This is a genomic window from Pseudomonas sp. LBUM1643 (assembly GCF_059716215.1).
The window spans coordinates 1,379,213-1,435,416 of record NZ_CP166813.1; the positions used below are offsets into that span (position 1 = coordinate 1,379,213).

Genomic DNA, 56,204 nt, shown 5'->3' on the forward strand with positions numbered 1-56,204 from the left:
GACGGCCGAGGTCCAGGTGAATCGATCGTGGCGCGGGTCGCAAAGCCATTAGGGCTGGATTTCCACGTCGGTCTGGCCGACGAGGAATTCCACCGCGTGGCGCACATCGCTCGCGGCAAGGGCAACGTTGGCGATGCGGCGGCACAGCGCTTGCTGCAAGTGACGATGCGCGAACCGACGGCCATGACCACGCGAGCCTTCACCAATCCACCGTCCGTGCTGACCAGCACCAATAAACCCGAGTGGCGCAGAATGCAGCAGCCGGCCGCCAATGGTCACGGTAACGCTCGCAGCCTGGCCGGGTTCTACGCCGGTTTGCTCGACGGCAGCCTGCTGGAAAGCGAGATGCTCGATGAGCTGACCCGCGAGCACAGCCTCGGCGAAGACAAGACTTTGTTGACCCGTACTCGTTTCGGTCTGGGTTGCATGCTCGATCAACCGGATGTTCCCAACGCGACCTACGGCCTCGGCCCGCGCGCGTTCGGGCATCCAGGCGCCGGCGGTTCCATCGGTTTTGCTGACCCGGAACATGATGTGGCCTTCGGTTTTGTGACAAATACACTGGGGCCGTACGTCTTGATGGATCCACGCGCACAAAAGCTTGTGCGAGTACTGGCCACTTGTCTGTAAAACCCGCTCAAGGGGTCCGATATCGGAACCTGACAGCCTTTTCGGTTTCAAAGCGTCTGTTTATGCGGGCCAGCCTGGCCTGATTTTTTTATTACTTCATTTTGTGGATATCCAATGTCATCCAATAAAACCTTCGCCCTGGCCCTGTGCTTCGCTATCACCGGTTGCGCACAGACTCCACAAAATGATGCAGATGGCGGCAGTTGGTGGCAGTTCGGCTCGTCCGACAAAGTCGCGGCAAAAGAACCCGCTGCGGTACCAGCCCCTCTGAAGCCTGCTGCAACTGCTCCGGTCGCCAAGGCAGAAAGCGCTAACCCTTGGTACTGGCCATTCGGCTCCGAAGAAGTCCTCGACAAGAAGCCTGAAGTAAAACCTGAAGCCAAACCTGTTGAAGTGGCCAAGGCTGAAGCCGACGCAGGTGGCAAATGGTGGTGGCCGTTTGGAGGCAAGGAGCAAAACACTGCCAAGGTCGTACCGATGCCTGATCCTAAAGTCACTCAAGCCTGGCTCGACGACTATGAACCGCGCCTGCGCACGGCCATCAAGGACAGCAACCTGCAACTCGAGCGTCGGGAAAACGTTTTGGTAGTCACTGCGCCGGTAGAAGGTTCGTTCAATCCGGATCGTCCTGCCATGCTGCTGCCCGTCACGCTCGGTCCGTTCACCCGCGTGGCAAAGATCCTCGAAGTCGACCCCAAGACAGCCGTCCTCGTGCTCGGGCACAGTGATGCCTCCGGTGCCGCGCCAGCCAACGTGAAACTGAGCCAGGAACGTGCTCAGGCCGTCGCGGCGATCTTCCGCCTCAGTGGTCTGCAGCGTGATCGCCTGATGCTTCGCGGGATGGGCAGCGAAGCGCCGCGTGCTGCCAACGACAGCAATGAAGGTCGTGCCTTGAACCGTCGCGTCGAATTGTTGGTAACGCCGCAGAACACCATGGTGGCGTTGTTAAGCAAGTACAACATGCCTGCTCCGGCCCCCGTTCGCATGGTTGCCGCCCAAGATGTCAAGCCAGCGGTCGCGCCAGTGACTCCAGTACCTGCGGCGAAGAAAGCCGATGTACCGGCCGCGAAAAAAGCCCCGGCCAAGAAAGCCGCTGCCAAAGCGCCTGCGAAGAAAGCCCCGGCCAAAACCAAGACCCCGGCGAAAAAGACCGTGCCCGCCAAAGCCGCAGCCACTGACAAGAAAGTCGCCGCCGCTGATGCTACAAAGAAGTAATTCGTCAATTTAAAAGGAATGCACCATGACCCAGGGCCTGGCTGATATGCGTCGCGATTACACCCGGGACGGCCTGACCGAGGCACAAGCCCCGGCCGAGCCGTTCGGGCTGTTCCATCAGTGGTTTGCCGACGCGGTGAAAACCGAGCAGGCGCCAGTGGAGGCTAACGCCATGACCCTGGCGACCGTCGATGCTGACGGTCGACCGCATTGCCGAATCCTGTTGCTCAAGGGGTTGGACGACCAGGGCTTCACGTTCTTCACCAACTACGAGAGTGCCAAGGGTCAGCATCTGGCAGCGAACCCGTTCGCTGCCATGACCTTTTTCTGGCCAGCCCTGGAGCGTCAAGTGCGCATCGAAGGTCGAGTGGTGAAGGTCACGCCCGAAGAGTCTGACGCCTACTATCAGGTCCGGCCGCTGGGCAGTCGCCTGGGTGCCTGGGCTTCGCCGCAAAGCCGGGTGATCGCCGACCGTGACGAGCTGGAAGCACTTCTCAAGAACACCGAGCAGCGCTTCAGCGATACTCAGCCTCATTGCCCTGAACACTGGGGTGGTTATCGTCTATTACCGGAGCGCATCGAATTCTGGCAGGGCCGTCCGAGCCGTCTGCACGATCGCCTCAACTACCGCCAGCAGGGCGCCGACTGGATTCTTGAACGTCTGGCACCCTAAGCAGTCTACCGAGCGGGATACCCTGCCGCAGCGGCCTCCAGCCACTGCGGCAAGTCCCGGCGCTTGATCTTCCTGACTTGAGCGTTCGCCAGTTGCTGGAGCATGTAGGCTTTCTTGTCTTCATCGCCTCCGGCCAGGGCTAACGCCAGATCACGGTCCATCCAGCGTTTGATCCGCACGTACAACCACCAGTGGAAGTACAAACCGGCGACAGTGGTGACGACAATGACGAAGTAATCCATGAAAATCCTTGGGTCAGTGGCGCACATCTCGTAATTTGTCGCTACTGTGTGGTGAATTCGAGGGGTGCCTGTACATGCCCTGAATCAAACCACTTTTATCCGGGCGATGCCGTGACAGGCGTCATGCTGCGGAGTTTAATGAATACCTGTCCTTTGGAGTTGATGCTATGCGTAAGTCTGTTCTGTTGGTTGCTTCCTTTTCCACGATGGCGATGTTGCTCACCGGCTGCCAATCGAGCCTGACCGGTGACTCCTACTCCCGTGACGAAGCGCGTCGCGTGCAGACGATTCGCATGGGCACCATCGAAGCACTGCGCCCGGTAAAAATCGAAGGCACCAAAACCCCAATCGGTGGCGCTGCAGGTGCCGTGGTCGGTGGTGTAGGCGGCAGTGCAATCGGTGGCGGTAAAGGCAGCATCGTCGCAGCGGTCATCGGCGCAGTTGCCGGCGGCCTGCTGGGCTCGGCCACTGAAGAAGGCCTGACTCGCACCCAAGGCGTGGAAATCACCGTTCGCGAAGACGACGGCAGCATGCGCGCCTACGTGCAACAGGTTCAGGAAAACGAAGTGTTCCGTGTTGGCGAGCGTGTACGCATCGCCACCGTTGACGGCACGAGCCGCGTTTCGCACTAAGCGGAGCAGGGCAAAAGAAAACCCCGATCAGGTGACTGGTCGGGGTTTTGCTTTTTCAGGGATTGGCGACGGCTAACTTGCAGTAACGCATACCAATTGGACGATATGATTTACGTTCGTCAGTGTTGTACCGGTCCATTGCTCCAATACCTTCACCTGTTCCGGGGAAAGGTCGTACCCGTCGAACTCGTCCTCCGGTAGTTGCCAACTCATCAAGCTCTTAAGCTCGGAATACCGGTCAGACGGTACTTCCACGCTGAGAAGTAGATCCTCGGTCTGTCCGTCAAAGACTTCAACGACATGTTTCATTTTTCTACTCTCCTTGCCGGGTCGGCTGGTTTTGTCTGCTCTCCTGTGTTCGGGTCATACTCCCCCAGGTGTTTGCCTTGTTTGGTATAGAGCTCAACCTTGCCATGTTGTGAGTCCCACTCATAAATTCGTCCTGAAGGATCCTTCCAGCGCCGACGTTTACTACCTCCTCCGCGTACAGATGTTTTCAATGGAGCGGGCCTTACATCAGGGAAAGCAGGTAGAGTCGTTGGCGCAGGATGGTATCCAAAGTTACCCCCGGGTACGCTAACCACAATATAAACCGGCCTAACTCCCGACCCCACCGGAAACACAAGAATGAAATCCTTGTACTCAGGCGGATAGATGGGATTGACGATAATCTCGGCAGCCACGTCAGTCGGCGGATACACCCCGATATGCGGCGCTTGTGGTGCTGCCTGCAGAGCCGGGATTCCAAGAATGTCAGAGCCGTCCACCGTCGGCGTCCAGATCAGCTCAACACCGTCACCGAGCTCAGCAACTTGCTGGCTGCCCCGCGTACTGAACTGCACGACCTCGACCATTTCCCAATTTCGGTGCTTGCCGGTGTAGAAGCCATAACCCTTGAGGCTGCCGTCAGCTTGCTGTTCGACGTTTAGCCGAACGCGCGTACGGGCTTGTTTGAGAGCGCGCAGCTGTTCCTCGGAATAGAGCGCGCTATCGCCCAGGCTGGGCGTCCAAAACATCGCCACGACTCCTGTCAGAACAGCGCCCGTCGCAGCGCCAAGGGCTGCAACAGCACTCCCCGAACTGGCAAGAAACGGCGCGCGAAGCGCCAGTTGGCCAATGCCGAGCGAACCCACACTACCGCTGATTCGCTCCAGGTTCAGCAGTCCGTTACCGTCTACGTCGCGGGCTCCGAGCCACGCAATTTCTCCGTAATCCCGGAGGCTATCGACGGGCACCATTCCCGACGGGTATGAGTAGTCGATTACGGCGTCGGGCAAGTTGCAGGATTTGGCGAAGACGTATCCTGCGTGGACTACGGCGTCCTGTTTCACAGGCGTTGGAAGTCGGTCTTCAAAGGCTCGTTGACGAGCGAGCATCGCGTCGTAGGCGTGTTGTCTGGCGTCTCGCTCTGCCAGCTCCTTCGCCGTCATATCGCGATACGTGATGTGATGCCCGTCGCCTGACGGCGGGTTTTGAACCCGGGGAATGTCCTTGTGGCCAGCCACAGATTGTCCTTTCATTCGTCCATCGGCAGCCCCGAAGTGGGGCTGCGCGACGTTAACGAACGAGGGCGGTTGTGGCTGTAGGAAGAGTCTTGAATGACTCTAGGAGTTGTCGCTAGTTTTTCGACGCACAGCTCAAGGCTGCAATACCGCGCTTTTACGGCTTGCCGCCGCAGTCACCGCATAGCCAATCAATGCCGCCAGTATCGATCCGGTCAGAATCCCCATCCGGTCCATCCCCGCGTACTCGCTCACGCCCGGTTCGAATGCCAGGGAGCCAACGAACAAACTCATGGTGAAGCCGATGCCGCAGAGAATCGCCACACCTAGCACCTGGCCCCAGTTTGCCCCTTGGGGCAGGGCGGCAATGCCGGTTTTGACCGCCAGCCACGTCAGGCCATACACACCGAGGGTCTTGCCCAGCAGGAGGCCGATCGCGATGCCCATGGGTACATGGTGGGTGAAGCTTTCGGCGGTCACGCCACTCAGGGACAAGCCCGCGTTGGCGAAGGCGAACAATGGCAGGATGCCGTAGGCCACCCACGGGTGCAGGGCGTGTTCCAGGGTCAGCAGTGGTGACGGTTCGGCATTTTTGGTGCGCAACGGAATGCAAAACGCGAGGGTCACACCGGCCAGGGTGGCGTGAACGCCACTCTTGAGTACACACACCCAGAGGATCAGACCAATGATCATGTACGGCCCAAGCTTGACCACGCCAAGCCGGTTCATTGCGATGAGCGCCGCGATGCACGCGCCCGCCAGGGCCAGCGACAAGGTCGACAACGTTCCGGAGTAGAAGATCGCGATGACGATAATTGCCCCCAGGTCGTCGATAATCGCCAGGGTCATCAGGAACAGTTTCAGTGACACGGGCACGCGCTTGCCGAGCAAGGCGAGTACGCCGAGGGCGAAGGCGATGTCGGTGGCCATGGGGATGGCCCAACCATCGAGGGCTGCGGCGTTGTCACGGTTGAAGAACCAGTAGACCAACGCCGGGACGACCATGCCGCCAATCGCCGCGGCGCCTGGCAGGACAACCTGGGACGGCTTTGATAACTGGCCGTCGAGGACTTCGCGCTTCACTTCCAGGCCAATCAGCAGGAAGAACAGCGCCATGAGGCCGTCGTTGATCCACAGCAGAGCGGGTTTGGCGATTTGCAGCGCCCCAATCTGCGCGACAACAGGGGTCTCCAGAAAGCTGGTGTAAAGCCACGACAACGGGGAGTTGTTGATGATCAGCGCTAGCGCTGCGGCGGCGATCAACAACAGGCCGCTGGCAGCTTCCAACTGAAAGAAGCGTGTGAATGTGCTACGCAGAGGCAAAGTCACTCTCCAATGTAAGGTTCGAAAGGTGGCACACCGTAACCCGTGCCGTTAGTTGTTAAAACAAAAGTTATATTCTTTTTTGTTATATACCGTTACAGCTCGGATGCTTGGCGAAAAACCTGAGCCTAGCAGTTGCCGGGTGTATTGAACCTCAGCTGTACCTGTGCGCGATGTAGGTTTTTTCCTAAGCTTGTCGCTGAGCCTTGCAAAAGGACCGACTCTTGCCGATCCAACGAGAAAATCACCATGAGCGACAACCGACAGTGGGCTCGTGAAGCCATTCGGATCATTGAAGCGGACTTCCAGCGTAGCGCCGACACCCACCTGATCCCTCTGCCGTTGCCTGGATTTTCGGGCATCGAGTTGTATTTCAAGGATGAGTCCAGCCATCCCACGGGCAGCCTGAAACATCGGTTGGCGCGTTCGTTGTTCCTCTATGCGCTGTGTAACGGCTGGCTGAAACCAGGTGCTCCGGTGATCGAGGCGTCCAGCGGTTCGACGGCGATTTCCGAGGCGTACTTCGCCCGCATGTTGGGCCTGCCGTTTATTGCCGTGATGCCGGCGACCACGTCCAAAGAGAAGATTGCGCAAATTGCGTTCTACGGTGGCAAGAGCCACCTGGTAGACGATCCAACGCAGATTTATGCCGAATCCGAGCGGCTGGCACGTGAGCACGATGGACATTTCATTGACCAGTTCACCTATGCCGAACGCGCCACCGACTGGCGCGCGAACAACAATATCGCCGAGTCGATCTTCCATCAGATGCGTTTCGAATCTCACCCGGAACCGAGCTGGCTGATCTCCAGTCCTGGCACCGGTGGCACCACCGCGACCCTTGGCCGTTATGTGCGGTATCGCCAGCATTGTACCCGGGTGCTTTGCGCCGATGCCGAGCGCTCGGTGTTCTTTGACTACTACCTGACTGGGGACGCGAATCTGCGTCTGGATCATGGATCGCGGATTGAGGGGATTGGACGTCCCCGGGTGGAAGCGTCGTTTCTGCCCAAGGTGATCGATGCGATGGTCAAGGTGCCTGACGCCCTTTCACTGGCGGCGATGCATTACCTGGCGCAGCGTTTGGGGCGACATGTGGGTGGCTCAAGCGGGACCAACCTGATTGGCGCCTTGATGGCGGCGCAACAGATGGCGGCGGCGGGGGAGACGGGGTCGATCGTGGCGATTTTGTGTGATGGCGGCGAGCGCTACGCAGACACCTATTACGAACAGGATTGGCTCAAGGCGCAAGGGTACGCGTTGAGTGGCTTGATCGATGCCGTGGCCGCGAGTGCCGAGCGTGGTGAGCCGTTACCCGCGACCGTGTTGCGTGCCAACATCTGAGATTGTTCAGGCAATGAAACCAATGTGGGAGCGAGCCTGCTCGCGATGGCGATAGATCAGTCAACATCTCTGTTGAATGTCAGTCCGCCATCGCGAGCAGGCTCGCTCCCACAGGGAAACGTATCAGGCTTCGAGGCCGAGGATATCCCGCGCTACTGCTTCGGCAATCCGGATACCATCAACGCCGGCTGACAAAATCCCGCCCGCGTAACCTGCGCCTTCACCCGCTGGAAACAGACCTTTCACGTTCAGGCTCTGCATCGACTCATTCCGGGTAATCCGCAGCGGCGACGAGGTGCGGGTCTCGATCCCGGTCAACACCGCGTCGTGCAGCGAGTAACCGCGAATTTGCTTCTCGAACGCCGGCAGTGCTTCACGAATGGCTTCGATGGCGAACGCGGGTAAGGCCAATGCCAGATCACCCAGTGCAACGCCTGGTTTGTAAGACGGTTCAACACTGCCCAGTTCGGTGGACGGCTTGCCGGCAATGAAGTCGCCCACCAGTTGTGCGGGCGCTTCATAGTTGCTGCCACCGAGCACAAAGGCGTGAGACTCCAGACGCTCCTGCAACTCGATACCGGCCAGCGGGCCACCCGGGTAATCGACTTCCGGGGTGATGCCGACGACGATCCCGGAGTTGGCATTGCGCTCGTTACGCGAGTACTGGCTCATGCCGTTGGTGACCACACGCCCCGGCTCGGACGTTGCCGCCACCACGGTGCCGCCCGGGCACATGCAGAAGCTGTAGACCGAGCGGCCGTTCTTGGCGTGGTGCACCAGCTTGTAGTCGGCGGCGCCAAGTTTCGGGTGACCGGCGTACTTGCCCAGGCGCGCACGGTCGATCAGCGATTGCGGATGCTCGATGCGGAAACCCACCGAAAACGGCTTGGCTTCCATGAACACACCACGCCCGTGCAGCATGCGGAAGGTGTCCCGGGCACTGTGACCGAGGGCCAGGATCACGTGCTTGGAATGAATCTGTTCGCCGCCATTGAGCTCGACGCCGACCAGTTGGCCGTCCTCGATCAACACGTCGGTGACCCGCTGCTGGAAGCGCACTTCCCCGCCCAATGCGCGAATCTGCTCACGCATGTTTTCCACCACGCCGGTCAGACGGAACGTGCCGATGTGCGGTTTGCTGACATAGAGAATTTCATCGGGAGCGCCCGCTTTGACGAACTCGTGCAGGACTTTGCGACCGATGAATTTCGGGTCCTTGATCTGGCTATAGAGCTTGCCGTCAGAGAACGTCCCCGCGCCGCCTTCGCCGAATTGCACGTTGGACTCGGGGTTGAGCACGCTTTTACGCCACAGCCCCCACGTGTCCTTGGTGCGCTGGCGAACCTCGGTGCCACGCTCGAGGATGATCGGCTTGAAGCCCATCTGCGCGAGCAGCAGCCCGGCGAAGATTCCGCACGGGCCGAAACCGACGACAACCGGGCGTTGTTCGAGATCGGCCGGTGCCTGACCCACCACTTTGTAGCTGACATCCGGGGCCACGTTGACGTTGCGGTCGTCGGCGAACGTGTGCAGTACCGCAGCCTCATCGCGAACGTTGAGATCGATGGTGTAGATGAAGCACAGTTCGGAAGACTTTTTGCGCGCATCGTAGCTGCGCTTGAACAAGGTGAAATCGAGCAGGTCATCACTGGCGATGCCCAGGCGCTGCACGATGGCAGGGCGCAGGTCTTCTTCGGGATGGTCGATTGGCAGCTTCAGTTCGGTAATTCGTAACATGACGGGATCCGGTTCGCGGGGCGCACAACTGCGCCAAGGCGTTTGAAGGCCGCGATTATAAGCCCCAAACGCCGGTCCCGTGAGGCAAAAACGATCAGTCGTTGCGCGCCCCGCCGAAATACCCGCAGCCACGCTGCACTTGACCATCAATGCGCAACTCGGCACTCATGTGCTGGACGGCGCCGGTGGTGGCGTCGACGCAACGTTGCGGCGCGACCCAGAGCTCGATGTGCTGGTTATTGGCTTCAGTGCTGAGGTTGAAACGGCCATCGCCCAATTGTTCCTCGACGTAGGGCAGGGCCAGTGGGGGTTGACCTGCGCGGTCGATGACCATGCCTTTACCGCTGACTTTGACGTTCCACTCCGGCGTATGACCGGCGGCCCGAAGGATCAGCAGCTTCAGATTGGGATCGTCGCAAGCAGTGCCCGAGCGCTCGACGCGGTACAGCTGCTCAAGGTCGAGGCGGTTGCCATCGATCCGGCCGCGCACGTCGGCAAACAGTTTGCCCTGGGCATCGGCCAGGGTCGCGGCTTCTTGCAGCACGCTGGTGCCGCCCGTGTCATTGACCACGAAACTACGCGATTCATTGCACGGCTGGAACACCAGTTTGCCGTCCGCCGCTGTCAGTTGACCCTGCATGCGGGTCTGGCCCACATGGGCGGCGCTCTGTCGCTCGCCATCGAACAACTGGCAGGCGGCAAACAGCGGAAGGAGGGCAACAAGGACTAAGGAACGGGCAACACGCATCTTTGGTTCTCCAGACAAGTGCCGCCACGTTACTCAGCCTGACCGCTCATCACAACCCTGCCGGGCTTGGTATTTCAGCCTACATGGAAGGTCTGACCGGTTTGCAGGCCTTCCACACTTTTGGCGTAGGCCAATGCCACATCTGCTGCAGGCACCGGCTTGTAGCCGCGGAAATACGGCGCATAGCTGCCCATGGCTTCGAGCAATACGGTTGGGCTGATCGAGTTGACGCGCAAGCCACGCGGCAGTTCGATGGCGGCGGCGCGCACGAAGCTGTCGATGGCGCCGTTAACGAGTGCAGCCGAGGCGCCACTGCGAATCGGATCGTGGCTGAGTACGCCAGTGGTAAAGGTGAACGAGGCGCCATCGTTGGCGAATTCCCGGCCGATCAGCAGCAGATTGACCTGGCCCATCAGTTTGTCTTTCAGGCCCAAGGCAAAGCTGTCCGAGCTCATTTCGTCCAGTGGCGCGAAGGTGACGTTGCCGGCGGCGCAGACCAGTGCATCGAATTTGCCGGTTTGTTCGAACAGTTTGCGGATCGAGGCGCTGTCGCTGATATCAACATTGAAATCGCCACTGTTACGGCCAATACGAATGACCTCGTGACGCTGGGACAACTCTTTGTCGACGGCCGAACCGATGGTGCCGCCTGCGCCAATCAAAAGAATTTTCATCGTGCTGTTCCTCGAAGTGTTTGAACGAGGCTTCAGTCTAGAGTGGATTTTCCTGTTGATAAGCGTGCTAATAGGCAACCTTTGGTTTTCAAATGGAAACAATCCATGAGCGAAATGGATGACCTGGCGGCGTTCGCCGTGTTAATCGAAGCCGGCAGTTTTACCTTGGCAGCGCAGCAATTGGGTTGCAGCAAGGGCCAGCTTTCCAAGCGGATCAGCCTGTTGGAAACGCGGTTTTCCGTGGTCCTGCTGCAACGCACCACGCGGCGTTTGAGCCTGACGGCTGCAGGCGCGGCGTTGTTGCCGCAAGCCCAGGCGCTTGTCGTCCAGGTCGAGAGGGCACGTCAGGCATTGGCGCGATTGAAGGACGATATGGCCGGGCCGGTGCGTATGACGGTGCCAGTGTCGCTGGGGGAAACCTTCTTCGATGGCTTGTTGCTGGAGTTTTCCAGCAAGTACCCCGAGGTGCAGATTGAACTCGATCTGAGCAACAACTTTCGTGATTTGTCCCGGGACGGTTTTGACCTGGCGGTTCGCTCCGAAGTGGGCAACGACGAACGCCTGGTTTCCCGGCCGCTGCTGGCCTGGAACGAAATGACCTGCGCCAGCGCTGCCTACCTTGAGCAATTCGGCGAGCCGCAGACGCCTCAGGCACTGGTTGAACACCGTTGCCTGCTTAACAGCCATTACAGTGGCCGCGAAGAGTGGCTCTATCACCAGCAACACGAATTATTGCGGGTTCGCGTGTCCGGCCCGTTCGCCAGCAACCATTACAGCCTGCTGAAAAAAGCCGCACTGGCCGGCGCTGGGATTGCGCGATTACCGTCCTACTTGCTGCAAGCGGAATTGGCTGACGGTCGATTGCGCTGGCTCCTGCGTGATTATCAGACCCGTCGGATGCCGATGTACCTGGTGCATCCGTATCAGGGAGGGCTGCCTAAGCGCACTCAAGTGCTGGCGGACTATCTGATTGGCTGGTTCAAGCGCAGTGGCGAGGCGTTGGATCGACTTTAGCGGTGAATCTAAACCCCTGTAGGAGCTGCCGCAGGCTGCGATCTTTTGATCTTAAACAGAAGATCAAAAGATCGCAGCCTGCGGCAGCTCCTACAGGGTTTCTTCAAAGATTCTACTTGGCACAAAAAAACGGCCCGAAGGCCGTTTAGTGTTTACCGCAAAACCTCAACCACCCAGATACGCTTCGCGCACTTTCGGGTCGGTCAGCAGCGCTTCACCGGTGCCTTGCATCACCACCCGACCATTCTCGAGAACGTACGCGCGGTCAGCGATCTTCAGCGCCTGGTTGGCGTTCTGTTCCACCAGGAACACCGTCACACCGTCCTTGCGCAGCTGTTCGATGATGTCGAAGATCTGCTGGATGATGATCGGCGCCAGACCCAGCGAAGGCTCATCAAGCAGCAGCAGCTTGGGTTTGCTCATCAGCGCACGGCCGATGGCAAGCATCTGCTGTTCGCCGCCGGACATGGTGCCGCCGCGTTGGCTGAAACGCTCTTTCAGGCGTGGGAAAAGTCCGAGAACCTTGTCCATCTGTTCCTGATAATCGCCCTTGTCGGTGAAGAACCCACCCATGGCAAGGTTCTCTTCCACGGTCAGACGGGCAAACACCCGACGACCTTCCGGAACCACGGCAATGCTCTTGCGCATGATCTGCGCCGAACTCTGACCCACAAGCTCCTCACCCATGTAACGGATGCTTCCGCTGTGCGCTTGCGGCGAACCGCACAGCGTCATCAGCAGGGTGGACTTGCCGGCACCGTTGGCGCCGATCAGGGTAACGATTTCGCCCTGGCGGATCTCCACGTTGACGCTGTGCAGGGCCTGGATCTTTCCGTAGAAAGTGGAAACGTTTTCGAACTGCAGCATTTACGCTTCCCCCAGATAGGCTTTGATCACTTCAGGATTATCGCGGATCTGTTCCGGTGTACCGTCGGCCAGAGGGGTGCCCTGGTTGATCACGACGATGTGGTCGGAAATGCTCATGACCAGTTTCATGTCGTGTTCGATCAACAGCACGGTGACGTTGTGCTCTTCGCGAAGCACGCTGATCAGCGCCTTGAGGTCTTCGGTTTCCTTTGGGTTCAGGCCGGCGGCTGGTTCGTCGAGCATGAGGATCCGTGGACGGGTCATCATGCAGCGGGCGATTTCCAGACGACGCTGCTGACCGTAGGCCAGGGTGCCGGCGGTACGGTTGGCGAACTCTTTGAGGTTGACCTTATCCAGCCAGTACTCGGCAAACTCCATGGCCTCGCGTTCACTTTTACGGAACGACGGGGTCTTGAACAGGCCTGCCAGGAAGTTGGTGTTGAGGTGGCGGTGCTGGGCGATCAAGAGGTTCTCGACCGCTGTCATGTCCTTGAACAGACGCACGTTCTGGAAGGTCCGCACCACACCCTTGCGGGCGATTTCGTGACCGGCCAGGCCTTCGATGGCTTGGCCGTCCAGCAGGATGCTGCCACCGCTCGGTTTGTAGAAACCGGTCAGGCAGTTAAACACCGTGGTCTTGCCCGCGCCGTTAGGACCGATCAGGGCAACGACCTGCTTTTCCTTCACGGTCAGGGCCACGCCGTTGACCGCCAGCAAACCGCCGAAGCGCATGCTCAGATTTTCGACTTTCAGGATCTCGCGACTCATTTGCGCAGCTCCATGTGAGGACGTTGCATGGGCAGCAGACCTTGAGGGCGCCAGATCATCATCAGCACCATCAAGGCGCCGAACATCAACATGCGGTATTCGCTGAACTCACGCATCATTTCCGGCAGCAGGATCATGACGACGGCGGCGAGAATCACCCCAAGCTGGGAACCCATGCCACCCAATACGACGATGGCGAGAATGATCGCCGACTCGATAAAGGTGAACGACTCCGGTGTCACCAATCCTTGGCGAGCCGCGAAGAAGCTACCGGCGAAACCGGCGAAACTCGCCCCCAGGGTGAAGGCCGACAGCTTGATGACCGTAGGATTGAGACCCAGCGCACGGCAGGCAATTTCGTCTTCACGCAGTGCTTCCCACGCGCGGCCGATCGGCATGCGCAACAAGCGGTTGATGACGAAGAGCGCACCCAGGGCAAGCAGCAAGGCAACCAGGTAGAGGAAGATCACCTTGTTGATCGAGTTGTATTCCAGCCCGAAGTACTCGTGGAACGTCTGCATGCCTTCGGCCGCTTTGCGTTCGAAGGTCAGGCCGAAGAACGTCGGTTTCTCGATGTTGCTGATGCCGTTCGGGCCACCGGTGATGCTGGTCAGGTTACGCAGGAACAGTCGGATGATTTCACCGAAGCCCAAGGTCACGATCGCCAGGTAATCACCGCGCAAACGCAGCACGGGGAAGCCGAGCAGGAAGCCGAAAGTGGCCGCCATCAGACCGGCGACCGGCAGGCAAACCCAGAAGCTCCAGCCAAGGTAGTGCGACAACAGCGCATAGCTGTAGGCGCCCACGGCGTAGAAACCCACGTAACCCAGGTCGAGCAGTCCGGCCAGCCCGACCACGATGTTCAGGCCCAGGCCGAGCATCACGTAGATCAGGATCAGGGTCGCGATGTCGACAGCGCCCCGAGAACCGAAGAACGGCCACACCAGGGCTCCGACGATCAACGCAATGATGATCCAGCGCTGGGTGGTCGGCAGGGTCAGGAAGTTGCTGGCCTTGGCCGGAATCAACGGCATGCTCGGCGAGGATTTCCAGGCCTTGCTGATGGTGTCGTTGAACAGCACCCGCAAAAACATCAGTACCGAGCAGATCGCAATGATCGCCAGGGTCATGTTGCTGGTGCCGTGAACTTCCAGGTTGATGCCGACGATGGTCAGTTTCAGACCCAGTACCGGGTAGGCCACAGCCCATACCAGCAGAGCGCTGAACAGCGCCTGTTTGAGATTCCTAGTCATACTTTTTCAACCTCCGGACGGCCCAAAATGCCGGTCGGCCGGAATAACAGGACCAGAACCAATAAGCCGAATGCCACGACGTCCTTGTACTGGTCGCCGAAGATATCGGCACCAAAGGCTTCTGCCACGCCAAGCACCAGCCCGCCGAGCATGGCGCCGGGGATGCTGCCGATACCGCCAAGTACTGCGGCGGTGAAGGCCTTGAGGCCGACGAGGAAACCGGCGTTCGGGTTGATCACGCCATATTGCATGCTCAGCAGTACGGCCGCGATGGCCGCCAGCGCAGCACCAATGACGAAGGTCAGGGCGATGATGTTGTTGGTGTTGATACCCAGCAGGTTAGCCATCTTGATGTCTTCGGCGCAGGCGCGGCAGGCGCGACCCAGACGAGATCGGGAGATGAACATCGTCAAGCCGAGCATGGCGATCAGCGTCACCACGAACACCACTATTTGCATGTAGGAAATCAGCACTTCTTGTGCGCCACCTGGCCCGAAGGAGAGATTACCGGGGATCAGGTTGGGGATGGATTTGTCCTTGGAGTCTTGCGCCAGCAGAACGGTGTTCTGCAGGAAAATCGACATGCCGATAGCCGAAATCAGCGGAATCAGACGGTTACTGCCGCGCAAGGGGCGGTAGGCGATCCGTTCGATGCTGTAGCCGTAGGCACTGCAGACGACGATGCTCGCGATAAAACCTGCGGTCATCAAGAGCGGGACACTGTCGAGTCCCATCATGGCAAGGCCCGCAATGGCGATGAACGCCACGTAAGAGCCGATCATGTACACCTCGCCGTGGGCGAAGTTGATCATTCCAATGATGCCGTAAACCATCGTATAGCCGATGGCGATCAGGGCATACGTGCTGCCAACGGTCAGACCGTTAACCAGCTGTTGGAAAAAGTGATAGATGTCAGGCATTACAGCGCTCCTAAAAACCTGATACGCATTTCACTGGTGGAGTCATTTTCCCGCTCGAGCCCCGTGGATCTGCATCCACTTCGAATTCGAGGTTTGCCAGCGAACCGCTGATGACGGTTTTGAGATTTTCAGGTGGGGAGACTTGCGGATCACGCAAGCGCGGCCCATACGTTCGTAAAATAAAGCCCACGGCACGCCGTGGGCTTTATTGGCAGTCAGTCAGGCAGCCTTACTGAGGCGAAACTTCAGTTTTAGGTTTGCCGAAGTGCCACTCGTAAACCACGAATTTGAAGTCTTTCAGGTCACCCTTGGCGTCGAAGCTCAGGTCGCCAGTCGGGGTCTTGAAAGTACCTGCATGGATGGCAGCAGCCACTTTTGCAGGGTCTTCGCTCTTGGCGGCAACGATGCCACCGGCGATGACTTCAACAGCGGAGTAGGAAGGGAACACGAACGGACCGCTTGGATCTTCTTTCTTCGCTTTGAAGGCGTCAGCCAAAGCGATGTTGGCTGGATCCTGGTCGAACGATTTCGGCAGGGTTACCAACAGGCCTTCGGAAGCATCCTTGGCAATCTGGGAGATCGAGTCGTTACCCACGCCTTCCGGACCCATGAACTTGGCTTTCAGGCCTTTTTCCTGGGATTGACGCAGGATCAGACCCAGTTCCGGGTGGTAGCCGCCGTAGTAGACGAAATCGACGTTGGCTTGCTTGAGCTTGGAAATCATCGAAGAGAAATCCTTGTCGCCGGCGTTGATGCCTTCGAACACGGCAACCTTGACGCCTTTGCTTTCCAGGGTTTTCTTCACGGCGGTGGCAATGCCTTCGCCGTATTGCTGTTTGTCGTGCAGAACAGCAACGATTTTCGGTTTCACGTGATCAGCGATGTAGTTACCGGCGGCAGGGCCCTGGGCGCTGTCCAGACCGATGGTGCGGAACACCATTTTGTAACCACGGGAGGTGATGTCCGGGCTGGTGGCAGCCGGGGTGATCATGATCACGCCTTCGTCTTCGTAGATGTCCGAAGCCGGTTGAGTGGAGCTGGAGCACAGGTGGCCAACCACGAACTTGACGCCGTCGTTAACGACTTTGTTCGCGACCGCTACCGCTTGTTTCGGATCACAGGCGTCATCGTATTCAACGGCTTCGAGTTTCTTGCCGTCCACGCCGCCTTTGGCGTTGATCTGTTCGATGGCCATTTTGGCGCCACTGAACTGCATGTCGCCGTATTGGGCTACAGGGCCGGTTTTAGGGCCGGCGATGCCGATCTTGATGGTGTCAGCTGCGAACGAATGGCTGGCAACCCCGGCCAGAACCATAGCGGCAAACAGTTTGGAAATCTGCTTAGTAGCCTTAGTCATAGTGCTCCACTCTTACTGTTGTAGTTTTTATAGTCCTGGCGCCGTAGCAGCAGAACCGGGTCAGATATCTTCGATATCCTCCGGAAAATGCCCCCGGCAACTGTACCGGTACAGTGTAGAGCGCCGATTGTCAGCCTGGGAAGGCAGCGCCGGGGGGCAAAACCAGAGGGTGTCGCTTTATTGAAAGAAAAGTACAGAATCGCGGCGGGATGTTAGCTGGCTAATAGCTTGATTCACCTGCATTCCTTGGCGTTCCTGCTTTTTCATTCGATGTCGCAAATTGCATCCGGGTTTTTCTGCCGGACCACCAACGTTATTATTCGCGTCGATTTCTTTTCCGGACAGAACCCATGAATCAAGAACCTAGCACCCTCTATGCCAAGCTGCTTGGTGAAACCGCATCTATCACCTGGAAAGAGCTGGAGCCGTTCTTCGCCAAGGGTGCCCTGTTATGGGTCGACCCGACGCTGGATTTGATCGCTGCCGCCGAAGCCGTAGCATCGGATGAAGGGGAGAAAGTGGCTGCCTGGTTGGCTGCTGACACACTCGCCAAGCTGTCTGAATCGCGGGCGCTGGATCTATTTGAACGAGATCCGCAGCTGTGGGCGGTGGTGGTTTCCCCCTGGATTTTGATTCAGGAAAGGGCGACGGACTGAAGGCGTGCGCTAAATTGGTGCATTGATGGCGCGATCAAAAGTGTGTAGCCGAGTAGCGTGATGGCATGTTGCCGTGGAGAAACACCACAGAAGGGTTTGGGCGAGGGTGACGTATACGTAACGGGAACAGTTTATTGAGCTGCCAAAAGGCTGATTAATTGTTTCTGAATGTAGGCAAAGTGTGCCTATCGAGGTGGTAACGCGAACAGGTTTTTGATCCTGTAGCGAGTTGCGTCGATGCCTGCTTCGCCGTTAGTCCACAGTAATAGGCAATCCAAAATAAAAAAGGAGACCAGATAATGGCAACGCTACCTTCCCTCGGGTTCGCCGGTATCGGATTGATGGGTTTACCGATGTGCCGGCGATTGCTGGCCGCGGGTTATCCGCTTACGGTCTGGAATCGTAATCCCGCCAAATGCGCGCCGTTGGTTGAAGCCGGCGCAAGGCAAGTCGCCACGCCAGCCGAGTTATGCCAGCACGCGGACGTTGTGATGCTGTGTCTGGCGAACACTGCCGTGGTGCGGGAGGTGGTTTTCGGCGTTGCGGGCGTTGCCGAAGGCGCGAAAAGCGGCCAGCTGTTGGTCGATTTTTCCAGCCTAGAACCTACGGCAACAAGGGAAATGGCGACGTCCCTTGCCGAAAAATGCGCTATGAATTGGCTGGATGCGCCAGTGTCAGGTGGAGTGGTCGGGGCCGAGGCGGGGAGCCTGGCAATCATGGTCGGCGGCGACGTTGCAGATCTGGAGCGAGTCAAGCCAGTGATGCTGCAGCTCGGTCAACGCGTGACGCACATGGGCGCCGTCGGGGCAGGGCAGGTGACCAAGGCCTGCAACCAGATGATCGTCGCCTGCAATGCCTTGGTGATTGCCGAAGTCGTAGCGTTGGCCGAACGCTCCGGTGTTGATGCCAGCCTCATCGCCGAGGCGCTGGCCGGTGGTTTTGCCGATTCAAAACCCTTGCAGATCCTCGCGCCGCAGATGGCCCATAGCCGTTTCGAGCCCGTGAAGTGGCACGTTCGCACGTTACTCAAGGATCTCGACACCGCCGTGAAGTTCTCCCACGAACAGGGTTCGGCAACGCCGATCAGCGGACTGGCCGCGCAATTGATGCGACTACACGGGAGTAAGGGTTTTCTGGAAAAAGATCCGTCGACGTTAGTGCAGATGTACCGCGAGCCAGACTCGAAGGAATGATTATCTGCGTGTGCTTGCGCTGGTTGATTTCATTCAACACGGGAAGCAGTTCAATCAGCGGGACGGGGCGACTGAGCAGATAACCCTGAACGAAATCACAATCGTAACGTTCCAGGAATTCGTACTGTTCGAGCGTCTCGACGCCTTCGGTTACGACCTGCAAGTGCAGGGTGTGGGCCATGACGATGATTGCCTGGACGATCTCCATGTCCTGGGTTGACTGGGGAATGTCCTGGATGAACGAGCGATCGATCTTCAGCGTGTTGAGCGGCAAGCGCTTCAAATAGGCGAGGGATGAATAACCGGTGCCAAAGTCGTCGATCGACAGCGACACACCCAACGCTCGAATCTGGCGCAGCAGCACCAGCGTATTGGCGATGTTGCCCATCAGCGCGTTTTCGGTGACCTCCAGTTCCAGCCGTTGCGGAGCGACCCCGGCGGTCCGCAGCGCTCGTTCGATTTCATCGGCCAACTCTTCGCGTGCCAGATTGAGGGGAGAGCAGTTCACGGCGATCTTGAGCTCCTCGCAGCCCTGACGCGACAACTCGCTCAAGTCCTCACAGGCTTTGCGCAGCACCCAGTTATCCAGTTCGGCGATCAAGCCGTTGGCTTCGGCGATGGCAATGAATCGATCCGGCGCTAGTAATCCGTGAACAGGATGCTGCCAGCGAACCAGCGCCTCAAGCTTGCTCACCTGGCCGGTTTTCAGGTCATAGATTGGTTGGTAGTAGAGCATCAGGCCGCTGTTTTCGCGCAGGGCGTTGCGCATTTCTTCTTCCAGCTGCAGCTCAAGCGTGGCTCGGGTTTTCAGATTGGCGCTGAAGAAGTTCAGGCTGTTGCGGCCATTCCCCTTGGATTGATAGAGCGCCAGGTCGGCATTCTTCAACAGTTCTTCGCAGGTCCTGCCGTCCTCGGGAAATACGCTGATACCGATGCTGGTGGTCATGACCATCCGCCGCCCCGACAGCTCAATGGGCTCTTTCATCTTCAGCATGATGCGTTGCGCCATGTGCCGCGCTTCTTCATGGTCGTGCAGACTAATGAGGATGCAGAACTCGTCGCCCCCAAAACGCGCCACGACATCGTCATGGCCGCGTACCGAGCTTTTGATGTGGCTGGCCAGTACTTTAAGCAACTCGTCACCGGCGTCATGGCCGAGGCTGTCGTTGATCCGCTTGAAATGGTCGATGTCCAGAAACATCACGGCGAGCATGCCGTCTTCGAGGGTTTTTTCGATGAGTTTTTCCGCGAAAATCTGATTGAAACCGCGACGATTGACCAGATTGGTCAACGCATCGTAGTGCGCCACTTGCTGCAGCGACATGCGAGCCTGGTCCAGTTGCGTGAGCAGTGCATTGACCCGTTGCAGGTCGAGCTCTTTGTGCTGCAGCTTTTTGTCCGCCAGCGCCGCACTGATGCTGCTGGCGATAATCAGCAGCGTCATGACGGCCACTGTCAGGCCTAATTGTGCGTGATCATTTTCCCCGGGTGGTGTCAGGATGCTGCCAGCAGGCAGCACCAGGTTGAACGCCGCCATACCGGTGAAATGCATGCTGAAAAGGCCGGCCCCAAGCACCAGACTGGCACCATATTTAAGCAGCTTATGGGGTAGACCGGTGCCGCTGCGCAAACGGCTTGCGATCCAGAGCGTTGCCAGGCTGGCACCCATGGCAATCACGATCGACAGGCTGAACAGTTTCGGCTCAAAGGACGCCAGCGCAGCTGAACGCATGGCACCCATGCCCACGTAATGCATGGCAGCGATGCCCAACCCGATACAGATCGATGCCTTCAGGTACTGCCACAGGTTCTGGTGCGGTTGGCTGAGAGTGTGCATCACCAGCCACGCGGCGAGCAGGGCGATCAGCAGAGAGACGAGGGTGATCGGCAAGGCGTAATGAATTTCGATAGGCGCCTCAAACGCCAGCATGCCGATGAAATGCATGGCCCAGATACCACCTGCCAGGCAGGCGGCCCCTACCAGGCGCCAGATCCGCTGAGACTCGGCTTTCTCGGCATGACTCACCCGTTCGGCCATATCCAGTGTGGCAAAACAGCCTGCGCAAGCGACCAGATACGCCAGCAACACTAGAAAAGGATTGTGTGTGCAACTGAGGATTACCTGCCCACTTTTTGGTAGCTCGGTAATGAAATGCAACCCAAGCCATCCCATAGCGTTTCCCGTTGTCATCATCCCGGCGGGCGCCAGGGGTGCTGGCGAGTTGTCTTGGAGTATAGAAGCCGTGCATGAACCGCATGCAGTAGTGGCAGTTTGGCCTCAATCGTTTTGGAATGAGACTTAGAGCGTTTGGAAATAATTAGAGACTTACGCTGCTCCTGCTTACATGGCGGCATATCAGCTTAACGAATAATTACAGACAGTCTTCGTGGGGCTGACTAGATTGCAGGTTCCGGGGGCAGTGACGCCCCATAACAATAAAAGAGACGGACCCATGCAGAACTCGACCCAAGCGGCGAATGCCTGGCGCATTCTGTTCCTGTTGTTTCTGGCCAATCTGTTCAACTTCTTCGACCGTACGATTCCGGCGATCATCATCGAGCCGATCCGTATGGAATGGCACCTCAGCGACTTTCAGCTGGGGATCATCGGAACCGCGTTTACCATCGTTTATGCGATTGCCGGACTGCCGTTGGGGCGGATGGCCGACACGGGTTCGCGGGCAAAATTAATGGGCTGGGGGTTGGCGGTCTGGAGCGGGCTGACCGCTGTCAACGGGATGGTTGGCAGCTTCTGGAGCTTCCTGATCGTGCGCATGGGCATCGGCATCGGGGAAGCCAGCTATGCACCTGCCGCCAACTCGCTGATTGGCGATTTGTTTCCGGCTCACCGTCGTGCACGGGCGATGGGTATTTTCATGCTCGGTTTGCCCCTTGGATTGTTGTTGGCGTTTTTCACCATCGGCTGGATGGTGAAGGCGTTCGACAGTTGGCGCGCGCCTTTCTTCATCGCGGCGGTACCAGGTCTGGTCCTGGCGGTCTTCATGTTTTTCATCAAGGAACCTAAACGGGGCGCCGCGGAAAGCGTGCAGGTCTCGCAAGAGCGTGTGGACCGGCCAATCCGCCGCGTCCTGGCGGTACCCACTTTTCTCTGGCTGGTGATGGCGGGGCTCTGCTTCAACTTCGCGACCTATGCCTGCAACTCGTTTCTGGTGCCGATGCTGCAGCGTTATTTCCTGATGCCCTTGCATGAAGCCGCGGTAGCCACCGGGATTATCGTTGGGGTAACCGGGCTGTTCGGACTGACATTGGGTGGCTGGGTGGCTGACAAGATCCACCAGCGTGTTGCGAATGGACGGCTGCTGTTTGCGGCGTTCAGCCTGATTATCTCGTCGGTGTGCACCGCCTGGGCACTGCACGCGGGAAGAATCGAGATCGGTGTGTTTGTCGCGGTGTTCAGCGTGGGTTGGTTGTTCGCCTACAACTTCTACACCTGCGTCTACACGGCGATTCAGGACGTGGTCGAGCCGCGTTTACGGGCGACGGCGATGGCGCTCTTCTTTGCCGGGCTGTACTTGCTGGGAGGTGGCCTGGGGCCGGTGGTGGTGGGCGGTTTGTCCGATCACTTTGCCCATACCGCCATGCTGGCGTCGGGCGCCGAGCAAATGACCGAGGCGTTCAAGGCCGTTGGCCTGCATGACGCGATGTACCTGATCCCGGTAGCGCTGTTCTTCACGATGGTGTTTCTGTTCATGGCCTCGCGGTGCTTCGTGCGCGATGCCAAGCGGATGAAGGATGGGTTGGTCGCGGTGGTGGAGCCTGGAGGGGGTGTGGCGACGGCCTGATCAACAGCAGATCGAACCGTAGGAGCAGATTGTCCCGCTTGAACCGAAAAAAAGGCCCGCATCGCTGCGGGCCTTTTTTTTACAGCGGTACAGCGGGGGGCTTAGCCCGCCACCAGCACCCGGATCGCTTCCAGTCGCAACGCGGCCTTGTCCAGCATGGCCAGGCCTTGCTCGCGTTGTTTGCGCAGGGCAACCAGTTCGCTGTCGCGTACGGTCGGGTTGACCGCTTGCAAGGCGGTCAGGCGTGCCAGTTCTTCGTCGGTGTCGGCGGCCAGACGACGCTGGGCCTCGGCCACACGTTCAGCGTGACGCGGGAAGATTTTCTCTTCACCGGCGTTGATCCGTGGCGTCAGTTGATCGCGTTGGGCCTGGATGAACTTGTTGGCGCTGGCGCGAGGTACGCTTTCGAGCTGATCGTTGAGGGTCTCGAACGACACGCGGGCCGACAGGTCGTTACCATTTGCATCGAGCAGGCAGCGCAGGGCGGCGGGCGGCAGGTAACGGCCCAGCTGCAGCGAACGCGGGGCAACCACTTCGCTGACGTAGAGCAGTTCCAGCAACACGGTGCCAGGTTTCAGCGCCTTGTTCTTGATCAATGCCACGGCGGTATTGCCCATGGAACCGGACAACACCAGGTCCATGCCGCCCTGAACCATCGGGTGCTCCCAGGTGATGAACTGCATGTCTTCGCGAGACAGCGCCTGGTTGCGGTCGTAAGTGATGGTCACGCCTTCGTCGTCGCCCAGCGGGAAGCTGGCGTCGAGCATTTTTTCGCTCGGTTTGAGGATCAGTGCGTTTTCCGAATGGTCTTCACTGTCGATGCCGAATGCATCGAACAGGGTTTCCATATAGATCGGCAGGGTGAACTGGTCGTCTTGCTCGAGAATGGCCTCGACCAGCGCATCGCCTTCGCCTGAGCCACCCGAGTTGAGTTCCAGCAAGCGGTCACGACCGGTGTGCAGCTCGGCTTCCAGACGCTCACGCTCGGCACGGGCCTCGTCGATCAGCGCTTGCCACTCGCCATCGTCGGCATTTTCCAGCAACGGCAGCAGACGCGGGCCGAACTGATGCTGCAGTGCGTTGCCGGTCGGACAGGTGTTGAGGAACGCATTCAATGCCTCGTGGTACCACTGGAACAGTCGCTCTTGCGGGCTGGTTTCCAGGTATGGCACGTGCAGTTCGATGATGTGCTTCTGGCCGATCCGGTCCAGACGACCAATACGTTGCTCCAGCAAGTCCGGGTGCGCAGGCAGGTCGAACAGCACCAGGTGGTGCGAGAACTGGAAGTTGCGACCTTCACTGCCGATTTCCGAGCAGATCAGTACTTGTGCGCCAAATTCTTCGTCGGCGAAGTAAGCGGCTGCACGGTCACGTTCGAGAATGTTCATGCCTTCGTGGAAGACGGTCGCCGGGATGCCGGAACGCACGCGCAGGGCGTCTTCCAGATCCATCGCGGTTTCGGCGTGGGCGCAAATCACCAGCACCTTGGTGCGCTTGAGCATTTTCAGCTGGTCAATCAGCCACTCGACGCGTGGATCAAACTTCCACCAGCGCTCTTCTTCGTTAGCATCCGGTTGGGCCTGGAAACTGACTTCCGGGTATAGCTCGGCGTGATCGCCCAGCGGCAGTTCGAGGTACTCGTCCGGGCACGGCAGCGGGTACGGATGCAGTTTGCGCTCCGGGAAACCCTGCACGGCGGCGCGGGTGTTACGGAACAGCACTCGACCGGTGCCATGGCGGTCCAGCAGTTCGCGGACAAGACGCGCACTGGCTTCGGTGTCGCCGTCGTTGACCGCAGTCAGCAGCGCTTCACCTTCGTTACCGAGGAAGCCATGGATGGTCTTGTGCGCTTCAGGCGACAGGCGCCCTTTGTCCAGCAGCTCCTGAACGGCTTCGGCCACCGGGCGATAGTTTTCGCTCTCGGCGCGGAAGGCATGCAGGTCGTGGAAACGGTTAGGATCGAGCAGACGCAGACGGGCGAAGTGACTGTCCTGACCCAGTTGCTCAGGGGTGGCGGTCAACAACAGCACACCCGGAATGACTTCAGCCAGTTGCTCGACCAGCGAATACTCACGGCTGGCTTTTTCTTCATGCCAGACCAGGTGGTGAGCTTCGTCGACGACCAGCAGGTCCCATCCGGCAGCGAACAGCGCATCCTGGGCTTTTTCGTCTTCTACCAGCCATTCGAGGGCGACCAGTGCAAGCTGGGTGTCTTCGAACGGGTTGGCGGCATCGCTTTCGATAAAGCGTTCTTCGTCGAACAGCGCGACCTGAAGATTAAAGCGGCGGCGCATCTCGACCAGCCATTGGTGCTGCAGGTTCTCTGGAACCAGGATCAGCACACGGTTGGCGCGACCCGACAGCAGTTGGCGATGGATCACCAGGCCCGCTTCGATGGTCTTGCCCAGGCCTACTTCGTCCGCCAGCAGTACCCGTGGCGCGATACGGTCAGCGACTTCGCGGGCAATGTGCAGCTGGTGCGCGATCGGTTGCGCACGTACGCCGCCCAGGCCCCACAGCGAGGATTGCAACTGGCGGCTGGTGTGTTCCAGCGTGTGGTAGCGCAGGGAGAACCAGGGCAACGGGTCAATCTGGCCCGCGAACAGACGGTCGCTGGCCAGACGGAACTGAATAAAGTTCGATAGTTGGGTTTCAGGCAGGGTGACGACTTCGTTTTGCGCGTTGAGCCCGTGATAAACCAGAAGGCCATCGACATCGTCGACTTCGCGTACGGTCAGTTTCCAGCCTTCGAAGTGAGTGATCGAGTCACCCGGCGAAAACCTCACGCGAGTGAGGGGCGCATTCCGTAGCGCGTACTGGCGAGTATCGCCAGTGGCCGGGTAGAGCACGGTCAACAAGCGGCCGTCCTGTGCCAGAACGGTGCCTAAACCCAGCTCGGCTTCGCTGTCACTGATCCAGCGTTGCCCCGGTTGATACTGCTGCGCCATGCTGCCTGACTCCCACCTTGAAAAAGCGGGCTATCTTAACGGAATGAAGGCTTCAGGGCCAAAAGACTCTCATAAAAACTCAAGGTATTACGATAGTGCATCAAGGCAAAGGTGCAGGTCTGGGGCACCAATAGGTGTTAACCGGGTCACAGTTTGCGACCGATGGCTCAAGTCGCCATCCGCGCAGCCGACAGCCTGCTGACAGGAGACCAATAATTATGCTGCCACCGATGCTTCCCTTAAGTGCCGTGCCGATCACTTCACAGCAGGACCCGGTTCGCCAGCGCCCGGATATTGCGCCCGTCGCCCCGGTGCAGCAAACCTCCAGTGAAAGCACCATCGATCTGCAACAGCGCGATCCTGAAGAAGCTGCTTTCCAGTTGCGTGAAGAGCAGCGTCGCCAGCAACAGCGGGAAAAACGCCGGCGTGAGGCTGAGGGAGATCTCGATCAGCATCTGCCGATTCCGGGTTACGAACTCAACGCCGACAATACCGTCCCGGTTGCACCCTTGATTGAGGACGAGCCTCGCCAAGGTTTGTGGGTCGATATCGAGATCTGAGGCTGCCGGCTGGTCAGCTCTTTCGTCAGGCCTCATTATTGGTACATCCTTGCCTGCAAACGCGGCACTTGTATTTCACCGACGCGATGTACTGAACGCCATGAGCCAAGACGACAAGCTGATCGACCTCAACACCGAACGTGCCAAGCGTGTACATGACCTCAATGAAAAGCGCCTGAATGAAGTACGTCAGGCTTTCGAGCAGGCCATGCCACTCGGAAAACCAAAGAAAAAGCCGAAAAACAAACCGAAAAAGCGTTGAATCCCCCTGCATCGGTTGATGCAGGTCAGTTTTTATCCCTCCTTTCGCGCCCAGTCGCGGCGTTATTGACCCCGGTCAATTTTCACTCCTGCCTGATTGGTTAACTTAGCCCCATCGCAACAGGGCAAGTGCAGGAGGCCAGTCATGTTTTTCGACAACGTGGTGATCGCCGGAGTGCTGACAGTCGGCCTCATGGTTCTGTTTTTTGCAGGGTTTGGATTTTTTATCTGGAAGGATTCACAGAAACGGAAAAAACCGTAGGTCTTTCTGGAAGCAATGAGCACGCAAGGCATTTTGGGCAACTTCGGTTGCCCTTTTTTTTCGCCTGAAATTCAGGATCTGTGGTGTTTGTAATAGTGCAGACATAAAAAAAGGCGCGAACCTCACGGAACGCGCCTTTCTATTTGTGTAGCTTTTATCAGCTACCCAGTGCCTTCGACGCCAGCCAGAACAGGCCAGCCGACAGGGCCACCGTGGCGGGCAGGGTCAGTACCCAGGCCAGCAGGATGGTTTTAACCGTTCCGCCTTGCAGGCCGCTTTTGTTGGCGACCATGGTGCCCGCTACGCCCGAAGACAGGACGTGGGTGGTGGACACCGGCAGGCTGAAGATGTTGGCCATGCCGATCAGGCTTGCGGTGGTGATTTGCGCAGACATGCCTTGAGAGTAGGTCATGCCTTGCTTGCCGATTTTCTCGCCGATGGTCAGTACCACACGTTTCCAGCCAACCATGGTGCCCAGGCCCAGGGCCAGGGCTACCGCCAGAATCACCCAGAAAGGGGCGTATTCAGTGGTGGTTGTCAGGTCTTTGCGCAATTTGTCCAGGTCAGCCTTTTCACGGGCATCCAGGCCTGGCAGCTTGCCGACTTTCTTCGCCGTGTCGTCCAGGCAGAGCAAGTAGCGACGCACTTCAATGCGGCTGTCCGACGTCAGCGAATGGTAGTCCGAGACGCCTTTGAGGGTGCCGAGCAGGGCGGTGATGGTCGGTTCGGTCTGTTGCGGGTTGCAACGGAATTTCTCCGGAAGATCGCCATCCACGCTTTTGCCCAGGGCCAGGTACTCGCCCAGCGTATCGGCATTGCGCTTGTAGAACTGGCTCAAGTGCAACGTCGCGTCGCGGGTGCGCTCGATCTGGTAGGTAGTGCTGCCCAGGTCGAGTACGAACTGCGCCGGCACGATACCGATCAACACCAACATGATCAGGCCGATACCTTTCTGGCCATCGTTGGAACCGTGCACGAAGCTCACGGCCATGGCTGAAATCACCAATACCAGGCGGTTCCAGAACGGTGGGTGCTTCTTGTCGTCGATCTTGCGGCGCTGTTCCGGCGTCTTGTGCATCTTCGACAGCGGACGCCACCATTTAAGGCCGATCAGAATCAAGGCCGCGACCAGGAAACCCGCCATCGGCGAGAACACCAGGGAGGCGCCGATATCGATCGCTTTCTGCCAGTTCACACCGTCAGCCAGCGGGATATCGTTGATCAGGGCGTTGGCGAGGCCGACACCGAGGATCGAACCGATCAGCGTATGGGAGCTGGAGGCCGGAATACCGAAGTACCAGGTGCCCAGGTTCCACGTGATGGCGGCGGCGAGCAGCGAGAACACCATGGCGAGTCCGTGACCGGTGTTCACATTGATCAGCAGTTCTACCGGCAACAGGTGGACGATGGCATACGCCACGCCAACACCGCCCAGCAACACGCCGAGAAAGTTGAACACACCGGAAAAGAACACCGCCAGATGAGGCGGCATGGCTTTGGTGTAGATAACGGTGGCCACCGCGTTAGCGGTGTCATGAAAGCCGTTGATGAACTCGAAGGCGAGGACAAAGGCCAGGGCGAGCAAGAGGCTCACAAGCACCCAAGCATCTAGTCCGCTGAATAAATCGATCATGAAGGTTTTCTGACCCGGTCATAAGGGGGCGCGATTATGCCAGAAAAGACTGCTAATCGATGCACTAGCTGCTCATCGGTAACATTCTTCAACGAATTAGTTTGTGACGATAGCCCACACTCGAAACGTTTGCCGGATTTTTCAAGCCATTGAATTGACTGGGAAAGACCGCAGGCACAGGGGTTTCGCTCAAGAACGCGAGAGGCTCGAATGCGTGTATGAAATATCTGAGAAGAGGGTCAGAAATGAGCCCGCTGCCTCATCCGATCGGTGAGGTTGCCGCTGCCCGCTTGTAACGGGCGCGAAAGGCATCATCGATACAGCCCGCTTTTAACGGGTGTAACTGCAGACCCTTGAAAGGATCAAAACCTTGAAGTCACGGCTCTTCGGCTTTGAGTTCCTTTTCCATCTTCTGCAGTTCCTGGGTAAATGCCTGATCCTGAACGGTGGCGCGTTTACGCCAAGGCTTGCGTTCTGGTTCGGGCTGGGCGGCGTAGGTGGTAACTTCCCCGCCGTAAACTTCCTTGTAGCGTTGTTCCTGGCGCTCAAGTTCCGCGCGCAGTTCGTCTTTCGTCACAGTGCTACCTGTTTGAGTTGAGATAAATTCTGGTGAAACGCACTGCGCAAGTACAGTGGCCACGTCTTCAACACAAGCCTGCCAAGGCTTTGTTTACGTCGCGATCAAGACTTCCATTTTGCAGGCGGCCACGGCACCAGAGATACACATCTGACGTAGCATCAGTCTCCTGTTTCAGCGAGCGCGTTGGCGAAGCATATGAAATGAGCGTCAGGCGCTTGCTGCTGGCAGCGGCGATGGAACATCGCACCACCGGGTGGCGGAATCGGCAGGTGAAAAGCCATTCGCCAGTGAATTGTATTATAGCGGTCGATTCGAAGAACACTATCGCCAACGAGTTAAATGTAGATTTTCCGGTGTGATTGTTTTGTGACGGGCAAGTTTTGGGCAACTAATGTGTCTGGGTATGTCACTTTGTTGCGCTGACTTTCTGACGCCATTAAGTCGGGCAAGTTCGCACCCGCATCGGTCATTAAGTTTTACTCCCACACGGTCCGTAAATCCAGCGGGCATCGTTCCACATGGCGGCGTGTTGCCCAGGGTAAAGCAATTGCGATTATCGGTTGATGGTTCGATAATCGCCCAATCTCGCTGCGCCAGGCTTGTGCGTCGACCCGCAGCCGCTTGTAATGCCTGTTGATTCGTGTGGAAAGGACCTGATATGAACGATCAAATGCGCAATTCCTTCGCCTCGGTGGCGCCGCCCATTGTTGCCTCCCCCGCGAAGCGAATACAGGCCCTGACCGGCGATCCGGACTTCATGACGTCCCTGGCCCGCGGTCTGGCCGTGGTGCAGGCGTTCCAGGAACGCAAACGCCACCTGACCATCGCCCAAATCAGCCACCGCACGGAAATCCCCCGCGCCGCTGTGCGACGTTGCCTGCACACGCTGATCAAACTCGGCTACGCCACCACTGACGGTCGCACCTATTCGTTGCTTCCGAAAGTATTGACCCTCGGTCATGCCTACTTGTCCTCGACGCCGCTGGCAGTCTCGGCCCAGCCGTATCTGGATCGCATGAGCGAGCAACTTCACGAGGCCTGCAACATGGCGACACTGGAGGGCAACGACATCCTGTACATCGCCCGTTCGGCGACGACCCAACGGTTGATTTCCGTGGACCTGTCGGTGGGCGGGCGTCTACCGGCGTATTGCACTTCCATGGGCAGGATTCTTCTCGCCGCGCTGGACGACACTTCGCTGCGCGAGAACCTCGATCACGCTGAACTGCAGGCCAAGACCAGCCGCACCTTGCACACACCGGAGGCGTTACTCGAATGCCTGCAGGAAGTACGACGACAAGGTTGGTGCATCGTCGATCAGGAGCTGGAGCAGGGTCTGCGCTCGATCGCCGTGCCGGTGTACGACGCCTCCGGGCAAGTCGTCGCGGCCTTGAACGTCAGCACCCACGCCGGCCGGGTGAGTCGTAACGAGCTGGAGCAACGGTTCCTGCCAGGCCTCCTCAGCGCCAGCCGTGACCTCAGCGCACAACTTTTCGCATAGACCCGCCTAAGATGTTCGATAAACGCACAGACTCGCGTTTATCGAATTGACGCTCTTTCCCCGGGATCATTAATGTCGCGGCAGCGCCAGCCTCAGCTGGCACCTGTTCGACTGCGTTCTTGCGTGGATAAAAATAATGAACCAGCCTCAGTCTGCTGTAGGAAACTGCCTCGACGTGCAGTCCTTCATCAATGCTCAACCCATTTCGCGCTACCAGTGGCGAGTGGTGATCCTCTGTTTTCTGATTGTCTTCCTCGATGGCCTCGATACCGCGGCCATGGGATTTATCGCTCCAGCCCTGTCGCAGGATTGGGGGATCGACCGCGCCAGCCTCGGCCCGGTAATGAGTGCCGCGTTGATCGGCATGGTGTTTGGCGCACTGGGTTCCGGCCCTTTGGCTGACCGCTTCGGGCGAAAAGTCGTACTGGTGGGCGCGGTGCTGTTGTTTGGCGCCTTCAGCCTGGCGTCGGCTTACAGCACCAACGTCGATCAACTGCTGGTGTTGCGTTTCCTGACCGGGTTGGGACTGGGCGCCGGGATGCCGAACGCCACCACGCTGCTTTCCGAATACACCCCGGAGCGCAAGAAATCATTGCTGGTGACCAGCATGTTCTGCGGCTTCAACCTCGGTATGGCCGGCGGCGGGTTTATCTCGGCCAAACTGATTCCGATGTTTGGCTGGCACAGCTTGCTGTTGATAGGCGGGATTCTGCCGCTGATCCTTGCCGTGGTGCTGTTGTTCTGGCTGCCGGAGTCGGCGCGCTACCTCGTCGTGCGCAATCGCGGTACGGACAAAGTACGCAAAACCCTGTCGCCCATTGATCCTGCCGTTGTGGCCCTGGCGTCCAGCTTCAGTGTGCCGGAGCAAAAAACCGTGAAAGCACGCAATGTGTTCGCGGTGATCTTCTCCGGCACCTACAGCGCCGGCACGTTGTTGTTATGGCTGACCTACTTCATGGGCCTGGTGATCGTTTACCTGCTGACCAGCTGGTTGCCGACACTGATGCGTGACAGTGGCGCGAGCATGGAACAGGCGGCATTCATTGGTGCGCTGTTTCAGTTTGGCGGTGTGTTGAGTGCGGTGGGCGTGGGGTGGGCCATGGATCGGTTCAATCCGCACAAAGTCATTGGCACTTTCTACCTGTTGGCCGGGGTGTTTGCCTACGCCGTGGGGCAGAGCCTGGGCAACATTACGATCCTGGCCACGCTGGTGCTGATTGCCGGCATGTGCGTCAACGGTGCGCAATCGGCGATGCCATCCCTGGCCGCGCGGTTTTACCCGACTCAAGGGCGGGCGACCGGTGTGTCGTGGATGCTCGGTATCGGCCGATTCGGCGCGATTCTCGGCGCCTGGATGGGCGCGACGCTGCTGGGCCTGGGCTGGAATTTCGAGCAGGTGTTGACGGCGCTGGTGATTCCGGCGGCGGTGGCAACGGTTGCGGTGGTGATCAAGGGCGTGGTCAGTCACGCGGATGCGACTTGAAGCCTTGATCCAGATTTTCTGGTGAGTTCAATGGCCTCTTCGCGGGCAAGCCACGCTCCCACATGAAAACGCGATCCCCTGTGGAAGCGTGGCTTGCCCGCGATGCTTTCAGCAATCGATAGCCAAACATCAAAGTGTTCGATAAACGAACACTCAGTCGATTATCGGATTGTTTGACGTTTTTCAGAGGCTTACTCTTCAGTCATTCCGGCGCTGCGCATCGCGCCTTTTTCTTCCACTGTCGGTTGATAATAAAACGGGAGCTTGCCCCATGGCTGAAATCCTTTCGCTGCACGACGCGGTGAAGCAATTCGTAAATGACGGCGATACCGTCGCGCTCGAAGGCTTCACTCATCTGATTCCTACGGCGGCGGGTCACGAGATCATTCGCCAGGGCAAGAAAGATCTGACGCTGGTGCGAATGACGCCTGACTTGATCTATGACCAGTTGATCGGTGCCGGGTGTGCGCGCAAGTTGATTTTCTCCTGGGGCGGCAATCCGGGTGTCGGTTCGTTGCACCGGCTGCGCGATGCGGTCGAGAAGCAATGGCCTCACGCACTGGAGATTGAAGAACACAGCCACGCCGATCTGGCCAATGCCTACGTCGCCGGCGCTTCGGGCCTGCCTTTCGCAGTGCTTCGCGCGTATGCCGGCTCCGACCTGCCGAAGGTCAACCCGCTGATCAAAACCGTCACTTGCCCCTTCACCGGTGAAGTGCTGGCCGCGGTGCCTTCGGTACGCCCTGACATCACCGTGATTCATGCGCAGAAAGCCGACCGCAAGGGCAACGTGTTGCTCTGGGGCATTCTCGGCGTGCAGAAAGAAGCCGCGTTGGCCGCCAAGCGTTGCATCGTCACCGTCGAAGAAATCGTCGATGACCTTAATGCGCCGATGAACGCCTGTGTGTTGCCGACCTGGGCGTTGAGCGCGGTCTGCCATGTACCTGGCGGGGCGCACCCGTCCTACGCCCACGGCTACAACGAGCGTGACAATCGTTTCTATCAGGCGTGGGACCCGATTGCCCGCGACCGTGAAACCTTCACTGCGTGGATTAACGAGTACATCCATGGCTGCGCTGACTTCAGCGAGTTCCAGGCCAAGCTGGCCGCTGCTTCGGAGGCGAAGTAATGACTTACACCACCAATGAAATGATGACCGTCGCCGCCGCTCGCCGCCTGAAAAACGGTTCGGTGTGCTTCGTCGGCATCGGCCTGCCATCGAAAGCGGCCAACCTGGCACGCCTGACGTCTTCGCCTGACGTCGTCCTTATCTATGAGTCGGGTCCGATTGGCGCCAAGCCGAGCGTATTGCCGCTGTCGATTGGTGATGGCGAACTGGCGGAAACGGCCGACACCGTCGTCCCGACCGGTGAGATTTTTCGCTACTGGCTGCAGGGTGGTCGTATTGACGTCGGCTTCCTCGGCGCTGCGCAAGTCGATCGCTTTGGCAACATCAACACCACGGTCGTTGGCGATTACCACGCGCCGAAAGTCCGCCTGCCGGGTGCCGGCGGTGCTCCAGAAATCGCTGGTTCCGCCAAAAGCGTGTTGATCATTCTCAAGCAATCGGCACGCTCTTTCGTCGACAAACTCGACTTCATTACCTCCGTCGGCCATGGCGAGGGTGGCGATTCGCGCAAGCGTCTGGGCCTGCCGGGCGCCGGCCCTGTCGGCATCATCACTGACCTGTGCATCATGGAGCCGGAAGCGGATACCCATGAATTTGTGGTCACCGCGCTGCACCCCGGCGTGACACGTGAGCAAGTCGTCGCGGCCACCGGTTGGGCGATTCGCTTCGCCGATACGGTAGAAAGCACGGCTGAGCCGACCGAGGTTGAACTCAAAGCACTCAGGGATCTGGAAGCCCGCACCGCCGCCGCCCACGGCCAAGCACCCGGAGAAGCCTGATGCGTGACGTTTATATCTGCGACGCGATTCGCACCCCCATCGGCCGGTTCGGCGGTGGTCTGTCCTCGGTCCGTGCCGACGACCTGGCCGCCGTGCCGATCAAGGCACTGATGGCGCGCAATCCATCGGTGGACTGGAGCGCGGTGGACGAGGTGTTCCTCGGCTGTGCCAACCAGGCCGGCGAAGACAATCGCAACGTCGCGCGCATGGCGCTACTGCTGGCAGGTCTTCCGGAGAGCATTCCGGGTGTGACCCTCAATCGTCTCTGCGCCTCCGGCATGGACGCCATCGGCACTGCCTTTCGCGCCATTGCCAGCGGCGAGATGGAGCTGGCGATTGCCGGCGGCGTCGAATCGATGTCCCGCGCGCCGTTCGTGATGGGCAAGGCTGACGCCGCGTTCTCGCGCAACATGAAGCTGGAAGACACCACCATTGGCTGGCGCTTCATCAATCCGTTGATGAAAGCGCAATACGGTGTCGATGCGATGCCGCAGACCGCTGACAACGTGGCTGACGACTACGAAGTGTCCCGCGAAGATCAGGACGCTTTCGCACTGCGCAGTCAGCAGCGGACAGCCGCCGCGCAAGCTGCAGGCTTTTTCGCTGAGGAAATCGTCGAAGTGCGCATCGCCCACAAGAAGGGTGAAACCGTTGTCAGCCAGGATGAGCATCCACGCGCCGACACCACCCTGGAAACCCTGGCGAAACTCAAACCGGTCAATGGTCCGGACAAAACCGTGACCGCCGGCAATGCGTCCGGGGTCAACGACGGTGCGGCGGCGCTGATTCTGGCGTCTGCCGAAGCCGTGAAGAAGCACGGGCTGACCGCTCGAGCCAAGGTGCTGGGCATGTCCAGCGCCGGTGTCGCGCCTAGGGTCATGGGCATCGGCCCTGTACCGGCGGTGCGCAAATTGACCGAGCGCCTCGGCCTGGCCGTCAGCGATTTCGACGTCATCGAACTCAACGAAGCGTTCGCCAGCCAGGGCTTGGCGGTGTTGCGTGAACTGGGTTTGGCGGACGACGCCGCTCAGGTCAACCCGAACGGTGGCGCGATTGCCTTGGGCCATCCCCTGGGCATGAGCGGCGCGCGACTGGTATTGACGGCGTTGCACCAGTTGGAGAAAACCGGTGGCAAGAAAGCACTGGCAACCATGTGTGTCGGTGTGGGCCAGGGTCTGGCCTTGGCAATCGAACGCGTCTGACGTGCAGCCGTGACTAACAAGAACAGAGGAAAGCGTAATGTCTGACAAGCCTGGTTACCGCCGCCCACAAGAGGGCACTCAGCCGGACTACCTGCACCCGGCCTATCAATCCACCAACCGTCGCTCGCCATCCAAGCCGTTGGTGTTTTTGCCGCATTCGCTGTCGGAAATCACCGGCCCGACCATCGGTGCCGAGCGTATCAAAGAGCAGGACAATGACCTGACCGCACAGCATTCAGGTGAGCCGCAGGGCGAACGCATCATCATTCATGGCCGTGTGCTGGACGAAAACGGATTGCCGGTGCCCGGAATTCTGGTGGAGATCTGGCAGGCCAACGCCGCAGGGCGCTACAACCATGCTCGCGACGTGCACGACGCACCGCTGGACCCGAACTTCACAGGTACCGGACGCACCGTGACCGACGCTGATGGCTGGTATCAGTTCCAGACCATCAAGCCTGGCGCCTACCCATGGGGCAACCACCACAACGCGTGGCGCCCGGCGCATATCCACTTTTCGCTGTTCGGGCCCAGCATCCTGACGCGCCTGGTCACCCAGATGTATTTTCCCGGCGACCCGCTGCTGGCCTATGACCCGATCTACAACTGCGTACCGGACACGAGTGCCAAAGAGCGCCTGATCGCCAGTTTCGACCTGGAAAAAACCATTCCTTCCTACGCCCTCGGTTATCGCTGGGACATCGTCTTGCGCGGCCGCGAAGCCACGCCGATGGAGAAATAAGATGACGCTGAACGCGACCACGTCCCACACCGTCGGACCGTACTACCACATCGGCCTGACCTGGCTGAACCGCGAAGACCTGACCGTCGAGCAAACCCTTGGCGAGCGCGTGGCGATCACCGGGCAAGTGGTGGACGGCAATGGCGATGTCGTTAACGACGCCATGCTGGAAGTGTGGCAGGCCAATGCGGCCGGCAAATATGCCCACCCTGAAGACGATCAAGAGAAACCGCTGGACCCGAACTTCGAAGGCTTTGGCCGTGTGCCGGTGGATGCAGAAGGGCGCTTCCGTTTCACCACCATCAAGCCCGGCGCGGTGGAAGGCTTGAAAGGCACGACCCAGGCGCCGCATTTGGTGGTGCTGGTGTTTGCTCGAGGGCTGGTGAAGCACTTGCTGACACGGATTTACTTTGATGGCGAGCCGGCCAATGTCGAAGATCCGTTACTGGAATGCGTTCCTGCGGATCGCCGCCAGACATTGATGGCCAAGCAGGATGCTTCAGGTGTTTATCAGTGGAATGTGATTTTGCAGGGCACCGACGCGGAGACGGTGTTTTTCGATTATTGAGATCAAAAGATCGCAGCCTGCGGCAGCTCCTACACTGGTACGGCGTGCTTTCTGTAGGAGCTGCCGCAGGCTGCGATCTTTTGATGTTTTGGTGCCGTGGAACGGGACTGTTGCGAAGTGTGTCTAGACTGTCACTGTCCCCAAAGAGTGAAAAACAATGACAACCCCCACCGCTACTCCAGCGCACTACACCGGTGAAGAGCGCAGCAAAAGGATCTTTGCGATCGTTGGCGCCTCGTCCGGCAACCTCGTCGAATGGTTCGACTTCTACGTCTACGCCTTTTGCGCGATCTATTTCGCCCCGGCCTTTTTCCCGTCCGATAACCCGACCGTGCAGTTGGTAAACACCGCTGGCGTGTTCGCGGCCGGGTTCCTGATGAGGCCGATTGGCGGCTGGATTTTCGGTCGTGTTGCAGATAAGCACGGGCGCAAGAATTCGATGCTGATTTCGATTCTGATGATGTGCTTTGGCTCGTTGCTGATCGCGTGCCTGCCGACCTATAAGGACATCGGCGTTTGGGCACCGATCATGTTGTTGTTCGCGCGTTTGCTCCAGGGCTTGTCCGTGGGCGGGGAGTACGGCACCACCGCGACCTACATGAGCGAAGTCGCGCTCAAGGGCCAGCGTGGTTTCTTCGCCTCGTTCCAGTACGTGACGCTGATTGGCGGGCAGTTGCTGGCGGTGTCGCTGGTGGTGGTCCTGCAACAGTTTCTCACCGAAGATGACCTGCGTGCCTACGGCTGGCGGATCCCGTTCGTGGTCGGCGCCGTGGCCGCGTTGATCTCGCTGTTCCTGCGTCGTTCGCTCAAGGAAACCTCAAGCAAGGAAATGCGCGAAAACAAAGACGCCGGCAGCATCCGCGCATTGTTTCGTGATCACAAAGCCGCGTTCATCACCGTGCTGGGTTACACCGCCGGTGGTTCGTTGATTTTCTACACCTTCACGACGTACATGCAGAAGTACCTGGTGAACACGGCCGGAATGCACGCCAAGACCGCCAGCTACATCATGACCGGCGCGCTGTTCCTCTATATGTGCATGCAACCGCTGTTCGGCATGCTCGCGGACAAGATTGGCCGACGTAGTTCGATGCTCTGGTTCGGTGCCCTGGGGACCCTGTTCACCGTGCCTATCCTCCTGAGCCTGAAAAGTGTCAGCAGTCCGTTCCTGGCCTTTGTCCTGATTACCGTGGCCTTGGCGATCGTCAGTTTTTACACCTCCATCAGCGGGCTGGTGAAAGCCGAAATGTTTCCGCCTGAAGTGCGTGCCCTGGGCGTCGGCCTGGCGTATGCGGTGGCGAATGCGATCTTCGGCGGGTCGGCAGAGTACGTCGCCCTGAGCCTTAAAGCCGTGGGCATGGAAAACTCGTTCTACTGGTACGTGACGGTGATGATGGCGGTGGCGTTCCTGTTCAGCTTGCGCCTGCCGAAACAGGCGAAATACCTGCACCACGACCTCTGATTTTTACGCGTGGGCCACGTCGGCCCACGCCCTCAGGAACTGTTTATGAACGAGCGACCGGGCAATCAATTGTTCGATGCCTATTTCACTGCCCGCGATATGCGTGAGGTGTTCTGCGATCAGGGCCGGGTTCAGGCCATGCTTGATTTCGAATCGGCGCTGGCCCGGGCTGAAGCTCGTGTCGGGTTAATCCCGCAGTCAGCGGTTGCCCCGATTGAAGCGGCGTGCCTGGCAGGTCTTTACGATTTTACGGTGCTCGGCGAGGCGATCGCCACGGCGGGCAATTCAGCGATTCCTTTGGTGAAAGTGCTGGGCAAACAGGTTGCGGCACAGGATGCCGAAGCCGAGCGTTATGTGCATCTGGGCGCGACGAGTCAGGACGTGATGGACACCGGCCTGGTGCTGCAGCTTCGTCGTGCGCTGGAATTGATCGAACATGATCTGGCGCAACTGGCGCAAACGCTGGCAACCCAAGCCCAGCGGTATGTCGCCACGCCACTGGCCGGTCGCACCTGGCTGCAACACGCGACACCGGTCACCCTGGGCATGAAAATCGCCGGTTGGCTGGGCGCGGTAACCCGTAGCCGTCAGCGCCTGCAAGAACTCAAACCGCGGTTGCTGGTGCTGCAATTTGGTGGCGCATCCGGAACCCTTGCCGCCCTCGGCGAACAGGCGATGCCGATTGCCCAGGCACTGGCCGATGAACTGCATCTGACGTTGCCCGAACAGCCCTGGCACACCCAGCGTGATCGTCTCGTGGAATTTGGTTCGGTGCTGGGATTGATCGCAGGCAGTCTCGGCAAGCTGGGGCGCGACATCAGCCTGTTGATGCAAACCGAGGCCGGCGAAGTGTTCGAGCCTTCTGCGCCGGGCAAGGGTGGTTCGTCGACCATGCCGCATAAGCGCAACCCGGTCGGCGCGGCGGTGCTGATTGGTGCAGCAACCCGGGTTCCCGGTTTGCTCTCGACCCTGTTCAGCGCCATGCCCCAGGAGCACGAGCGCAGCCTGGGCCTGTGGCATGCCGAGTGGGAAACGTTGCCGGAGATTTGCTGCCTGGTGTCGGGCAGTCTCAAGCAGGCGGTGCTGGTGGCGGACGGGCTGGAAGTCGATGCCGACCGCATGGCCCGTAACCTCAATCTGACCCAGGGGCTGGTACTCGCCGAAGCGGTCAGCATCGTCCTCGCCCAACGGGTCGGCCGCGACACTGCGCATCACTTGCTCGAGCAGTGCTGCAAGCGTGCCGTCGCCGAGCAGCGTCATTTGCGCGCGGTCCTGGGCGATGAGCCGCAAGTGACCGCCGAGCTTTCTGCAACTGAACTCGATCATCTGCTGAACCCGGCCCATTACCTCGGTCAGGCCCATACCTGGGTCGAACGAGCGGTGGCTGAACATGTTGCGTTTTCTGCCTGAAGGAGATTGCTGTGGCTTTCGTACAACTCGCCGATGGCGAACTGCATTACCAACTCGATGGACCGGTCGATGCGCCGGTGCTGGTGCTGTCCAACTCGCTGGGCACTGACCTGCACATGTGGGATGCACAAATTCCGGCGTTCACCGAGCATTTCCGTGTGCTGCGTTTCGATACCCGTGGTCACGGCCAGTCACTGGTGACCCCAGGGCCTTACACCATCGAACAACTGGGTCACGACGTGCTGGCACTGCTGGATGCGTTGCACATCGAGCGTGCGCATTTCTGTGGTTTGTCCATGGGCGGGTTGATTGGCCAGTGGCTGGGGATCAACGCCGGTCATCGTCTGCTCAAGCTGGTGGTGTGCAATACCGCGGCGAAAATTGGCGATCCGTCGATCTGGAATCCGCGCATCGAAATGGTGTTGCGTGATGGCAAGGCGGCCATGGTCGCGCTGCGCGATGCATCGATTGCGCGCTGGTTCACGCCGGACTTTGCCGAGGCCAATCCGGCGGTGGCCAGCAGAATCACCGACATGCTGGCGGCCACGTCACCTGAAGGTTACGCGGCCAATTGCGCGGCTGTACGCGATGCCGATTTCCGTGAGCAGTTGTCGTCGATCAAGGTCCCGCTGCTGGTGATTGCCGGCACTGAAGACGCGGTCACGCCACCGGCCGGTGGGCACTTCATTCAACAGCATGTGCTCGGCGCCGAGTATGCGCAGTTCTACGCGGCGCACCTGTCCAACGTTCAGGCCGGCGCTGCGTTCAGCGGGCAGGTCGTGGCGTTTTTGTCAGCAGATTAAGGGGATGGTTGTGGACGAGAAACAACGTTACGACGAGGGCCTGAAGGTCCGTCGTGCGGTACTGGGCGACGCCCATGTCGACCGCAGCCTGAACGCCCTGACCGAGTTCAACTCGGAGTTTCAGGAAATGATCACCCGCCACGCCTGGGGTGACATCTGGACCCGTCCGGGCCTGCCGCGTCACACCCGCAGCCTGATCACCATCGCCATGCTGATCGGCATGAACCGCAACGAAGAACTGAAGCTGCACCTGCGTGCCGCCGCCAACAACGGCGTGACCCGTGGCGAGATCAAGGAAGTGATCATGCAGAGCGCGATCTACTGCGGTATCCCGGCGGCAAATGCGACGTTCCATTTGGCGGAATCGGTGTGGGACGAGTTGGGGGTTGAATCGCGGGAGTGATCATCGGGATTTTTTGTGGAATGAACTGACGCCATCGCGAGCAGGCTCGCTCCCACAGGGGATCTCCAGTGAACGCGAAATTTTCTATCACACCGGAGCAATGTGGGAGCGAGCCTGCTCGCGATAGCGGTCTGCCAGGCGCATTAAATATCGACTGACACAGCCTCTTCGCGAGCAAGCCTTGCTCCTACAGGTTTACAACAGGCTGATCGGGTAGCTGACGATCACGCGGTTCTCATCAAACTCGTTGTCGCTGTAGTCCCGGCGCATGGTCGAGTTGCGCCATTTCACGTTTAAATCCTTCAATGCGCCGCTTTGTACGGTGTAGCCCAATTCGCTTTCGCGCCCCCATTCCTTGCCGTCGGTCACTGTGCCGGTGTGCACGTTGTCGCCGCTGATGTAGCGATTCATCAGGGTCAGGCCGGGAACGCCGAGGGCAACGAAGTTGTAGTCATGGCGCAGTTGCCAGGATTTTTCCTGGGCGTTGTCGTAGCTGGCGTTGTAGCTGTCGTTGGCCAACGTACCGCCGCTGGTGCCGTTGACGCGCATCCAGGCGCTGTCGCCGGTCAGCTTCTGCACACCGACGTAGAAGGTGTTGCCTCCGTATTTGGCCGAGAACAGGCCAGACCAGGTCTTGTTATCCAGATCGCCGGCCCGGGCGCTCCCGTCTTCCTTGCCGTAAAAGAACCCCAGATTGGCGCCCAAGGTCCAGTCACCGAAGGGCTGGCTGTGGATCAGGTTGACGAATTGCTGGCTGTAGATGTCCTTGAGTTCGGCGTTCCACAGCGCGATCTGGGTGCGCTTCTCGTTGAAAACGTACTCGCCGCCCTGGAAGTTGAAGCGGTCGGAAGTGAAGCCCGCTTTGCCGGTCATCGACATGTCGCTCATGCTGCTGTCATCTCGCGGGCTGTTGGCGCGGAACTGGCCACCATAAAGCGTCAGTCCGTTGATTTCCTTCGAGGTGATCTGGCCCCCACGGAAGGTTTGCGGCAGGGAGCGCCCGTCGTCCGAACGCAGGATCGGCAGCACCGGCATCCATTCGCCGACCTTCACTTCGGTCTGAGACAGTTTTGCCTTGAACGCGACATTGGTGCGACCGAAATTGTCTGCCGGACGACCATCATGGTCCAGCGGCAACAACTGCGTTCCACCGGTGCCCTTGCCTCCGTCGAGCTTCACCGAGTACAGCCCCAGCACATCCATACCAAACCCGATCGTGCCCTGGGTGAAACCGGATTTCGCGTCGAGGATGAAACTCTGCGTCCACTCCTCAGCCTTGCCCTGGGCCTTGGTCGGGTTGGTGAAGTTGCGATTGATGTAGAAGTTGCGCAGGTTCAGGTTGACCTTGGCGTCTTCGACAAAACCTGCATCTTCAGCCTGGGCTGGAAGGGCCGCGCTGGCCAGGGCGACGACAATCAGACTGGGAACGAAGTACTGCGCGGAGGAAGGCGTCATGGGCTCGGGTCTCTCTAATTCTTGGGGATGAAACGGGTAATGCCGCGACCTTTGGGGTTGCAGACAACCATCGGAAATCAGGACAAAAACGAACGGGATCAGCCGGACAGGGCAGGGCGCGGGGGCATGAAGTAGAACCTGATGTTATTTGTCTTGTGCGCAGAATGGTGCGGGGAATGTACTGGATGGTTCAATTCTTAAAAGCAGGTTTTGGGCGATTATCGAACGCAACATGGTTTTGGGTTTTTTTGTGTAGGGGCTGGCCTCATCGCTAGCAGGCTAGCTCCCACATTGAACTCCATTCTTTCTGCAGAAACCCGGTTCCGTGGGGGAGCCAGCCTGCTGGCGATGGGGTCATAAAGAACAGCACACCCTTCTTCCTGCAGAAACCCGGTTCCCTGTGGGAGCTAGCCTGCTGGCGATGGGCCATAACGAACAACACACCTTTTCCGTCGCCAACAAAAAGCCCACCAAGAGGTGGGCTTCAAGTTGACTCACAGCGCTATCAGAACAACTTCATCTTCGGCGCTTCTTCTTTCAACGGCTCGTTCCTGGCCGTCTGCTCATTCCAGCCACCGCCCAGTGCCTTGTACAGATTGACCGCATTGACCAGTTGCGCCAGACGGTCGGTGATCAATACCTGTTGGGCACTGAACAGCTGGCGCTGGGCATCGAGGAAGGTCAGGTTGCTGTCGACGCCAATGCGATAACGACGCTCGGCCAGACGGTAGTAGTCCTGGTTGGCGGTGACGAAATCACGCTGGGCCTTCAGTTGCTCGGTGTAGGTCTGGCGGGCGGCCAGGCCGTCAGCGACTTCCTGGAAGGCCGTTTGAATGGACTTCTCGTAGTTCGCCACGCCGATGTCTTTCTGGATTTTCGAGTAATCCAGGCTGGCGCGCAGGCTGCCGGCATTGAAGATCGGCAAATTGATTTGCGGCTGGAACAACCAGGTTCCCGACCCGCCCTTGAACAGACCCGAAAGGTCCGGGCTCAGGGAACCGGCGTTAGCGGTCAGGCTGATGCTCGGGAAGAACGCAGCCCGTGCAGCGCCGATGTTGGCGTTGGCAGCCTTGAGGTTGTACTCGGCTTGCAGGATGTCCGGACGACGTTGCAGCAAGTCCGACGGCAAGCCAGGCGGTACGTCGCTCAACAAGTCATCAGACAGCGGCTTGGCGGCTTGCAGGTTGGCCGGGATACCGGTACCGAGCAGCAGCACCAGGCTGTTTTCATCCTGAGCGACCTGACGGGTGTACTTCGCCAGTTGGGCACGGGCGTTTTCCACCGAGGTGCGCGACTGAGCGAGGTCCAGTGCCGAGGCTACACCCACTTCGTTACTGCGAGCGGTGAGCTTGTAGCTCTCCTGGAACGCGCCGAGGGTGTCCTGGGTCACCTTGAGCAGTTCTTTGTCCGCCTGCCAGGTCAGGTAGGCATTGGCCACGCTGCCCACAAGGCTGATCTGAGTGCTACGACGGCCTTCTTCGGTCGCGAAGTACTGCTGCAGGGCTTGTTCGCTCAGGCTGCGAACCCGACCGAACAGGTCGAGTTCATAGGCGCTGATGCCGACCGTGGCCGAGTACGAGCTGACAATGCCTGCTTCACCCGTTTGCGAAGCGTCCGCCGGAACACGCTGGCGGCTGCCGGTGCCATTGGCCGAAACGGCCGGGAACAGGTCCGCACGCTGAATGCGGTACTGCGCCGCGAAGGCATCGATATTCAGGGCTGCGACACGCAGGTCCCGGTTGTTTTCCAGAGCGACCTGGATCAGCTGTTGCAGTGCCGGATCATGGAAAAACTGCTTCCAGCCTTGTTCGGCAGCGGCCTGATTCGGCGCCTGGGCCGGCGAGTACGCCGGGCCCTGCGGGAATTCGCTCGGGACCGGTGCAGCGGGCTGCTGATAATCAGGTATCAGCGAGCAGCCACTGAGCACGAACGCGGCAACGGCTAGGGAGAGTAGCGACTTGCTCATTGGCCAGCCTCTTTAGGAGTTTCGATTGCGTCATCTTCATCGGTTTTTTTGCGCTGACCGATGGACGACACGGTGACGAAGAACAGGGGTACCCAGAAAATTGCCAGGACCGTGGCCGTGATCATACCGCCAATAACCCCGGTACCGATGGCGTGTTGGCTACCTGAACCTGCACCCGTGGAAATCGCCAGTGGAACCACACCCAGAACGAAGGCCAGGGAGGTCATGATGATCGGGCGCAAACGCATGCGGCAGGCTTCGATCGCGGCATCGCGCAGGCTCTTGCCCTGTTCATGCAGTTCCTTGGCGAATTCCACGATCAGGATGGCGTTTTTCGCCGCCAGACCGATGGTCGTCAACAGGCCCACCTGGAAGTAAACGTCGTTGGACAGGCCCCGCAGGCTGGTCGCTAGCAGCGCACCGATGATCCCCAATGGCACCACCAACATCACTGCGATCGGGATCGACCAGCTCTCATACAACGCCGCCAGGCACAGGAACACCATCAGCAGCGACAACGCGTACAACGCTGGAGCCTGGGAGCCGGACAGCCGTTCTTCATACGACAGGCCGGTCCAGGAAATACCGACACCCGCCGGCAGTTTCTTCGCCAGCGCTTCGACTTCAGCCATGGCTTCACCGGTGGAGTAGCCCGGAGCCGGAGAACCGAGGATTTCCATCGCTTCCACACCGTTGTAACGCGACAGCTTCGGAGCACCGTAGATCCACTGACCCTTGGCAAAAGCCGAGAAGGGCACCATGGTTCCTTCAGCGTTGCGTACGTACCACTTCTTGATGTCTTCCGGGCTCATCCGCGAGTTTGGCTGACCTTGCACGTACACCTTCTTCACGCGACCACGGTCGATGAAGTCGTTGACGTAGCTACTGCCCAAGGCAATCGAAAGGGTGCTGTTGATGTCGGTGAGGGTAATGCCCAGGGCACTGGCCTTTTCGTCATCGATTTCCAGTTGGTACTGCGGTTCGTCGTTCAGTCCGTTTGGACGTACCTGATAGAGCACTTTGCTCTGGGCCGCCATGCCAAGGAACTGGTTGCGCGCCTCCATCAGCTTCTCGTGACCGATACCGGCACGGTCTTGCAGGAACACGTCGAAACCGGTGGCGTTACCCAATTCAAGTACCGCTGGCGGTGCGAAGGCAAACACCATGGCATCGCGGAAGCTGAAGAAGTGTTGCTGGGCGCGGGCGGCGAGTTTGAACACGCTGTTTTCCGCATCCCTTTCGCCCCACGGCTTGAGCATGATGAACGCAAGGCCCGAGCTCTGGCCACGACCGGCAAAGTTGAAGCCGTTGACCGTGAACACCGAGGCGACTGCACTGGATTCTTTATCCAGCAGGTAGGAGCGCATCTCGTCGATCACCACCTGGGTCCGCTCGGCACTTGAGCCGGCCGGGGTCTGCACCTGGGCAAACAGTACACCTTGGTCCTCTTCCGGCAGGAACGCCGTCGGGATGCGGGTGAACAGCCAGATCATGCCGACCACGATGATCAGGTACGCCAGCAAGTACGGTGCCTTGTGCGTGAGCATGTTGCCCACGCCGCGTTCGTAGCTTTTCACGCCGCGATCGAAGCTGCGGTTGAACCAGCCGAAGAAGCCGCGTTTCGGGGTGCCGTGCTCGCCTTTCGGAATGGCCTTGAGCATGGTGGCGCACAGCGCCGGGGTGAAGATCAGGGCAACCAGCACCGACAAGGCCATGGCCGATACGATGGTGATCGAGAACTGTTTGTAGATCACGCCCGTGGAGCCGCTGAAGAACGCCATCGGCAGCAGTACCGCCGACAGAACCAGGGCAATACCGACCAGTGCACCCTGGATCTGCCCCATGGATTTCTTGGTGGCCTCCTTGGGTGAAAGGCCTTCTTCGCTCATGACCCGCTCGACGTTCTCCACCACGACGATGGCGTCATCCACCAGCAAGCCGATGGCGAGAACCATACCGAACATGGTCAGGGTGTTGATGCTGAAACCAAAGGCCGCAAGGATCCCGAACGTACCGAGCAATACAACCGGTACAGTCATCGTGGTGATGACGGTGGCGCGGAAGTTTTGCAGGAACAGGAACATCACCAGGAACACCAGCACGATCGCTTCGACCAGGGTTTCAACCACACCCTTGATCGACTCGGTCACGACTGGCGTCGTGTCGTACGGGAACACCACTTCCATGCCTTGCGGGAAGAACGGCTTGAGCGTGTCGATGGTGTTGCGCAGTGCTTTTGCGGTGTCGAGGGCGTTGGCACCGTTGGCCAGTTTTACCGCCAGACCGGAAGCCGGTGCGCCGTTGAACTGGGCATTGATGCTGTAGTTCTCACCGCCCAGGCCGACGTCAGCGACGTCCGACAGGCGCACTTGCGAACCGTCCTTGTTGACCTTGAGCAGGATCTTGTTGAACTGCTCGGCAGTCTGCAGGCGGGTCTTGCCGATGATGGTGGCGTTCAACTGCTGGCCAGGCGCCGCAGGCAGGCCGCCCAGTTGCCCGGAGGACACCTGGATGTTCTGTGCAGCAATGGCGGCTTTGACGTCCACCGGGGTCAGGTTGAAGTTGTTCAACTTGGCCGGGTCGAGCCAGACCCGCATCGCGTACTGCGAACCGAAGACCTGGAAGTCACCGACACCGGCGGTCCGGGAGATCGGGTCCTGCATGTTCGACACGATGTAGTTGGACAGGTCGTCCTTGGTCATGCTGCCGTCGCGCGACACCACGCCGATGACCAACAGGAAGTTTTTCACTGCCTTGGTCACGCGGATTCCCTGTTGCTGCACTTCTTGCGGCAGCAGCGGGGTGGCCAGGTTCAGTTTGTTCTGGACCTGAACCTGCGCGGTATCGGAGTTGGTGCCCTGCTCGAAGGTCGCGGTAATGGTCATGCTGCCGTCGGAGTTACTTTCCGAGGAGACATAACGCAGGTTATCGATACCGTTGAGCTGTTGCTCGATCACTTGCACCACGGTGTCCTGCACGGTTTGTGCAGAAGCGCCAGGGTACGTTACCTGGATCGCAATGGCCGGTGGCGCAATGCTCGGGTATTGATTGATCGGCAGTTTGAGGATCGATAGTGCCCCGACCAGCATGATCACCAGGGCAATTACCCAGGCGAAAATCGGACGGTCGATAAAAAATTTCGACATGGGTTACTCCCCTTTGCCGCTGGAAGCCTTATCAGCTGCCTGTGCGGGGACCGGGTTCTTGGTGCCTACGTTAGTCGCTTCAGTCGGCTTGACTTCAACGCCTGGTTTGACGAATTGCAGCCCTTCGGTGATCAGGCGATCGCCGGCCTTGAGGCCATCTTCGATCAACCATTGGCTACCCACCGTGCGACTGGCCTTGAGTTGGCGCAGCTCAACCTTGTTGTCCGGCCCGACGACCAGCGCGGTCGGCGTGCCTTTGAGGTCACGGGTCACGCCTTGTTGCGGAGCCAGAATGGCGGCGCTGTTCACACCAGCCTGCAGCTGTGCGTGCACGAACATACCCGGCAGCAGCGTGTGATCAGGGTTCGGGAATACCGCGCGCAGGGTGACGGAACCGGTGGTCTGGTCAACCGAGACTTCGGAGAACTCGAGTTTGCCTTCCAGCTTGTATTGGCTGCCGTCTTCGAGGGTCAGTTTGACGGCGGCGGCGGTGTCGCCCGCCTTTTGCAGGCGACCGCTTTCCAGCTCGCGGCGCAGCTCAAGCAACTCGACGGAAGACTGGGTCACGTCGACATAGATCGGATCGAGTTGCTGGATCACCGCCATGGCGTCGACCTGGCCACTGGTGACCAGGGCGCCTTCGGTCACGTTGGAGCGACCGATGCGACCGGACAGAGGTGCATACACTTTGGTGTAGCGAACATTAATCTGCGCGGTCTGCAGCGCCGCTTCGGATTGCATCCGGTTGGCGACGGCCGTGTCGTATTCCTGACGGCTCACGGCCTGCTCGTTGACCAGTAGCTTGTAACGGTCAGCGATCGACTTGGTTTGTTGCAGGTTGGCTTGGGCGCTTTTCAGCGTAGCTTCATAGACTGCCGGATCGATCTGATACAGCTGCTGGCCGGCCTTGACGTCGCCGCCTTCCTTGAACAGTCGCTTGAGAATGATGCCGTTGACCTGAGGGCGAACTTCGGCAATTCGGTACGCACTGGTGCGGCCCGGAAGCTCGGAAGTCAGGGTGAAAGCTTGCGGTTGCAGAGTCACGACGCCGACCTGAGGAGGTGGTGCGGCCGGTGGCGCCTCTTCCTTTTTACATCCGCTGAGTAGCGATGCGAGGGCGACGGCAGTGACCAGAGCGGTAACAGCTGGCTTGAATTGCATGAAAATCCTCGGGTCAGGCGCGCAAATTGCGCACAAGAAAATGTGGAAAGTAAAAAATGTGCGCTGAGTGGATAAGTAGCTTGCTAAGTAATATACTTACGTTCATGGTTGTTTGTAAATACCTTGGCTGTGTACTCATCCAGTTACAAATGCCGCCAGAAGGTTCGAATTGTAGGCCGTAGACGAGTCCCAAGAGCGCTCGCTGCATTTTTATTCAGCGGATATTCAGACACCGTTGAAGCATCCTGATTGAGGTTGTACTGCCATGGTCCGTCGTACCAAAGAGGAAGCCCAGGAAACGCGTAGCCAGATACTCGAAGCGGCAGAGAAAGCCTTTTTTGAGCGAGGCGTGGCGCGCACGACCCTGGCCGACATCGCAACCCTGGCCGGCGTCACGCGCGGGGCCATCTACTGGCATTTCAGCAATAAGGCCGATCTGGTGCAGGCCATGCTCGATACCTTGCATGAACCGCTGGATGAAATGGCCAAAGCCAGTGAAAGCGAGGACGAACTCGACCCGCTGGGCTGCATGCGCAAGCTGCTGATTCATTTGTTTCATCAAGTTGCTCTGGACCCGAAAACCCGACGCATCAATGAAATCCTGTTTCATAAATGCGAATTCACCGATGAAATGTGCGACCTGCGCCAGCAGCGCCAGGCCGCCAGCCTGGACTGCAACGTGCGGATCGGACTCGCCTTGCGTAATGCAGTGAATCGCGGGCAATTGCCGGAAAATCTCGACACCGCCCGTGCCGCCATCAGTCTGCATGCTTATATCGATGGCATCCTGTATCAGTGGCTGCTCACGCCGGACAGTTTTGAACTGCATATCGAAGCCGAGCGTTGGGCCGATACAGGGTTGGAAATGCTGCGCTTGAGTCCCAGCCTGCGCAAATGAAACAAAATGCGTAATTGCTGCTGGTTGTGTCAAGGCAGGGGCGGTAAAGATAAATTTCCGTACCTTGCGAAATTGGGGGCTTTTATATACGTGCGCTTGCCAAGTTGACAGGTCGAGTGCTACGTATTTTGTAGGGTTTTTGTATCGCGCACGTAAAACCGGGGTGCGGAACCCACTGATCTTCGTGGCGATTGCATCAACAAAGGTGAAAGCACAGGGCTCGTTACCCAATGTTGGCTGTCATGCAATAGGGGTAGGGGTAAACGCTACTTTTGCCCGTCAATTCCGAGAAAGTACACACCTGCGTTTGCCCGACGGAGTACGCGTCGTGTTCCCAGAAAAAATCGGTTGCCGGTGCCCGCGATCCAAGCCTTCTGCGCCAGCAATACAAAAAGGCCGTCCGTAAACGAAACGCCTGCCTGTAATTGGTGTAGACCGCTTGGGCGCTGAAGACGATTTTTTTATGTCGTAGTCGATGTTGATGTCTTGCGGCAATTGCGGGTTCCCCTTCAGCGTCAGTACGGTCCGACTGTCAGGCAGTAATTTGGAGGGGAATCCTTCGGTTGGCGGCTCGGCTGTAAGATCGTCGCGCCAGAAAATAGAGGGCGAACAATTGATAATGATCAGGGTCGCCGTCAGTGTATTTTTTCCTGTGGTATCCATGGAGTACTTCCTTGTACTGTTAAAACGCGTACGCGTTCTGTGTTTCATCTTCTGTAAGGCTGGAAGCCCGCTCTTTCGAAACGGGCTTGTGGTTGGCGAATGAAGTTTTTCTGGTTTGGCTCTATGGATTAATGTAACTCGGGCGGCCAGCAGCAGTGCTCATCGTCCAGCGCCTTCTTTACATTGCCAGTTTTTTTCTTGTGCAGATTTTCCTGGCCCTTGAGTGGATGCTTTTCGGAGGAAACGTCTGCCGGGACTTTAAAGTCATCGTTTTCCGCTGTCAGGCTGGCGTGCGGAAAATCCTTCGTGTTTTCGTTGCTCATATCAATTCCTTTTGAATAAGTAGTGAAGGGTTAGTATTTACACAACTGTGCAACGGTGTTGTGTACCGGGCTTTAACGGCTTCGGTAGACATAATAGACGACGTTGTTGTCGTCTAAGTCAAATCGTTTTGATGAGAGGGTTTTTCGATCTGTTCGGTATTTAAAGGCTGCCCATTTGTTGTCAGCCTCAAGGTTTACTCAATGGCTTAGCTATTGATTTTAATACCGTGGCTTTATTAATGGGGTGATCCAACGGTTGTAGCGGTAACGCTTTGCTGAGGGTTAACTGGGTGGATAATTATTCAATATAAAAAAGCCCCGTCTCTTTCGAGGCGAGGCTTTTTTGTGTTCTTGGCAATTTACATTATTGGATAATCGATATAACCAACGGGCCCCTTGGCATAGAACAGTTCCGGACGGGCCTCATTAAGTGGCGCATCCGCTTTCAGACGTGCTGGCAAATCCGGGTTGGCAATGAACGGAACACCGAATGCAACGGCGTCGGCCTTGCCGCTGGCCAACCAGGCGTTTGCGCTTTCCTTGGTGAAGCTTTCGTTGACGATGTAAGGACCGCCGAAGGCTTCTTTCAATTGTGGGCCCAGGCTGTCGGCGCCTTCTTTCTCGCGGGAGCAGATAAAGGCGATGCCGCGCTTGCCCAGTTCACGGGCGACGTAGGTGAAAGTCTCGGCGAGGTTGTCGTCACCCATGTCATGCAGGTCGGCGCGAGGTGACAGGTGCACGCCCACGCGGCCAGCGCCCCAAACTTCGATGGCCGCGTCGGTGACTTCCAGCAGCAGGCGAGCACGGTTTTCCAGGGAGCCACCGTAGTGGTCGGTGCGCTGGTTGGTGCTGCTTTGCAGGAACTGGTCGAGCAGGTAGCCGTTGGCGCCGTGAATTTCCACGCCGTCGAAACCAGCGGCCTTGGCGTTTTCGGCACCGGTGCGGTAGGCATCGACGATGTCGGCGATTTCAGCGGTTTCCAGAGCGCGCGGGGTCGGGTAATCAGCCATTGGGCGAACCAGGCTGACGTGGCCTTTGGGCTGGATCGCGCTCGGTGCGACTGGGGTTTCGCCGTTCAAATACATCTCATGGGAGATCCGGCCAACGTGCCACAGCTGCAGGAAAATTTTGCCACCGGCGCCGTGGATCGCTTTGGTTACATTGCTCCAGCCACGTACCTGATCGTTGGACCAGATGCCTGGTGTATCCGGGTAACCGACGCCTATTGGGGTAACCGAAGTGGCCTCGCTGAGGATCAGGCCAGCCGAGGCGCGCTGGACGTAGTATTCGGCCATCAGCGCGTTGGGTACTCGGCCTTCGTCGGCGCGGCAACGGGTCAGCGGGGCCATGATGATGCGGTTGGCCAACTCGATGTCGCCCAGTTTGATCGGATCGAAAATTGTCGTCATGAAATACAACCTCGTAAAAAATTAGTGGGTAGCAGGGGCCAGCTCGGCATTGCCGCTCTGACGGAAAGTAATCAGGGTCACCAGCAGGGCGAGTACTGCCAATGCGGCGGCCGCCAGTGGCACGCTGGTCAGGCCGAAACCGTTGGCGATGACGCTGCCACCGACCCAGGCGCCCAAGGCGTTGCCGACGTTGAATGCGCCGATGTTCAGGGTCGAGACCAGGTTTGGCGCTGCCTTGCCGAAGGTCACTACGTTGATTTGCAGCGCGGGCACGGCAGCGAACGAAGCGGTGGCCCAGAGGAACAAGGTGATTTCGGTCGGGATTACCGCAACGCTGGTCCAGGTCAATACAGTCGATATGACAGCCATCGAGATGAAGACACCGATCAAAGTGGCCGCCAGGCGTTTGTCGGCCAGTTTGCCGCCGATGATGTTGCCTACGGTCAGGCCCAGGCCGATCAGCAGCAGGGTCCAGGTCACGCCTTTTGGCGAGATGCCGGTGACGTCGCCGAGCAGCGGAGCGATGTAAGTGAAGAGGGTGAACATCGAGGCTGCGAACAATGCGGTCATGCTCAAGGACAGCCAGATGCCGGCGCCTTTGAGGGCGCGCAGCTCGGCGCGCATGTCGAGTTTCTCTTCATCGCGCTTGGCTGGCAGAAAGCGGATCAGACCGATCAAGGCGATGACCCCGATGACCGTGACGGCCCAGAAGGTCGAGCGCCAGCCGGCTTCCTGACCGAGTGCGGTGCCCAGAGGAACGCCCAGTACGTTGGCCAGCGTCAGGCCGGTGAACATCAACGCCACGGCCGACGCGCGCTTGTTGGCAGGCACTAGATTGGCCGCCACGACCGAACCGATGCCGAAGAATGCACCGTGGCAGAGGGCCGTCACCACACGGGCAAACATCAGTACGTTGTAGTCACTGGCCAATGCACACAGCAGATTGCCGATGATGAAAATGCCCATCAACGCCACCAGGGCGGCCTTGCGCGGTAATTTCGCGGTGGCCAGTGCCATGAACGGTGCACCGATGGCCACGCCGAGGGCGTAACCGGTCACCAGCCAGCCTGCGCTGGGGATCGAGACGCCGAGGTCCGCCGCCACATCAGGCAGCAGGCCCATGATGACGAACTCGGTGGTGCCGATGGCGAAGGCGCTCAAGGCCAGAATAAGGAGCGAGAGGGGCATCGTTGATTCCTTGTCGGCTTGCTGACGTTAAGGGTCAGAGCTCTTTGCTGAAGGTGCTGAGGAACGCCTGAATGGTTTCCTCGTTACGTTTGAAGAAGTGCCATTGGCCGACTTTTCGGCTGCTGATCAGGCCGGCGCGTTGCAGGACCGCCAGGTGGGCAGATACGGTAGATTGCGACAAGCCGCACCGTTGATCGATCTGACCGGCGCAGACGCCATGCTCGTTGCTGTGGGACTGGTCGGGAAATTCGACGGTAGGGTCTTTGAGCCAGTGCAGGATTTCTCGCCGTACTGGGTGTGCCAGGGCTTTTATTATTTCGTCGAGATTGAGGGTCATGGTGTGGGCTCGTGATGAGTAAAACGCTATATCGCGATGAGGCGAACTTTAAATCGCTATTTCGCGATACACAAATATGATTTTGGTCTGAAGACCGCATAATTCGCTATATCGGGTTATAACGATACGTTGGGTGTAACGACACAAGTGCGCAGTGCTAAGCTGCTCGTCATGAATTATCTCGCACATCTGCATCTCGGTGGCCAGCGCCCCGGTCAATTGCTCGGCAGCCTGTATGGCGATTTCGTCAAAGGTCGGCTGCAAGGGCAGTTTGAGCCCGAGGTTGAAGCGGCTATCCAGCTGCATCGCAGCATCGACGTTTATACCGATCGCCATCCTTTGGTGGATGTCTCGTTGTCGCGGTTTTCCGTGACACGCAGGCGCTACGCCGGGATCGTCCTCGACGTGTTTTTCGACCATTGCCTGGCGCGGGACTGGACGCTGTATGCCGACCGACCGCTGACGCAATTCACCTCCAATGTGTATCGCGTGCTGTCCGCCGAGTCACAATTGCCGGAGCGACTGGCAAAAATTGCCCCGCACATGATGGCGCACGACTGGTTGGGTTCTTACCGGGAATTTGATGTGCTGGAGCAGGTGTTGCGAGGGATCTCGCGCCGGTTGACCCGGCCCGAGGAGCTGGCGGGGGCGATGCAGGAGTTGCGGGTGTTGTATGAGCCGTTGAGCGAAGATTTCCGCTTGTTTTATCCGCAGCTGCAGGATTTTGCGCGTAATTATCCTTCAACATAAACCTACTGTAAAAGCTAACGCCACACGCTACCTGTGGCGAGGGAGCTTGCTCCCGCTGGGCTGCGCAGCAGTCCCCTGCTTCTCAGGTAAAAGAGGGGGGGCGCTTCGCGACCCAGCGGGAGCAAGCTCCCTCGCCACGGTTTTTGTTGTCCAGTGGGTATGGGGTCAGGCGGCGATTAGCTCGCCCGCACGACGCGGTTCTGCCGGTTTCATCACTTCACCAAACAACGCCTTCTGCACCGCCTGCTGCGCTTCAAACGCCAGCGCTGCGCGTTCCCGTCCTTCGCAGGCGATCGGCTTGAGCAAATGAATCTCCACATCTCCCCGATCATTGGCAAACAAGCGCATCAGGTGCGAGAGCAAATCATCATCACCAATGAACGGCGCCAAGGTGTCGAGTTCGCCATCGCGCAAATACCGGATCGCTAGCGGTTGCAGCTTCACTTCGGAATCAATCGCCGCTGACAGCAAGCGACCATGGAAGGTGCGCAACGAACGGCCATCGGTGGTGGTGCCTTCCGGAAACATCAGCAGCGGATGCGCGTGCTGCAAGTGTCGGGTCATCTGTTTGCGGATCAATTGGCTGTCGCCCGATCCACGACGGATAAACAGGCTCCCGGCCTTCGCCGCCAACCAGCCTGCCACCGGCCAGGTGCGCACTTCGGCTTTGGACAGGAACGACATCGGCGTGAGCATTCCCAGCAGCGGAATATCGGTCCAGGAAACGTGGTTGCTGACCCACAGCATCGGTGCTTCAGGCAGTTCGCCGTGGACGGTCACGCGAAAGGGCAGGGCATTGCTCAGTCGTGCCATGAAAAACCGCGACCAGCGTTGCCGGCGGACCATCGAATGAGCGATCCCCAGCCGCTCGAACAGACCGAACACGCCGGCCATGGTCAAGCCCAGTGTCACCACGATCAGCACTCGCGCAATCCGCGCGTACACCCGCAAACGACTCATCACATGGCCGCCTTGAAGTGCTTGGCATAACGCGGGCACAGCTCATCGCGCTTGAGCAGGATAAACACGTCGGCGACCTGGAAATCTTCATCCCAGCACGGTTCGCCGCAGATCTTCGCGCCCAGGCGCATGTAGGCCTTGAGCAGTGGTGGCATTTCGGCGATGACGTTGGACGGGAGGTCCAGAACCGGCAGCGGTTTCTTCGGCTCGGCCCGCAAGTGTTCGGTGCACAGGTAACGCTCGCGCAGGCGCTGCATGATGGCGTGGGCCTGAATGCCACCGTCCTGCATCGGGATGCTGGCGCAGCCCATCAGGTAGCTGTAACCGCCCTGATTCAGCACTTCGGCCAATTCACCCCAGAGTACGGCGATGGTGCCGCCGTTGCGGTAGGCCGGGTCGACGCAAGTGCGACCGATTTCCAGAATCGGTCCCTGCAAGTGAACCAGGCCGTGCAGGCTGAATTCTTCTTCGCTGTAGAACTTGCCCAGGCTGCTGGCGGCCTGGTGATCGAGCAACCGCGTGGTCGCCACCAGACGTCCGGTATTCAGATCGCGCACGCCGATGTGAGCGCAGTGAACGTCGTAGTCATCCATGTCCAGACCCCGCTCGGCGCCCTTCAACTTGGCGTTGAATTCGCCGCTGAAGACGTTGAAGCGCAAAGCCTGGGCTTCCAGCAACGCCTCGGCGCCTACCAGGCGTTCGGCATGCAGTCGGCGTTCGTTGCCGGTGTCGCGGATACGGGCGATCTGAGTCATTGCGAATCTCCGTGCGGGCTGGGCACCCGTCTTGGGTGGCAGTCGATCGACTTTCTTTATGCAGCCGTGTTGTGCAAAGTCAGGCTATGTAGCCCCGGTGTCATCGCCATTAAGCTTTGGTGATGCTTATATGACAGCCCATGAGGAACCTCCCATGCCCTGGCAAAACCTGTTGAACCGTCGTGACCGCGTGCCCGCCAATCCGGACCTGGCGGAAGGTTTCGCGACCTTGTTGCATCAGCTGGGTGCCGTCACGCCGTTTGAATTGGCAGTGGCGGGCGGTCGGTTGATGGCGACACCGGGATTGGCGTTTCTGGTGGGCTATCAAGCAGCGTTACGCATGCTCTGGCCGAGCGCGCCGCTGAGCCTGGGTGCGTTTTGCGCGACCGAGCAGCGCAGACTTCGGGCGGCAGACATGCAGACTCGATTGACCGACTTGCGCGTGAGCGGGCGCAAGGATTTCGTCACCGCAGGCGATGCCGCTGACTGGCTGTTGATCGCCGCGCGCAGCGAGCAACCTGGCGACGAACCGCGCTTGAGTCTGGCGGTGGTCTATCCCGGTGAGCCAGGTGTGCGCCTGGAAAAACTCCCGGCAATCGCGTTGATGCCGGACATCAGTCATGGCCGGCTATTTCTCGATAACGCCCAGTGCGAATTGCTGGCGGGGGATGGCTGGGACGCCTACGTCAAACCCTTCCGCACCCTGGAGGATGTCTACGTGCTGAGTGCCATGACGGCATGGCTGTTGGGTGTTGGGCAAGACAGTGACTGGCCGCAAACGCTGCAACTGCGTTTGCTGGCGCAACTGGCCGGGTGCGCGGAAGTCAGCCGCCAGGCACCGAACAACACCGCCGGGCATGTGTTGCTGGGCGGGTTGTTTGCGCAGTTCGACGGGCTCAAGACTGAGGTGCATCAG

General features: G+C 58.8%; 53 protein-coding genes (2 of these 53 running past the window's edge). 26 read left to right on the forward strand and 27 right to left on the reverse strand.

The features are described from left to right. The 3 genes from ACA063_RS06120 to pdxH form a co-directional block, all read left to right on the forward strand. Positions 1 to 630, forward strand: the 3' portion of a protein-coding gene (locus ACA063_RS06120; protein WP_497665147.1) for a serine hydrolase domain-containing protein. It extends 516 nt beyond the left edge of the window; only the last 630 of its 1,146 coding nucleotides appear in the window; its start codon lies off the left edge, out of view; its stop codon occupies positions 628 to 630. A 114-nt stretch (positions 631 to 744) separates the two neighbouring features. Next, positions 745 to 1,845, forward strand: a complete 1,101-nt coding sequence (locus tag ACA063_RS06125) for an OmpA family protein (protein WP_497665148.1) — start codon at positions 745 to 747, stop codon at positions 1,843 to 1,845. Positions 1,846 to 1,870: 25 nt separating this feature from the next. Then, positions 1,871 to 2,518 carry a pyridoxamine 5'-phosphate oxidase gene (pdxH, locus tag ACA063_RS06130; RefSeq protein WP_497665149.1) on the forward strand — a complete coding sequence of 216 codons (648 nt, stop codon included), beginning with the start codon at positions 1,871 to 1,873 and terminating at the stop codon, positions 2,516 to 2,518. A 5-nt stretch (positions 2,519 to 2,523) separates the two neighbouring features. On the opposite strand, the gene ACA063_RS06135 is transcribed toward pdxH, so the two are convergent. Further along, complete coding sequence (locus tag ACA063_RS06135; RefSeq protein ID WP_497665150.1) at positions 2,524 to 2,760, reverse strand: hypothetical protein; 237 nt, start codon at positions 2,758 to 2,760, stop codon at positions 2,524 to 2,526. 167 nt (positions 2,761 to 2,927) lie between these two features. Here ACA063_RS06135 and ACA063_RS06140 point away from each other — a divergent pair, with 167 nt between their 5' ends. Beyond that, positions 2,928 to 3,392, forward strand: a complete 465-nt coding sequence (locus tag ACA063_RS06140) for an outer membrane lipoprotein (RefSeq protein WP_008056824.1) — start codon at positions 2,928 to 2,930, stop codon at positions 3,390 to 3,392. Positions 3,393 to 3,464: 72 nt separating this feature from the next. Here the strand turns inward: ACA063_RS06140 and ACA063_RS06145 are convergent, their stop codons facing one another. From ACA063_RS06145 to nhaA, 3 genes are all read right to left on the reverse strand, one after another. Then, positions 3,465 to 3,701: a DUF7683 domain-containing protein gene (locus tag ACA063_RS06145; RefSeq protein WP_497665151.1), complete on the reverse strand. Its 237-nt coding sequence runs from the start codon at positions 3,699 to 3,701 to the stop codon at positions 3,465 to 3,467. Then, positions 3,698 to 4,897, reverse strand: a complete 1,200-nt coding sequence (locus ACA063_RS06150; protein ID WP_497665152.1) for a colicin E3/pyocin S6 family cytotoxin — start codon at positions 4,895 to 4,897, stop codon at positions 3,698 to 3,700. Before ACA063_RS06150 ends, ACA063_RS06145 begins: the two co-directional genes overlap by 4 nt. 132 nt (positions 4,898 to 5,029) lie before the next feature. Continuing rightward, complete coding sequence (gene nhaA, locus ACA063_RS06155) at positions 5,030 to 6,217, reverse strand: Na+/H+ antiporter NhaA (RefSeq protein WP_497665153.1); 1,188 nt, start codon at positions 6,215 to 6,217, stop codon at positions 5,030 to 5,032. 249 nt (positions 6,218 to 6,466) lie between these two features. Here nhaA and ACA063_RS06160 point away from each other — a divergent pair, with 249 nt between their 5' ends. Further along, positions 6,467 to 7,561: a PLP-dependent cysteine synthase family protein gene (locus ACA063_RS06160; RefSeq protein ID WP_497665154.1), complete on the forward strand. Its 1,095-nt coding sequence runs from the start codon at positions 6,467 to 6,469 to the stop codon at positions 7,559 to 7,561. Between the two features lie 123 nt (positions 7,562 to 7,684). Here ACA063_RS06160 and ACA063_RS06165 read toward each other — a convergent pair whose 3' ends face one another. The 3 genes from ACA063_RS06165 to ACA063_RS06175 all read right to left on the reverse strand — a co-directional run bounded on the left by ACA063_RS06165 (position 7,685) and on the right by ACA063_RS06175 (position 10,720). Next, positions 7,685 to 9,298: an NAD(P)/FAD-dependent oxidoreductase gene (locus ACA063_RS06165; RefSeq protein WP_497665155.1), complete on the reverse strand. Its 1,614-nt coding sequence runs from the start codon at positions 9,296 to 9,298 to the stop codon at positions 7,685 to 7,687. A gap of 94 nt (positions 9,299 to 9,392) precedes the next feature. Beyond that, a complete protein-coding gene (locus tag ACA063_RS06170) occupies positions 9,393 to 10,046 on the reverse strand; it encodes a COG3650 family protein (protein WP_497665156.1) in 654 nt (217 codons plus the stop codon). 74 nt (positions 10,047 to 10,120) lie between these two features. Continuing rightward, positions 10,121 to 10,720, reverse strand: a complete 600-nt coding sequence (locus ACA063_RS06175; protein WP_497665157.1) for a short chain dehydrogenase — start codon at positions 10,718 to 10,720, stop codon at positions 10,121 to 10,123. A 105-nt stretch (positions 10,721 to 10,825) separates the two neighbouring features. Between ACA063_RS06175 and ACA063_RS06180 the strand changes: the two genes are divergently transcribed. After that, positions 10,826 to 11,734 (forward strand): LysR family transcriptional regulator, encoded by a 909-nt coding sequence (locus tag ACA063_RS06180; RefSeq protein ID WP_497665158.1) that lies wholly within the window; start codon positions 10,826 to 10,828, stop codon positions 11,732 to 11,734. A gap of 165 nt (positions 11,735 to 11,899) precedes the next feature. Here the strand turns inward: ACA063_RS06180 and ACA063_RS06185 are convergent, their stop codons facing one another. The 5 genes from ACA063_RS06185 to ACA063_RS06205 form a co-directional block, all read right to left on the reverse strand. After that, a complete protein-coding gene (locus tag ACA063_RS06185) occupies positions 11,900 to 12,601 on the reverse strand; it encodes an ABC transporter ATP-binding protein (protein WP_162438585.1) in 702 nt (233 codons plus the stop codon). Then, the gene (gene livG / locus ACA063_RS06190) at positions 12,602 to 13,369 is read right to left on the reverse strand and encodes a high-affinity branched-chain amino acid ABC transporter ATP-binding protein LivG (RefSeq protein ID WP_497665159.1); all 768 of its coding nucleotides are present in this window, start codon (positions 13,367 to 13,369) and stop codon (positions 12,602 to 12,604) included. Next, positions 13,366 to 14,622 (reverse strand): high-affinity branched-chain amino acid ABC transporter permease LivM, encoded by a 1,257-nt coding sequence (locus ACA063_RS06195; RefSeq protein WP_194691182.1) that lies wholly within the window; start codon positions 14,620 to 14,622, stop codon positions 13,366 to 13,368. Before ACA063_RS06195 ends, livG begins: the two co-directional genes overlap by 4 nt. Further along, positions 14,619 to 15,542 (reverse strand): high-affinity branched-chain amino acid ABC transporter permease LivH, encoded by a 924-nt coding sequence (gene livH, locus ACA063_RS06200; protein ID WP_490147028.1) that lies wholly within the window; start codon positions 15,540 to 15,542, stop codon positions 14,619 to 14,621. The genes ACA063_RS06195 and livH overlap by 4 nt, the downstream gene beginning before the upstream one ends. Before the next feature lie 229 nt (positions 15,543 to 15,771). Then, complete coding sequence (locus ACA063_RS06205; protein ID WP_497665160.1) at positions 15,772 to 16,899, reverse strand: branched-chain amino acid ABC transporter substrate-binding protein; 1,128 nt, start codon at positions 16,897 to 16,899, stop codon at positions 15,772 to 15,774. Between the two features lie 350 nt (positions 16,900 to 17,249). Here ACA063_RS06205 and ACA063_RS06210 point away from each other — a divergent pair, with 350 nt between their 5' ends. Together ACA063_RS06210 and ACA063_RS06215 are read left to right on the forward strand one after the other, a co-directional pair. Further along, positions 17,250 to 17,555 (forward strand): DUF2288 domain-containing protein, encoded by a 306-nt coding sequence (locus tag ACA063_RS06210; protein WP_497665161.1) that lies wholly within the window; start codon positions 17,250 to 17,252, stop codon positions 17,553 to 17,555. A 299-nt stretch (positions 17,556 to 17,854) separates the two neighbouring features. Beyond that, positions 17,855 to 18,748 carry an NAD(P)-dependent oxidoreductase gene (locus tag ACA063_RS06215; protein WP_497665162.1) on the forward strand — a complete coding sequence of 298 codons (894 nt, stop codon included), beginning with the start codon at positions 17,855 to 17,857 and terminating at the stop codon, positions 18,746 to 18,748. Here the strand turns inward: ACA063_RS06215 and ACA063_RS06220 are convergent. Beyond that, positions 18,639 to 20,921, reverse strand: coding sequence for a putative bifunctional diguanylate cyclase/phosphodiesterase (locus ACA063_RS06220; RefSeq protein WP_497665163.1), 2,283 nt, complete (start codon positions 20,919 to 20,921; stop codon positions 18,639 to 18,641). The genes ACA063_RS06215 and ACA063_RS06220 overlap by 110 nt on opposite strands. Before the next feature lie 280 nt (positions 20,922 to 21,201). Between ACA063_RS06220 and ACA063_RS06225 the strand changes: the two genes are divergently transcribed. Then, a complete protein-coding gene (locus ACA063_RS06225; RefSeq protein ID WP_497665164.1) occupies positions 21,202 to 22,551 on the forward strand; it encodes a spinster family MFS transporter in 1,350 nt (449 codons plus the stop codon). A 101-nt stretch (positions 22,552 to 22,652) separates the two neighbouring features. Here ACA063_RS06225 and rapA read toward each other — a convergent pair whose 3' ends face one another. Beyond that, positions 22,653 to 25,499, reverse strand: a complete 2,847-nt coding sequence (gene rapA / locus ACA063_RS06230) for an RNA polymerase-associated protein RapA (protein WP_497665165.1) — start codon at positions 25,497 to 25,499, stop codon at positions 22,653 to 22,655. Positions 25,500 to 25,717: 218 nt separating this feature from the next. Between rapA and ACA063_RS06235 the strand changes: the two genes are divergently transcribed. The 3 genes from ACA063_RS06235 to ccoM all read left to right on the forward strand — a co-directional run bounded on the left by ACA063_RS06235 (position 25,718) and on the right by ccoM (position 26,582). After that, on the forward strand, positions 25,718 to 26,059 hold the full coding sequence (locus ACA063_RS06235) for an aspartate-semialdehyde dehydrogenase (protein ID WP_497665166.1): 342 nt from the start codon (positions 25,718 to 25,720) through the stop codon (positions 26,057 to 26,059). Positions 26,060 to 26,159: 100 nt separating this feature from the next. Next, the gene (locus ACA063_RS06240) at positions 26,160 to 26,321 is read left to right on the forward strand and encodes a hypothetical protein (RefSeq protein ID WP_007959203.1); all 162 of its coding nucleotides are present in this window, start codon (positions 26,160 to 26,162) and stop codon (positions 26,319 to 26,321) included. Between the two features lie 144 nt (positions 26,322 to 26,465). Next, positions 26,466 to 26,582, forward strand: coding sequence for a cytochrome c oxidase subunit CcoM (gene ccoM, locus ACA063_RS06245; protein ID WP_281508184.1), 117 nt, complete (start codon positions 26,466 to 26,468; stop codon positions 26,580 to 26,582). 157 nt (positions 26,583 to 26,739) lie between these two features. On the opposite strand, the gene ACA063_RS06250 is transcribed toward ccoM, so the two are convergent. Together ACA063_RS06250 and ACA063_RS06255 are read right to left on the reverse strand one after the other, a co-directional pair. Further along, the gene (locus ACA063_RS06250) at positions 26,740 to 28,215 is read right to left on the reverse strand and encodes an inorganic phosphate transporter (protein ID WP_497665167.1); all 1,476 of its coding nucleotides are present in this window, start codon (positions 28,213 to 28,215) and stop codon (positions 26,740 to 26,742) included. 376 nt (positions 28,216 to 28,591) lie between these two features. Continuing rightward, entirely contained in the window at positions 28,592 to 28,792 is a 201-nt protein-coding gene (locus ACA063_RS06255; protein WP_007935837.1) for a hypothetical protein, read from the reverse strand. Between the two features lie 661 nt (positions 28,793 to 29,453). Between ACA063_RS06255 and pcaR the strand changes: the two genes are divergently transcribed. The 11 genes from pcaR to pcaC all read left to right on the forward strand — a co-directional run bounded on the left by pcaR (position 29,454) and on the right by pcaC (position 40,277). Beyond that, a complete protein-coding gene (gene pcaR / locus ACA063_RS06260) occupies positions 29,454 to 30,296 on the forward strand; it encodes a pca regulon transcriptional regulator PcaR (protein WP_497665168.1) in 843 nt (280 codons plus the stop codon). A 136-nt stretch (positions 30,297 to 30,432) separates the two neighbouring features. Next, a complete protein-coding gene (pcaK, locus tag ACA063_RS06265) occupies positions 30,433 to 31,779 on the forward strand; it encodes a 4-hydroxybenzoate transporter PcaK (protein ID WP_497665169.1) in 1,347 nt (448 codons plus the stop codon). Positions 31,780 to 32,050: 271 nt separating this feature from the next. Further along, positions 32,051 to 32,908, forward strand: coding sequence for a CoA transferase subunit A (locus tag ACA063_RS06270; protein WP_074874180.1), 858 nt, complete (start codon positions 32,051 to 32,053; stop codon positions 32,906 to 32,908). After that, the gene (locus ACA063_RS06275; RefSeq protein WP_497665170.1) at positions 32,908 to 33,687 is read left to right on the forward strand and encodes a CoA-transferase subunit beta; all 780 of its coding nucleotides are present in this window, start codon (positions 32,908 to 32,910) and stop codon (positions 33,685 to 33,687) included. The genes ACA063_RS06270 and ACA063_RS06275 overlap by 1 nt, the downstream gene beginning before the upstream one ends. Beyond that, positions 33,684 to 34,889: a 3-oxoadipyl-CoA thiolase gene (gene pcaF, locus ACA063_RS06280; protein ID WP_497666479.1), complete on the forward strand. Its 1,206-nt coding sequence runs from the start codon at positions 33,684 to 33,686 to the stop codon at positions 34,887 to 34,889. Before ACA063_RS06275 ends, pcaF begins: the two co-directional genes overlap by 4 nt. Before the next feature lie 37 nt (positions 34,890 to 34,926). Beyond that, the gene (gene pcaH / locus ACA063_RS06285; protein WP_497665171.1) at positions 34,927 to 35,631 is read left to right on the forward strand and encodes a protocatechuate 3,4-dioxygenase subunit beta; all 705 of its coding nucleotides are present in this window, start codon (positions 34,927 to 34,929) and stop codon (positions 35,629 to 35,631) included. Position 35,632: 1 nt separating this feature from the next. Beyond that, positions 35,633 to 36,199: a protocatechuate 3,4-dioxygenase subunit alpha gene (gene pcaG / locus ACA063_RS06290; protein WP_497665172.1), complete on the forward strand. Its 567-nt coding sequence runs from the start codon at positions 35,633 to 35,635 to the stop codon at positions 36,197 to 36,199. 157 nt (positions 36,200 to 36,356) lie between these two features. Continuing rightward, a complete protein-coding gene (locus tag ACA063_RS06295) occupies positions 36,357 to 37,661 on the forward strand; it encodes an MFS family transporter (RefSeq protein WP_497665173.1) in 1,305 nt (434 codons plus the stop codon). Between the two features lie 45 nt (positions 37,662 to 37,706). Then, positions 37,707 to 39,071 (forward strand): 3-carboxy-cis,cis-muconate cycloisomerase, encoded by a 1,365-nt coding sequence (locus ACA063_RS06300; RefSeq protein WP_497665174.1) that lies wholly within the window; start codon positions 37,707 to 37,709, stop codon positions 39,069 to 39,071. A gap of 11 nt (positions 39,072 to 39,082) precedes the next feature. Next, positions 39,083 to 39,874: a 3-oxoadipate enol-lactonase gene (gene pcaD, locus ACA063_RS06305; RefSeq protein WP_497665175.1), complete on the forward strand. Its 792-nt coding sequence runs from the start codon at positions 39,083 to 39,085 to the stop codon at positions 39,872 to 39,874. A 10-nt stretch (positions 39,875 to 39,884) separates the two neighbouring features. After that, a complete protein-coding gene (gene pcaC / locus ACA063_RS06310) occupies positions 39,885 to 40,277 on the forward strand; it encodes a 4-carboxymuconolactone decarboxylase (protein ID WP_008147336.1) in 393 nt (130 codons plus the stop codon). Positions 40,278 to 40,472: 195 nt separating this feature from the next. Here the strand turns inward: pcaC and ACA063_RS06315 are convergent, their stop codons facing one another. The 4 genes from ACA063_RS06315 to ACA063_RS06330 all read right to left on the reverse strand — a co-directional run bounded on the left by ACA063_RS06315 (position 40,473) and on the right by ACA063_RS06330 (position 48,005). Then, complete coding sequence (locus ACA063_RS06315; protein ID WP_497665176.1) at positions 40,473 to 41,732, reverse strand: OprD family porin; 1,260 nt, start codon at positions 41,730 to 41,732, stop codon at positions 40,473 to 40,475. A gap of 505 nt (positions 41,733 to 42,237) precedes the next feature. Continuing rightward, positions 42,238 to 43,698, reverse strand: a complete 1,461-nt coding sequence (gene emhC, locus ACA063_RS06320; RefSeq protein ID WP_497665177.1) for an efflux RND transporter outer membrane subunit EmhC — start codon at positions 43,696 to 43,698, stop codon at positions 42,238 to 42,240. Further along, a complete protein-coding gene (gene emhB / locus ACA063_RS06325) occupies positions 43,695 to 46,844 on the reverse strand; it encodes an efflux RND transporter permease subunit EmhB (protein ID WP_497665178.1) in 3,150 nt (1,049 codons plus the stop codon). Before emhB ends, emhC begins: the two co-directional genes overlap by 4 nt. Positions 46,845 to 46,847: 3 nt before the next feature. After that, a complete protein-coding gene (locus ACA063_RS06330) occupies positions 46,848 to 48,005 on the reverse strand; it encodes an efflux RND transporter periplasmic adaptor subunit (RefSeq protein WP_497665179.1) in 1,158 nt (385 codons plus the stop codon). A gap of 265 nt (positions 48,006 to 48,270) precedes the next feature. Between ACA063_RS06330 and emhR the strand changes: the two genes are divergently transcribed. Next, the gene (gene emhR / locus ACA063_RS06335) at positions 48,271 to 48,903 is read left to right on the forward strand and encodes an efflux system transcriptional repressor EmhR (RefSeq protein ID WP_497665180.1); all 633 of its coding nucleotides are present in this window, start codon (positions 48,271 to 48,273) and stop codon (positions 48,901 to 48,903) included. Between the two features lie 279 nt (positions 48,904 to 49,182). Here the strand turns inward: emhR and ACA063_RS06340 are convergent, their stop codons facing one another. The 5 genes from ACA063_RS06340 to ACA063_RS06360 form a co-directional block, all read right to left on the reverse strand. Next, the gene (locus ACA063_RS06340) at positions 49,183 to 49,566 is read right to left on the reverse strand and encodes a hypothetical protein (RefSeq protein WP_497665181.1); all 384 of its coding nucleotides are present in this window, start codon (positions 49,564 to 49,566) and stop codon (positions 49,183 to 49,185) included. 128 nt (positions 49,567 to 49,694) lie between these two features. Beyond that, positions 49,695 to 49,889, reverse strand: a complete 195-nt coding sequence (locus tag ACA063_RS06345) for a hypothetical protein (RefSeq protein WP_497665182.1) — start codon at positions 49,887 to 49,889, stop codon at positions 49,695 to 49,697. A gap of 359 nt (positions 49,890 to 50,248) precedes the next feature. Next, positions 50,249 to 51,298: an alkene reductase gene (locus tag ACA063_RS06350; RefSeq protein WP_497665183.1), complete on the reverse strand. Its 1,050-nt coding sequence runs from the start codon at positions 51,296 to 51,298 to the stop codon at positions 50,249 to 50,251. Between the two features lie 21 nt (positions 51,299 to 51,319). Next, on the reverse strand, positions 51,320 to 52,486 hold the full coding sequence (locus tag ACA063_RS06355; RefSeq protein WP_497665184.1) for an MFS transporter: 1,167 nt from the start codon (positions 52,484 to 52,486) through the stop codon (positions 51,320 to 51,322). Positions 52,487 to 52,520: 34 nt separating this feature from the next. After that, a complete protein-coding gene (locus ACA063_RS06360; protein ID WP_497665185.1) occupies positions 52,521 to 52,823 on the reverse strand; it encodes an ArsR/SmtB family transcription factor in 303 nt (100 codons plus the stop codon). A gap of 171 nt (positions 52,824 to 52,994) precedes the next feature. Between ACA063_RS06360 and ACA063_RS06365 the strand changes: the two genes are divergently transcribed. Then, a complete protein-coding gene (locus tag ACA063_RS06365) occupies positions 52,995 to 53,573 on the forward strand; it encodes an acyl carrier protein phosphodiesterase (RefSeq protein ID WP_497665186.1) in 579 nt (192 codons plus the stop codon). 165 nt (positions 53,574 to 53,738) lie between these two features. Here the strand turns inward: ACA063_RS06365 and ACA063_RS06370 are convergent, their stop codons facing one another. After that, positions 53,739 to 54,533 carry a lysophospholipid acyltransferase family protein gene (locus tag ACA063_RS06370; protein WP_497665187.1) on the reverse strand — a complete coding sequence of 265 codons (795 nt, stop codon included), beginning with the start codon at positions 54,531 to 54,533 and terminating at the stop codon, positions 53,739 to 53,741. Then, positions 54,533 to 55,288, reverse strand: coding sequence for an L-ornithine N(alpha)-acyltransferase (gene olsB / locus ACA063_RS06375; RefSeq protein WP_497665188.1), 756 nt, complete (start codon positions 55,286 to 55,288; stop codon positions 54,533 to 54,535). The genes ACA063_RS06370 and olsB overlap by 1 nt, the downstream gene beginning before the upstream one ends. 154 nt (positions 55,289 to 55,442) lie before the next feature. Between olsB and ACA063_RS06380 the strand changes: the two genes are divergently transcribed. Further along, positions 55,443 to 56,204, forward strand: partial view of an acyl-CoA dehydrogenase middle domain-containing protein gene (locus ACA063_RS06380; protein ID WP_497665189.1) — the 5' portion only. 120 nt of this gene lie beyond the right edge of the window; the window shows 762 of its 882 coding nt (coding positions 1–762); it begins with the start codon at positions 55,443 to 55,445; the stop codon falls past the right edge of the window.

What these genes read in the sequence shown, in the direction of transcription:
- pcaG (WP_497665172.1), top strand. Translation starts at nt 35,633, where the DNA reads ATGACGCTGAACGCGACCACGTCCCACACCGTCGGACCGTACTACCAC.
- ACA063_RS06275 (WP_497665170.1), top strand. Translation starts at nt 32,908, where the DNA reads ATGACTTACACCACCAATGAAATGATGACCGTCGCCGCCGCTCGCCGC.
- ACA063_RS06370 (WP_497665187.1), bottom strand. Translation starts at nt 54,533, where the DNA reads ATGAGTCGTTTGCGGGTGTACGCGCGGATTGCGCGAGTGCTGATCGTG.
- ACA063_RS06350 (WP_497665183.1), bottom strand. Translation starts at nt 51,298, where the DNA reads ATGACGACAATTTTCGATCCGATCAAACTGGGCGACATCGAGTTGGCC.
- ccoM (WP_281508184.1), top strand. Translation starts at nt 26,466, where the DNA reads ATGTTTTTCGACAACGTGGTGATCGCCGGAGTGCTGACAGTCGGCCTC.
- ACA063_RS06235 (WP_497665166.1), top strand. Translation starts at nt 25,718, where the DNA reads ATGCTGCCACCGATGCTTCCCTTAAGTGCCGTGCCGATCACTTCACAG.
- ACA063_RS06210 (WP_497665161.1), top strand. Translation starts at nt 17,250, where the DNA reads ATGAATCAAGAACCTAGCACCCTCTATGCCAAGCTGCTTGGTGAAACC.
- ACA063_RS06270 (WP_074874180.1), top strand. Translation starts at nt 32,051, where the DNA reads ATGGCTGAAATCCTTTCGCTGCACGACGCGGTGAAGCAATTCGTAAAT.
- ACA063_RS06145 (WP_497665151.1), bottom strand. Translation starts at nt 3,701, where the DNA reads ATGAAACATGTCGTTGAAGTCTTTGACGGACAGACCGAGGATCTACTT.
- ACA063_RS06160 (WP_497665154.1), top strand. Translation starts at nt 6,467, where the DNA reads ATGAGCGACAACCGACAGTGGGCTCGTGAAGCCATTCGGATCATTGAA.
- ACA063_RS06165 (WP_497665155.1), bottom strand. Translation starts at nt 9,298, where the DNA reads ATGTTACGAATTACCGAACTGAAGCTGCCAATCGACCATCCCGAAGAA.
- ACA063_RS06250 (WP_497665167.1), bottom strand. Translation starts at nt 28,215, where the DNA reads ATGATCGATTTATTCAGCGGACTAGATGCTTGGGTGCTTGTGAGCCTC.
- ACA063_RS06355 (WP_497665184.1), bottom strand. Translation starts at nt 52,486, where the DNA reads ATGCCCCTCTCGCTCCTTATTCTGGCCTTGAGCGCCTTCGCCATCGGC.
- ACA063_RS06240 (WP_007959203.1), top strand. Translation starts at nt 26,160, where the DNA reads ATGAGCCAAGACGACAAGCTGATCGACCTCAACACCGAACGTGCCAAG.
- ACA063_RS06170 (WP_497665156.1), bottom strand. Translation starts at nt 10,046, where the DNA reads ATGCGTGTTGCCCGTTCCTTAGTCCTTGTTGCCCTCCTTCCGCTGTTT.
- ACA063_RS06345 (WP_497665182.1), bottom strand. Translation starts at nt 49,889, where the DNA reads ATGAGCAACGAAAACACGAAGGATTTTCCGCACGCCAGCCTGACAGCG.
- pdxH (WP_497665149.1), top strand. Translation starts at nt 1,871, where the DNA reads ATGACCCAGGGCCTGGCTGATATGCGTCGCGATTACACCCGGGACGGC.
- ACA063_RS06315 (WP_497665176.1), bottom strand. Translation starts at nt 41,732, where the DNA reads ATGACGCCTTCCTCCGCGCAGTACTTCGTTCCCAGTCTGATTGTCGTC.
- ACA063_RS06185 (WP_162438585.1), bottom strand. Translation starts at nt 12,601, where the DNA reads ATGCTGCAGTTCGAAAACGTTTCCACTTTCTACGGAAAGATCCAGGCC.
- livG (WP_497665159.1), bottom strand. Translation starts at nt 13,369, where the DNA reads ATGAGTCGCGAGATCCTGAAAGTCGAAAATCTGAGCATGCGCTTCGGC.
- ACA063_RS06220 (WP_497665163.1), bottom strand. Translation starts at nt 20,921, where the DNA reads ATGGGATGGCTTGGGTTGCATTTCATTACCGAGCTACCAAAAAGTGGG.
- ACA063_RS06135 (WP_497665150.1), bottom strand. Translation starts at nt 2,760, where the DNA reads ATGGATTACTTCGTCATTGTCGTCACCACTGTCGCCGGTTTGTACTTC.
- pcaR (WP_497665168.1), top strand. Translation starts at nt 29,454, where the DNA reads ATGAACGATCAAATGCGCAATTCCTTCGCCTCGGTGGCGCCGCCCATT.
- livH (WP_490147028.1), bottom strand. Translation starts at nt 15,542, where the DNA reads ATGCCTGACATCTATCACTTTTTCCAACAGCTGGTTAACGGTCTGACC.
- ACA063_RS06175 (WP_497665157.1), bottom strand. Translation starts at nt 10,720, where the DNA reads ATGAAAATTCTTTTGATTGGCGCAGGCGGCACCATCGGTTCGGCCGTC.
- emhR (WP_497665180.1), top strand. Translation starts at nt 48,271, where the DNA reads ATGGTCCGTCGTACCAAAGAGGAAGCCCAGGAAACGCGTAGCCAGATA.
- ACA063_RS06180 (WP_497665158.1), top strand. Translation starts at nt 10,826, where the DNA reads ATGAGCGAAATGGATGACCTGGCGGCGTTCGCCGTGTTAATCGAAGCC.
- ACA063_RS06360 (WP_497665185.1), bottom strand. Translation starts at nt 52,823, where the DNA reads ATGACCCTCAATCTCGACGAAATAATAAAAGCCCTGGCACACCCAGTA.
- ACA063_RS06330 (WP_497665179.1), bottom strand. Translation starts at nt 48,005, where the DNA reads ATGCAATTCAAGCCAGCTGTTACCGCTCTGGTCACTGCCGTCGCCCTC.
- emhC (WP_497665177.1), bottom strand. Translation starts at nt 43,698, where the DNA reads ATGAGCAAGTCGCTACTCTCCCTAGCCGTTGCCGCGTTCGTGCTCAGT.
- ACA063_RS06205 (WP_497665160.1), bottom strand. Translation starts at nt 16,899, where the DNA reads ATGACTAAGGCTACTAAGCAGATTTCCAAACTGTTTGCCGCTATGGTT.
- emhB (WP_497665178.1), bottom strand. Translation starts at nt 46,844, where the DNA reads ATGTCGAAATTTTTTATCGACCGTCCGATTTTCGCCTGGGTAATTGCC.
- ACA063_RS06365 (WP_497665186.1), top strand. Translation starts at nt 52,995, where the DNA reads ATGAATTATCTCGCACATCTGCATCTCGGTGGCCAGCGCCCCGGTCAA.
- olsB (WP_497665188.1), bottom strand. Translation starts at nt 55,288, where the DNA reads ATGACTCAGATCGCCCGTATCCGCGACACCGGCAACGAACGCCGACTG.
- ACA063_RS06300 (WP_497665174.1), top strand. Translation starts at nt 37,707, where the DNA reads ATGAACGAGCGACCGGGCAATCAATTGTTCGATGCCTATTTCACTGCC.
- ACA063_RS06295 (WP_497665173.1), top strand. Translation starts at nt 36,357, where the DNA reads ATGACAACCCCCACCGCTACTCCAGCGCACTACACCGGTGAAGAGCGC.
- ACA063_RS06225 (WP_497665164.1), top strand. Translation starts at nt 21,202, where the DNA reads ATGCAGAACTCGACCCAAGCGGCGAATGCCTGGCGCATTCTGTTCCTG.
- rapA (WP_497665165.1), bottom strand. Translation starts at nt 25,499, where the DNA reads ATGGCGCAGCAGTATCAACCGGGGCAACGCTGGATCAGTGACAGCGAA.
- ACA063_RS06195 (WP_194691182.1), bottom strand. Translation starts at nt 14,622, where the DNA reads ATGACTAGGAATCTCAAACAGGCGCTGTTCAGCGCTCTGCTGGTATGG.
- ACA063_RS06140 (WP_008056824.1), top strand. Translation starts at nt 2,928, where the DNA reads ATGCGTAAGTCTGTTCTGTTGGTTGCTTCCTTTTCCACGATGGCGATG.
- ACA063_RS06215 (WP_497665162.1), top strand. Translation starts at nt 17,855, where the DNA reads ATGGCAACGCTACCTTCCCTCGGGTTCGCCGGTATCGGATTGATGGGT.
- pcaK (WP_497665169.1), top strand. Translation starts at nt 30,433, where the DNA reads ATGAACCAGCCTCAGTCTGCTGTAGGAAACTGCCTCGACGTGCAGTCC.
- pcaH (WP_497665171.1), top strand. Translation starts at nt 34,927, where the DNA reads ATGTCTGACAAGCCTGGTTACCGCCGCCCACAAGAGGGCACTCAGCCG.
- ACA063_RS06125 (WP_497665148.1), top strand. Translation starts at nt 745, where the DNA reads ATGTCATCCAATAAAACCTTCGCCCTGGCCCTGTGCTTCGCTATCACC.
- ACA063_RS06340 (WP_497665181.1), bottom strand. Translation starts at nt 49,566, where the DNA reads ATGGATACCACAGGAAAAAATACACTGACGGCGACCCTGATCATTATC.